Origin of the sequence: Glutamicibacter sp. NPDC087583 (genome assembly GCF_044743685.1) — a bacterium.
In the GTDB taxonomy this organism is placed as follows: domain Bacteria; phylum Actinomycetota; class Actinomycetes; order Actinomycetales; family Micrococcaceae; genus Glutamicibacter.
On sequence record NZ_JBIUWY010000001.1, the window covers coordinates 164,302 to 220,691 of the forward strand.

The 56,390-nt window shown below is 60.9% G+C and carries 55 protein-coding genes (1 of these 55 running past the window's edge); 36 read left to right on the plus strand and 19 right to left on the minus strand.

Annotated features, from left to right (window positions below):
• Window positions 1–133: 133 nt before the first annotated feature.
• Window positions 134–2,110, minus strand: a complete 1,977-nt coding sequence (acs, locus tag ACIOU9_RS00770) for an acetate--CoA ligase (protein WP_105656978.1) — start codon at window positions 2,108–2,110, stop codon at window positions 134–136.
• 203 nt (window positions 2,111–2,313) lie between these two features.
• Between acs and nth the strand changes: the two genes are divergently transcribed.
• Window positions 2,314–3,108 carry an endonuclease III gene (gene nth / locus ACIOU9_RS00775; protein ID WP_105656977.1) on the plus strand — a complete coding sequence of 265 codons (795 nt, stop codon included), beginning with the start codon at window positions 2,314–2,316 and terminating at the stop codon, window positions 3,106–3,108.
• Complete coding sequence (locus ACIOU9_RS00780) at window positions 3,105–3,782, plus strand: CoA pyrophosphatase (protein WP_105656976.1); 678 nt, start codon at window positions 3,105–3,107, stop codon at window positions 3,780–3,782. Before nth ends, ACIOU9_RS00780 begins: the two co-directional genes overlap by 4 nt.
• 6 nt (window positions 3,783–3,788) lie before the next feature.
• On the opposite strand, the gene ACIOU9_RS00785 is transcribed toward ACIOU9_RS00780, so the two are convergent.
• Entirely contained in the window at window positions 3,789–5,438 is a 1,650-nt protein-coding gene (locus tag ACIOU9_RS00785; RefSeq protein WP_133833573.1) for a bifunctional 3'-5' exonuclease/DNA polymerase, read from the minus strand.
• An 87-nt stretch (window positions 5,439–5,525) separates the two neighbouring features.
• On the opposite strand from ACIOU9_RS00785, the gene ACIOU9_RS00790 reads away from it, so the two are divergent.
• The 7 genes from ACIOU9_RS00790 (at window position 5,526) to ACIOU9_RS00820 (ending at window position 10,145) form a co-directional block, all read left to right on the plus strand.
• On the plus strand, window positions 5,526–6,650 hold the full coding sequence (locus ACIOU9_RS00790) for a hypothetical protein (RefSeq protein WP_133833574.1): 1,125 nt from the start codon (window positions 5,526–5,528) through the stop codon (window positions 6,648–6,650).
• Entirely contained in the window at window positions 6,647–7,888 is a 1,242-nt protein-coding gene (locus ACIOU9_RS00795) for a TadA family conjugal transfer-associated ATPase (protein ID WP_133833575.1), read from the plus strand. Before ACIOU9_RS00790 ends, ACIOU9_RS00795 begins: the two co-directional genes overlap by 4 nt.
• Window positions 7,889–7,891: 3 nt before the next feature.
• Window positions 7,892–8,572, plus strand: a complete 681-nt coding sequence (locus ACIOU9_RS00800) for a type II secretion system F family protein (protein ID WP_133833576.1) — start codon at window positions 7,892–7,894, stop codon at window positions 8,570–8,572.
• Entirely contained in the window at window positions 8,569–9,105 is a 537-nt protein-coding gene (locus tag ACIOU9_RS00805) for a type II secretion system F family protein (RefSeq protein ID WP_133833577.1), read from the plus strand. Before ACIOU9_RS00800 ends, ACIOU9_RS00805 begins: the two co-directional genes overlap by 4 nt.
• A 126-nt stretch (window positions 9,106–9,231) precedes the next feature.
• Window positions 9,232–9,414 carry a DUF4244 domain-containing protein gene (locus ACIOU9_RS00810; protein WP_105656970.1) on the plus strand — a complete coding sequence of 61 codons (183 nt, stop codon included), beginning with the start codon at window positions 9,232–9,234 and terminating at the stop codon, window positions 9,412–9,414.
• Window positions 9,415–9,417: 3 nt separating this feature from the next.
• Window positions 9,418–9,753 carry a TadE family type IV pilus minor pilin gene (locus tag ACIOU9_RS00815; protein ID WP_105656969.1) on the plus strand — a complete coding sequence of 112 codons (336 nt, stop codon included), beginning with the start codon at window positions 9,418–9,420 and terminating at the stop codon, window positions 9,751–9,753.
• On the plus strand, window positions 9,750–10,145 hold the full coding sequence (locus ACIOU9_RS00820; protein WP_133833578.1) for an Rv3654c family TadE-like protein: 396 nt from the start codon (window positions 9,750–9,752) through the stop codon (window positions 10,143–10,145). The genes ACIOU9_RS00815 and ACIOU9_RS00820 overlap by 4 nt, the downstream gene beginning before the upstream one ends.
• Before the next feature lie 15 nt (window positions 10,146–10,160).
• Here ACIOU9_RS00820 and ACIOU9_RS00825 read toward each other — a convergent pair whose 3' ends face one another.
• Window positions 10,161–12,491 (minus strand): DEAD/DEAH box helicase, encoded by a 2,331-nt coding sequence (locus ACIOU9_RS00825; RefSeq protein ID WP_133833579.1) that lies wholly within the window; start codon window positions 12,489–12,491, stop codon window positions 10,161–10,163.
• Window positions 12,492–12,589: 98 nt separating this feature from the next.
• Window positions 12,590–13,246, minus strand: a complete 657-nt coding sequence (locus ACIOU9_RS00830; protein ID WP_105656966.1) for a GNAT family N-acetyltransferase — start codon at window positions 13,244–13,246, stop codon at window positions 12,590–12,592.
• Between the two features lie 165 nt (window positions 13,247–13,411).
• Here ACIOU9_RS00830 and ACIOU9_RS00835 point away from each other — a divergent pair, with 165 nt between their 5' ends.
• Window positions 13,412–14,311 (plus strand): rhodanese-related sulfurtransferase, encoded by a 900-nt coding sequence (locus ACIOU9_RS00835; protein ID WP_105656965.1) that lies wholly within the window; start codon window positions 13,412–13,414, stop codon window positions 14,309–14,311.
• A gap of 54 nt (window positions 14,312–14,365) precedes the next feature.
• Here the strand turns inward: ACIOU9_RS00835 and ACIOU9_RS00840 are convergent, their stop codons facing one another.
• Complete coding sequence (locus ACIOU9_RS00840) at window positions 14,366–14,944, minus strand: GNAT family N-acetyltransferase (RefSeq protein WP_105656964.1); 579 nt, start codon at window positions 14,942–14,944, stop codon at window positions 14,366–14,368.
• Between the two features lie 73 nt (window positions 14,945–15,017).
• On the opposite strand from ACIOU9_RS00840, the gene ACIOU9_RS00845 reads away from it, so the two are divergent.
• The 6 genes from ACIOU9_RS00845 (at window position 15,018) to proC (ending at window position 22,998) form a co-directional block, all read left to right on the plus strand.
• A complete protein-coding gene (locus ACIOU9_RS00845) occupies window positions 15,018–16,607 on the plus strand; it encodes a methyltransferase (RefSeq protein WP_388063441.1) in 1,590 nt (529 codons plus the stop codon).
• A 23-nt stretch (window positions 16,608–16,630) separates the two neighbouring features.
• Entirely contained in the window at window positions 16,631–17,281 is a 651-nt protein-coding gene (locus tag ACIOU9_RS00850; protein ID WP_105657083.1) for a helix-turn-helix transcriptional regulator, read from the plus strand.
• Between the two features lie 149 nt (window positions 17,282–17,430).
• Window positions 17,431–20,220 carry a type I DNA topoisomerase gene (topA, locus tag ACIOU9_RS00855; protein ID WP_133833581.1) on the plus strand — a complete coding sequence of 930 codons (2,790 nt, stop codon included), beginning with the start codon at window positions 17,431–17,433 and terminating at the stop codon, window positions 20,218–20,220.
• A gap of 32 nt (window positions 20,221–20,252) precedes the next feature.
• Window positions 20,253–21,272, plus strand: coding sequence for a Ppx/GppA family phosphatase (locus ACIOU9_RS00860; RefSeq protein ID WP_402695847.1), 1,020 nt, complete (start codon window positions 20,253–20,255; stop codon window positions 21,270–21,272).
• Between the two features lie 54 nt (window positions 21,273–21,326).
• Window positions 21,327–22,151 (plus strand): sugar phosphate isomerase/epimerase, encoded by an 825-nt coding sequence (locus ACIOU9_RS00865; RefSeq protein ID WP_332485932.1) that lies wholly within the window; start codon window positions 21,327–21,329, stop codon window positions 22,149–22,151.
• Window positions 22,152–22,155: 4 nt separating this feature from the next.
• Window positions 22,156–22,998: a pyrroline-5-carboxylate reductase gene (gene proC / locus ACIOU9_RS00870; protein WP_105656959.1), complete on the plus strand. Its 843-nt coding sequence runs from the start codon at window positions 22,156–22,158 to the stop codon at window positions 22,996–22,998.
• Between the two features lie 130 nt (window positions 22,999–23,128).
• Here proC and ACIOU9_RS00875 read toward each other — a convergent pair whose 3' ends face one another.
• Window positions 23,129–23,767, minus strand: coding sequence for a TrkA family potassium uptake protein (locus tag ACIOU9_RS00875; protein WP_105657082.1), 639 nt, complete (start codon window positions 23,765–23,767; stop codon window positions 23,129–23,131).
• 25 nt (window positions 23,768–23,792) lie between these two features.
• On the minus strand, window positions 23,793–25,226 hold the full coding sequence (locus tag ACIOU9_RS00880) for a TrkH family potassium uptake protein (protein WP_402695849.1): 1,434 nt from the start codon (window positions 25,224–25,226) through the stop codon (window positions 23,793–23,795).
• A 205-nt stretch (window positions 25,227–25,431) separates the two neighbouring features.
• Between ACIOU9_RS00880 and ACIOU9_RS00885 the strand changes: the two genes are divergently transcribed.
• From ACIOU9_RS00885 to ACIOU9_RS00905, 5 genes are all read left to right on the plus strand, one after another.
• On the plus strand, window positions 25,432–26,601 hold the full coding sequence (locus tag ACIOU9_RS00885; RefSeq protein ID WP_402696312.1) for an acetoin utilization protein AcuC: 1,170 nt from the start codon (window positions 25,432–25,434) through the stop codon (window positions 26,599–26,601).
• A 95-nt stretch (window positions 26,602–26,696) separates the two neighbouring features.
• Window positions 26,697–27,140, plus strand: a complete 444-nt coding sequence (locus tag ACIOU9_RS00890) for a metalloregulator ArsR/SmtB family transcription factor (protein WP_353615988.1) — start codon at window positions 26,697–26,699, stop codon at window positions 27,138–27,140.
• Between the two features lie 190 nt (window positions 27,141–27,330).
• Window positions 27,331–28,674, plus strand: coding sequence for an NADP-specific glutamate dehydrogenase (gene gdhA, locus ACIOU9_RS00895; protein WP_105656957.1), 1,344 nt, complete (start codon window positions 27,331–27,333; stop codon window positions 28,672–28,674).
• Window positions 28,675–28,930: 256 nt separating this feature from the next.
• Complete coding sequence (locus ACIOU9_RS00900) at window positions 28,931–29,155, plus strand: helix-turn-helix domain-containing protein (RefSeq protein WP_013349804.1); 225 nt, start codon at window positions 28,931–28,933, stop codon at window positions 29,153–29,155.
• 139 nt (window positions 29,156–29,294) lie between these two features.
• A complete protein-coding gene (locus tag ACIOU9_RS00905; protein ID WP_005504750.1) occupies window positions 29,295–29,393 on the plus strand; it encodes a 30S ribosomal protein bS22 in 99 nt (32 codons plus the stop codon).
• Between the two features lie 102 nt (window positions 29,394–29,495).
• Here ACIOU9_RS00905 and ACIOU9_RS00910 read toward each other — a convergent pair whose 3' ends face one another.
• Window positions 29,496–30,302, minus strand: coding sequence for an HAD family phosphatase (locus ACIOU9_RS00910; protein WP_105656956.1), 807 nt, complete (start codon window positions 30,300–30,302; stop codon window positions 29,496–29,498).
• 62 nt (window positions 30,303–30,364) lie between these two features.
• Here ACIOU9_RS00910 and ACIOU9_RS00915 point away from each other — a divergent pair, with 62 nt between their 5' ends.
• Both ACIOU9_RS00915 and ACIOU9_RS00920 read left to right on the plus strand, forming a co-directional pair.
• Entirely contained in the window at window positions 30,365–30,610 is a 246-nt protein-coding gene (locus ACIOU9_RS00915) for a glutaredoxin family protein (RefSeq protein ID WP_332485935.1), read from the plus strand.
• A 27-nt stretch (window positions 30,611–30,637) separates the two neighbouring features.
• Window positions 30,638–31,312: a redox-sensing transcriptional repressor Rex gene (locus ACIOU9_RS00920; RefSeq protein WP_286134124.1), complete on the plus strand. Its 675-nt coding sequence runs from the start codon at window positions 30,638–30,640 to the stop codon at window positions 31,310–31,312.
• A 106-nt stretch (window positions 31,313–31,418) separates the two neighbouring features.
• Here ACIOU9_RS00920 and ACIOU9_RS00925 read toward each other — a convergent pair whose 3' ends face one another.
• Window positions 31,419–32,195: a DUF3824 domain-containing protein gene (locus ACIOU9_RS00925; RefSeq protein WP_105656954.1), complete on the minus strand. Its 777-nt coding sequence runs from the start codon at window positions 32,193–32,195 to the stop codon at window positions 31,419–31,421.
• Between the two features lie 174 nt (window positions 32,196–32,369).
• On the opposite strand from ACIOU9_RS00925, the gene ACIOU9_RS00930 reads away from it, so the two are divergent.
• Genes ACIOU9_RS00930 through ccsB form a run of 5 tightly spaced genes read left to right on the plus strand, consistent with a single transcriptional unit; the run spans window position 32,370 to window position 37,111 of the window.
• The gene (locus tag ACIOU9_RS00930) at window positions 32,370–33,032 is read left to right on the plus strand and encodes a histidine phosphatase family protein (protein WP_105656953.1); all 663 of its coding nucleotides are present in this window, start codon (window positions 32,370–32,372) and stop codon (window positions 33,030–33,032) included.
• 36 nt (window positions 33,033–33,068) lie between these two features.
• Window positions 33,069–33,662 (plus strand): TlpA disulfide reductase family protein, encoded by a 594-nt coding sequence (locus tag ACIOU9_RS00935; RefSeq protein ID WP_332485937.1) that lies wholly within the window; start codon window positions 33,069–33,071, stop codon window positions 33,660–33,662.
• A gap of 8 nt (window positions 33,663–33,670) precedes the next feature.
• Entirely contained in the window at window positions 33,671–34,426 is a 756-nt protein-coding gene (locus ACIOU9_RS00940; protein ID WP_105656951.1) for a cytochrome c biogenesis CcdA family protein, read from the plus strand.
• Complete coding sequence (locus tag ACIOU9_RS00945; RefSeq protein ID WP_133833583.1) at window positions 34,426–36,054, plus strand: cytochrome c biogenesis protein ResB; 1,629 nt, start codon at window positions 34,426–34,428, stop codon at window positions 36,052–36,054. The genes ACIOU9_RS00940 and ACIOU9_RS00945 overlap by 1 nt, the downstream gene beginning before the upstream one ends.
• The gene (gene ccsB, locus ACIOU9_RS00950) at window positions 36,047–37,111 is read left to right on the plus strand and encodes a c-type cytochrome biogenesis protein CcsB (protein WP_105656949.1); all 1,065 of its coding nucleotides are present in this window, start codon (window positions 36,047–36,049) and stop codon (window positions 37,109–37,111) included. Before ACIOU9_RS00945 ends, ccsB begins: the two co-directional genes overlap by 8 nt.
• Before the next feature lie 266 nt (window positions 37,112–37,377).
• On the opposite strand, the gene ACIOU9_RS00955 is transcribed toward ccsB, so the two are convergent.
• On the minus strand, window positions 37,378–37,821 hold the full coding sequence (locus ACIOU9_RS00955; protein WP_402695851.1) for a PLD nuclease N-terminal domain-containing protein: 444 nt from the start codon (window positions 37,819–37,821) through the stop codon (window positions 37,378–37,380).
• A 53-nt stretch (window positions 37,822–37,874) separates the two neighbouring features.
• Here ACIOU9_RS00955 and ACIOU9_RS00960 point away from each other — a divergent pair, with 53 nt between their 5' ends.
• Window positions 37,875–38,165 carry a DUF4229 domain-containing protein gene (locus tag ACIOU9_RS00960; protein ID WP_105656947.1) on the plus strand — a complete coding sequence of 97 codons (291 nt, stop codon included), beginning with the start codon at window positions 37,875–37,877 and terminating at the stop codon, window positions 38,163–38,165.
• Window positions 38,166–38,298: 133 nt separating this feature from the next.
• On the opposite strand, the gene ACIOU9_RS00965 is transcribed toward ACIOU9_RS00960, so the two are convergent.
• The 3 genes from ACIOU9_RS00965 to ACIOU9_RS00975 all read right to left on the minus strand — a co-directional run bounded on the left by ACIOU9_RS00965 (window position 38,299) and on the right by ACIOU9_RS00975 (window position 41,376).
• Window positions 38,299–39,183 carry a 1,4-dihydroxy-2-naphthoate polyprenyltransferase gene (locus tag ACIOU9_RS00965; protein ID WP_402695853.1) on the minus strand — a complete coding sequence of 295 codons (885 nt, stop codon included), beginning with the start codon at window positions 39,181–39,183 and terminating at the stop codon, window positions 38,299–38,301.
• A gap of 75 nt (window positions 39,184–39,258) precedes the next feature.
• Complete coding sequence (locus ACIOU9_RS00970) at window positions 39,259–40,386, minus strand: AMP-binding protein (protein WP_402695855.1); 1,128 nt, start codon at window positions 40,384–40,386, stop codon at window positions 39,259–39,261.
• Between the two features lie 27 nt (window positions 40,387–40,413).
• On the minus strand, window positions 40,414–41,376 hold the full coding sequence (locus ACIOU9_RS00975) for a 1,4-dihydroxy-2-naphthoyl-CoA synthase (RefSeq protein WP_402695857.1): 963 nt from the start codon (window positions 41,374–41,376) through the stop codon (window positions 40,414–40,416).
• 185 nt (window positions 41,377–41,561) lie between these two features.
• Here ACIOU9_RS00975 and ACIOU9_RS00980 point away from each other — a divergent pair, with 185 nt between their 5' ends.
• Entirely contained in the window at window positions 41,562–43,001 is a 1,440-nt protein-coding gene (locus ACIOU9_RS00980) for an amino acid permease (RefSeq protein WP_105656944.1), read from the plus strand.
• Between the two features lie 72 nt (window positions 43,002–43,073).
• On the opposite strand, the gene ACIOU9_RS00985 is transcribed toward ACIOU9_RS00980, so the two are convergent.
• On the minus strand, window positions 43,074–44,501 hold the full coding sequence (locus ACIOU9_RS00985; RefSeq protein WP_402695859.1) for an MFS transporter: 1,428 nt from the start codon (window positions 44,499–44,501) through the stop codon (window positions 43,074–43,076).
• 336 nt (window positions 44,502–44,837) lie between these two features.
• Between ACIOU9_RS00985 and ACIOU9_RS00990 the strand changes: the two genes are divergently transcribed.
• From ACIOU9_RS00990 to ACIOU9_RS01000, 3 genes are read left to right on the plus strand one after another with little or no spacing between them, the layout of a single operon-like run.
• Window positions 44,838–46,061: a thiolase family protein gene (locus ACIOU9_RS00990; RefSeq protein ID WP_402695861.1), complete on the plus strand. Its 1,224-nt coding sequence runs from the start codon at window positions 44,838–44,840 to the stop codon at window positions 46,059–46,061.
• Between the two features lie 2 nt (window positions 46,062–46,063).
• On the plus strand, window positions 46,064–46,858 hold the full coding sequence (locus ACIOU9_RS00995) for an enoyl-CoA hydratase/isomerase family protein (protein WP_105656941.1): 795 nt from the start codon (window positions 46,064–46,066) through the stop codon (window positions 46,856–46,858).
• Window positions 46,859–46,860: 2 nt separating this feature from the next.
• On the plus strand, window positions 46,861–47,733 hold the full coding sequence (locus ACIOU9_RS01000) for a 3-hydroxyacyl-CoA dehydrogenase family protein (RefSeq protein ID WP_332485945.1): 873 nt from the start codon (window positions 46,861–46,863) through the stop codon (window positions 47,731–47,733).
• 58 nt (window positions 47,734–47,791) lie between these two features.
• Here the strand turns inward: ACIOU9_RS01000 and ACIOU9_RS01005 are convergent, their stop codons facing one another.
• Entirely contained in the window at window positions 47,792–48,649 is an 858-nt protein-coding gene (locus ACIOU9_RS01005) for a LuxR C-terminal-related transcriptional regulator (RefSeq protein ID WP_402695863.1), read from the minus strand.
• Window positions 48,650–48,771: 122 nt separating this feature from the next.
• Here ACIOU9_RS01005 and ACIOU9_RS01010 point away from each other — a divergent pair, with 122 nt between their 5' ends.
• Entirely contained in the window at window positions 48,772–49,386 is a 615-nt protein-coding gene (locus tag ACIOU9_RS01010; RefSeq protein WP_402695865.1) for an acetate uptake transporter, read from the plus strand.
• 80 nt (window positions 49,387–49,466) lie between these two features.
• Here the strand turns inward: ACIOU9_RS01010 and ACIOU9_RS01015 are convergent, their stop codons facing one another.
• Complete coding sequence (locus ACIOU9_RS01015; RefSeq protein ID WP_332727168.1) at window positions 49,467–50,369, minus strand: RIO1 family regulatory kinase/ATPase; 903 nt, start codon at window positions 50,367–50,369, stop codon at window positions 49,467–49,469.
• 140 nt (window positions 50,370–50,509) lie between these two features.
• Here ACIOU9_RS01015 and ACIOU9_RS01020 point away from each other — a divergent pair, with 140 nt between their 5' ends.
• Both ACIOU9_RS01020 and paaZ read left to right on the plus strand, forming a co-directional pair.
• A complete protein-coding gene (locus tag ACIOU9_RS01020) occupies window positions 50,510–51,226 on the plus strand; it encodes a tyrosine-protein phosphatase (protein WP_402695867.1) in 717 nt (238 codons plus the stop codon).
• Window positions 51,227–51,336: 110 nt separating this feature from the next.
• Window positions 51,337–53,460: a phenylacetic acid degradation bifunctional protein PaaZ gene (gene paaZ / locus ACIOU9_RS01025; protein ID WP_105662536.1), complete on the plus strand. Its 2,124-nt coding sequence runs from the start codon at window positions 51,337–51,339 to the stop codon at window positions 53,458–53,460.
• A gap of 84 nt (window positions 53,461–53,544) precedes the next feature.
• Here paaZ and ACIOU9_RS01030 read toward each other — a convergent pair whose 3' ends face one another.
• The 3 genes from ACIOU9_RS01030 to ACIOU9_RS01040 form a co-directional block, all read right to left on the minus strand.
• Entirely contained in the window at window positions 53,545–54,273 is a 729-nt protein-coding gene (locus ACIOU9_RS01030; protein WP_402695869.1) for a nicotinamide mononucleotide transporter, read from the minus strand.
• A 216-nt stretch (window positions 54,274–54,489) separates the two neighbouring features.
• Window positions 54,490–55,107 carry a TetR/AcrR family transcriptional regulator gene (locus tag ACIOU9_RS01035; protein WP_105656933.1) on the minus strand — a complete coding sequence of 206 codons (618 nt, stop codon included), beginning with the start codon at window positions 55,105–55,107 and terminating at the stop codon, window positions 54,490–54,492.
• A 32-nt stretch (window positions 55,108–55,139) separates the two neighbouring features.
• On the minus strand, window positions 55,140–56,390 hold the 3' portion of the coding sequence (locus tag ACIOU9_RS01040) for a phenylacetate--CoA ligase family protein (RefSeq protein ID WP_105656932.1). 69 nt of this gene lie beyond the right edge of the window; only the last 1,251 of its 1,320 coding nucleotides appear in the window; the start codon falls outside the window, past its right edge; its stop codon occupies window positions 55,140–55,142.

A 56,390-nucleotide genomic window follows, 5' to 3' on the forward strand; every position in this document is an offset into this window, starting at 1 on the left:
ATAAAAAAAAATACAAAAACACCCCGCAACACCCCCCCTCTTTTATCCCCCCCCCCCCCCCCCCCCCCCCCCCCCCCCCCCCCCCCGGGGGGGGCCCCCCCACGGCGGCTTGCTGCACTGGGGCGTGCTGAGGCTATTTGCCCATGGACTGCGCGATCTGGCTCATCACCGTTGAATCGGACAGCGTGGTGGCATCGCCGACCTCGCGGCCCTCGGCCACGTCCTTGAGCAGGCGGCGCATGATCTTGCCCGAGCGGGTCTTAGGCAGTTCCGGAACCACCAGCACATGCTTCGGCTTGGCGATCGGGCCGATGTCCTTGCCCACGTGGTTGCGCAGGGTCGCCACCACATCCTCGCCTTCCGCCGGCTCGGTCTGCAGGATCACGAAGGCCACCACGGCCTCGCCGGTGGTCTCGTCCTTCGCTCCCACCACGGCGGCCTCTGCCACGTATGGGTGGGCGACCAGCGAGGACTCGATCTCGGTGGTGGACAGGCGGTGCCCGGAGACGTTCATCACGTCATCCACGCGGCCCAGCAGCCAGATATCGCCATCGGCGTCCTTCTTCGCACCGTCGCCAGCGAAGTACATGTTCTCGAACCGCGACCAGTAGGTGTCCTTGTAGCGTTCCATGTCGCCCCAGATGCCGCGCAGCATCGCTGGCCACGGCTCGCGGATGACCAGGAAGCCGCCCTCGCCGTCGGCCACGGATTCGCCAGCTTCATCCACCACGTCAATGGCGATGCCCGGCACGGCCACCTGGGCCGAACCCGGCTTGGTTGCGGTGACGCCCGGCAGCGGAGCGATCATGTGCGCGCCGGTTTCGGTCTGCCACCAGGTGTCCACGATCGGGGCCGGGTGTTCCTTGCGTTCGCCGTTCTTGCCGTTGTTGGTGCCGATGGCATCGCGGTACCACATCCATGCTTCCGGGTTGATCGGTTCGCCCACCGAACCCAGCACGCGCAGGGAAGACAGGTCGTAGCCATCGGGGATCTCGCGGCCCCACTTCATGAAGGTGCGGATTGCGGTGGGCGCGGTGTACAGGATGGTGACGCCGTACTTTTCCACCAGTTCCCACCAGCGGCCCTGGTGCGGGGTATCCGGGGTGCCCTCGTAGATCACCTGGGTGGCGCCGTTGACCAGCGGCGCGTAGGTGACGTAGGAATGGCCGGTCACCCAGCCGATGTCCGCGGTGCACCAGTACACGTCGGTTTCCGGGTGCAAATCGAAGGTGTCGCGGTGGGTCACGGCGCCCTGGGCCAAGAAGCCGCCGGTGGTGTGCACAATGCCCTTGGGCTTGCCAGTGGTGCCCGAGGTATACAGCACGAACAACGGGTGCTCGGAGTCGTGGGCTACCGCAGTGTGCTCGGTGGCGGCGGTGCCGACGACGTCATCCCACCACTTGTCCAGTGCGCCGAATTCGGTGGGCTCGCCGTTGCGCTTGACCACCAGAACGTTTTCCACGGTGTGGCCCGGTGCTTCCAGCGCCGCATCGACTGCCGGCTTCAGCGAGGACGGCTTGCCGCGGCGCCAGGTGCCATCGGCGGTGACCACGAGCTTGGCGTCCGCATCATCGATGCGGCTGCGCAGCGCGTCGGCGGAGAAGCCGCCGAAGACCACCGAGTGGATGGCGCCGATGCGGGCGCAGGCCAGCATGGTGATGACGGCTTCCGGGATCATTGGCAGGTAGACGGCCACGCGGTCGCCCTTGGCCACGCCCAGGGATTCGAAAGCGTTGGCGGCCTTCTTGACCTCTTCGGTCAGCTGCGCGTAAGTGTAGGTGCGGGTATCGCCCGGCTCGCCTTCGAAGTAGATGGCGACGCGGTCGCCCAGGCCGTTTTCCACATGGCGGTCCAGCGCGTTGTAGGCCGCGTTGAGCTTGCCGCCGACGAACCACTTGGCCACCGGTGCCTGCGACCAGTCCAAGGTTTCAGTGAAATCGGTGTCCCAGGTCAGTACCTGGCGTGCCTGGTCCGCCCAATAGCCCAAGCGGTCTGCCTTGGCTGCGTCGTAGCGGGCCTGCGTTGCGATGGCCTGATCGCTGAAGTCCTTGCTCGGGGCAAAGGAACGGGTTTCGGTCGACAGGTTATCCAAGGTTTTCGAATCACTCACTGGGTTCGCGTCCTTCCGCGTAGTCACAAATATTTCCCTGTGATCAAAGTTACATCCTCCAGCAGGGCCGGTGTGCTTTGTGTCACCGGGAAAGGGGAAATGGGGTAATTTGTGCGCCGAGCGGTTAGCTGCACGCGATGAACAGCACGCCAAGGTGGTGTCCAAGGGTGAAAACTTCACGCCCTCATGACACGATCTAAAGCGTGGCGAAGAAATTGGACAACGAAACCGAGCTGGGGCTGAAGCGCCGGGCACGCAAGATCAACCGGGAACTGGCGAAGGCCTACCCCTACGCGGTGCCCGAACTGGACTTCGAGAACCCCTTCGAACTGCTGGTAGCCACCGTGCTCTCCGCGCAGACCACCGACGTGCGGGTCAATGCCATCACTCCAGCGCTCTTCGCCCGTTTCCCGGACGCCCACGCAATGAGCCAAGCCGAACGGGGCGAGCTTGAGCAGCTGATCCGCCCCACCGGTTTCTTCCGCGCCAAGACGGACTCCCTGCTCGGGCTATCCGCCGCCTTGGTTGAACGCTTTGACGGAGAAGTGCCAGCCAAGCTCGAAGAGCTGGTGAAGCTTCCCGGGGTGGGACGCAAAACCGCCAACGTCGTGCTGGGAAATGCCTTCGGTGTTCCCGGAATCACCGTGGACACCCACTTCGGGCGCCTGGCCAACCGCTTTGGGTGGACCGATGAAACCGATCCGGTCAAGGTCGAGCACGCGGTGGGGGAACTGTTCGAAAAACGCGACTGGACGATGCTCAGCCACCGCGTGGTCTTCCATGGCCGCCGCGTCTGCCACTCGCGCAAACCTGCCTGCGGGGCCTGCGCCATCGCCAAGCTTTGCCCCTCGTTCGGCATCGGCGAGGAAATACCTGCCAAGGCCACAGCGTTGCTCAAGTATGAGCTCGCACCAGGACGGGAAGAATTGCTGGCGAAAATGATCGCCGGCGCAACCCGCCGCGAGCTGAGGGCTGAAGGATACGGATTGGACGCATGAGCGCGCGCTTGGAACTGGAAAAAGTAATTGCCCGCCACACGGCACAGGTCGGGGCAACGCAGAAACTGCCCAGCGAATGGGTGATGAGCGATATCGAGCTCGGTGCTGCGCGCCGTGCCGCGGTACTGATCCTGTTCGGTGCTGCCGGCGAAGCGGCCCTGGAGCCGCACTCCCGGGCCGGCGATCTGGACGTGCTGTTCGTGGAGCGCGCCGCGACCCTGCGCAAGCACGCGGGCCAGATCGCTTTCCCCGGAGGCGGCATCGACCAGGAGGATTCGAGCGTTGCCGACGCCGCCTTGCGCGAGGCGTGGGAGGAAACTGGCGTGGACACCTCCGGGATCGAGGTCCTGGGCACCTTGGGGGAAACCGAATTGCCGGTTTCGAACTTCCTGGTCACCCCGGTGATTGGCTGGTGGCATACCGAATCCAGGGTTTATCCGGCTGACCCGGCCGAAAGCGCCGGCGTATTCCGCGCCCCGGTGGCGCACCTGCTGGAGCCGAGGAATCGCCTGACCGGCGTGGTGCAGCGCGGCAATCAGAAGTTCAAGTCCCCGGCCTTCGATTTTGAAGACCGGATCATCTGGGGCTTCACCGCGATCGTGCTGGACAGGCTGTTCAACGAGCTGGGTTGGACCCAGCCGTGGAACAACCGCCGTGAACTGCGCATGGCCTGAAGCCGGCTACTTCGCATCCGCGTAGTTCCCGGAGATCGCAACACTGACCGGGAAGCGCGGCGAGGCCTGGCCGAACAGGGAACGCCCGGCGAGCATGGCCGCATGCCGGATGAGCTCCTGCAGTTGCCCAGCCAATTCGGTGGGGCATTCAAAGACGATTTCGTCATGGACAAAGAACACCTGGCGGCAGGTCTGGCTCCACCCGGCCTGATGGATCAGGTGCCGTGCGTGGCCCATCCACACCAAAGCCCACTCCGCGGCGGTCGCCTGTACGACAAAGTTCCTGGTGAACCGGCCGCGGGCTCTCGCCGCGCCGTCAGCAGCCCGCTGCGATGCTTCATCGTTGGTAGCTTTCTGCGCCTGCAGCCACTGCTCATCGGCTGGCGGGCAGCCGCGGCCGAGGAAACTGCGCACGCCTTCACCTTGCTCGCCGGCAAGAGCTGCCTGTTCGACAAAACGCATGGCGGTGGGAAAACTGCGGGTCAGGGCCGCACCCACTGCACCTGAAGCACCGCCGCCACCGCCGTAGATGACCGAGAGCATGCCCAGCTTGGCCTCATCTCGGGAAGCCACGAGCTGGGCATCGAGCAGCCACTGGTACAGGTCATCTTGCTGGCCTGCTTTTTGCAATTGCTGGTCATTGGAAATAGCTGCCAGGATTCGAGGTTCCAGTTGCCTCCCGTCGGCCACCACAAACGTCGAGCCGGGACGGGTGCGCACGACCTGCCGGATGGAATGCGGCAATTGGAGCGCCCCGCCACCAGAAGCGGCCCAGCGTCCTGAAGTCACCGTTCCCAGCACATAATGCGGATGGAAACGGCCGCCTTTCACCCATTGATCCAACCACGCATCACCATGGGTGCTGGCAAGACGCGAGAGTTTCTTGTATTCAAGAACCTCAGAAATCAATGGATGCTTGATCTGCTCCAGTTCCCAGGCCCGCACCGAGCTCACCGCGAAACCGGCCTTATGCAGGGCGCGCAACAGCTCCTGCGGCGAATCCGGGTTGAGCCCGGGACTGCCTAATGCCTTGGCCAATTGCTGGGCCTTGGCCGCGAGTTTCGGCGGCCGTCCATAGTCGGATACGCGTTCGCCCAATTGCTCGCGCAGCAGGGCGCGGTGTCCGGCTTCATCCCACGACAAACCGGCCGCTTCCATCTCGCAGGCAATCAACGCACCTACCGATTCGGCGTGGATCAATAATTCCAGACGCTGACGGGTGCTGGGATCCTGCGGCAACGCCTTGCGCTGGGCAACGTACATGGCTACGAGCTCGGAAAGGGATTCGCCGGAGGTCGGGGCGGCAAAGAGCGCATCCTGGTTGGCCCTTTCGTGAGCCTGAACTGGTCGTTCAAGATCGAAGTCTTCGAGCTTTTCCTCACTCAGCGGCGAGCGGTGCAAGATGCGTTGGGCCAAGGAGAGAATGCAGGCCTTGGCCAGATGAACACCCGCAGAAACAAGTGGCTGCATCCACGGGGTGGTGCGGAGCATGGCCCATCGGGGCGAATGCCGTGCTTCGATTTCGGCAACAAATCCGGCAAAATCATCCCGGGATACCGAGACGACCGGCTGCAGCGAGTTGCCAGAATACTGGTCGCGAAGATCGATCAGGGCATAGCCATCAGGATCGGCAGCAAGGAAAGCGATGGCACTCATGGATCTATTGTGCCGTGCCAGCGGCCGATATCCCCAGTTGGTTGGCGAGCGGCACGCAAATGATTAGGCAGATGCCACGCTCGATGCATGAAATGGCTATCAGAGTCCTCATCGGCTAAACCGCTGAAGGACACCCAACGATTCGTGATGACTGAACTGGATTTCGCGCAGGCGCCTCCGAACAGCACCAGGAGGCCGGCAGCGGCTGACCACACGGCGGAAGATGAACCGATCTGCACCATCGTGAGCAACGATGCACGGATTATTGAGCGATGCGCAGTGATCGCGGTCGGCGCGGCGGTGAGAATCAACAAATGCACCGACCCGCAGCTGCTGCCCGCCGATGGTTCTGGGCCGGTGCTGTGGGGCAGCGACATGGCAGCACTAGCCGAAAATACGAGCCGGCCGGTGGATGTCCTGGTCGGTCTGGAAGATGGCGAGGCCATCGTGTGGAGCTTGGCCAGCAGAATTCCCAAGGCAAGGGTGGCAGTTTTGCCCTCGGCCAGCCAATGGCTCGGCGAGTACCTGGGTCTATGGGCCATGAGGGCAGGGCATGGACACACACTGGCACTGCATTCCACAGCAGGCGGGCTGGGAACAACGACCCTGGCCCTGTTGCTGGCGCATGCCGGGACATTAAGTGGTCTTCGCAGCGCCATGATTGATCTGGATCCGCATTCCCAGGGCGCTTGGCCGCTGGTTTGCACCCAACCGCCAACGGGAATTGGATGGGAAGAATTGCGGCAATCCGGTGGCGCGCTTGCTGCTCATCAACTGGCTGAAACGCTGCCGAAGCTTCGCGATACCGCGATCTTGACCTGGTCCCAGGCAAGCAGAACGCATGAGCTGGAGGACCAGCTGGTGATCCGCCTGCTGGCCGCCGCCCGGCAAGGATTCGATCTGGTCGTAGTGGATGCCGGGCGCGCACCGCATCCGCAACGGCTGGCACTGAACCAATTCATAGACCGGAATATCGCCACTGTCAGTTCGCTGACCGTGCCAGCCTCTGGGGAAGTGGTGCTGTGCGGGGAACAGAAACTACGCAGCACCCCTGCGGGTTTTCCTCAGATTCTTGGTGCCTTCCCCGATTTTCCCCGGATCAGCAAAGCGATCGAGCGCGGCCAATTATACGACAGTTTCAAATCCCGGGCATTGCGCCAGCACCTGTCCAACCTCTGCCTGATACCGCAAATGAAGGAGCAGCACCCATGAGCCCGGGCCGGCATAGCCACAACGCCAACCCATCAACGGGCGGGCCTGTGCTGGATGCCAAAATCCTTGAATCCGTGCGTGAACGCGCATTGCTCACCGGCGGGCAGCTTGATGCGATTGCCTTGGCAGGAGCCGTTCACGACTCCGGCGCGGCTCTGGGTTCCCAAGGTGCCGCACAATCGCTGGAATCGCTGCAGAACGAAGTGGCAGGATTATCAATCCTCGAGCCTTTCGCACAGCGGCCCGAGGTGACCGATGTCCTGGTCGACGGGCAAGGGATGGTCTGGACGGATTCTCCGGCCGGCCTGCAGCCCACCGAATTCCGGTTTTCTTCCCCAGAGCAGGTTCGGACCCTGGCCGTCCATCTTGCAACCCTTGCGGGCCGACGGCTCGATTCAGCTAGCCCGTTCATGGACATGAGCTTGAAGAATTACCGCGTCCACGCTGTACTGCCTCCAATTGCCACAGCCGGACCGCTGATCTCGATTCGCGTCAAGCGCAGTGCCCAGCTCGAACTGGGCACCGTCCTGGAAGGATCGAACGGGTTCTGGCTACCGCTGCTTCAAGCCATCGTGGAACGCCAGATGAACTTCCTGATTACCGGAGGAACAGGCAGCGGCAAAACTACCCTCCTGCAAGCCATGCTTGCCGAAGCCAATCCGCGGCACCGTCTGGTCATCGTGGAAGACTCGCAAGAACTGCATGTACCGCACCCGCATGTTGTGTCCTTGCAAACCCGGTCGGCCAACGTCGAATCTGCCGGCCAGGTGCAGCTGAAGGATTTGGTTGTCCAAGCCCTGCGCATGCGCCCTGACCGTCTGGTCGTTGGCGAATGCCGTGGGGAGGAAATACGCGATTTTCTGGCAGCCATGAACACGGGGCATCAGGGAGCCGCAGGCACCATGCACGCCAACAACCCGCAGTCAGTTCCGGCCCGCTTGGCGGCGCTGGGTGCGCTCGCCGGATGGAGCGTGCAGGCGACTTCGTTGCAGGCCTCCAGCGCCTTGGATCTTGTCATTCACATGAACAGGGGGAGCCAAGGGCAGCGCGGACCGGTGGCCCTTGGATGCCTGGACACCGGTAGCGATGGCCAGATGCACATGCGGCGCCTGATAGACCTGGACGCCGCCGAACCGCTGGCCGACTACGGGCACAACTTCCTGGCGAACAGATTTGGCCCATCGCTCACGTGCACCATTGCCAAGGCGCTAGGCGATGAGCACGCCAAGGAGCGTTGACCAATGCTGATCCTCATCTTTGGCGCACTGGCCTTGTGGCTGTGGATCCCCGCGCACCCGGCAAGCAAAATCAAAGCGGGTTCCCTGCGCAGGCTCCGGGATCGCGGGGCGGAACGCCACACGGACGATGACCAGGTACTGAGCACCGATGCCCGCATCATTCGTGAACTCTCGGCGCTGCTCCGAAGCGGATTGGATTTCCATCCCGCAGTTGATGCGTTGCTGGAGGCCGAGGACGACAGCGGGAACATCATCCGAGCGCTCAAAGACCTCCAAGCAACGCATCGGCTAAGCAACAGCGCTCCCGGACCCGGTCTTCCGGCGGAGCAGGGACAAGGTCCAGCGGTGCGACGACTGCACTGGTGCCTGGAACTCTCCGAACGCAGCGGCGCAAGCCTTGCCGATGTGCTGGAACGGCTAGCCGAAGACCTCGAATGCGCCCTAGTAGCCCAGCAAGCATTCGAGGCGGCTATGGCTGGCCCGAAAGCAACGACTAAGTTGCTGACATGGCTTCCACTAGTCGGGTTTGGATTCGGTCTGCTTGTGGGCATTGATGTTCTGGGCACAATAGGCCGATCATGGGCGGCGCAACTCAGCGTGCTCATTGGAGCATTGCTGTGGATCGCCAACCGGATCTGGTGCCGGCGGCTCATGCAGGCAACCACTAGCCAGGCACTGTCATGATCGTTCTGATTCTGCTTCTAGGGGCGCTTTCCATCGCTTTGGCATTAGGACGGCCCAACTCGAAAAGTCGAGAAGGCAAGGCGCCGCAGTGCCTTGGGAAAAGACGGCAGGAAGATGAAAAACCTGTCGAGCTGATCCTGGATCTGAGCGCCAGCCTGTTGGACTCGGGGATGCCCATCACCGAGATCCTCGATCTGCTCGGTCACAGCATTGAACAGTGCGCGGTGCTGCGCAGCGTAGCGCGCTGCTTGGAAATGAACATGGCGTGGGACAAAGCCTGGGAAGCCGTTCCGCCCTGGCTCGACCCGCTGCGGAAAGCACTGCACTTTGCCCACATGACCGGAGCGCCGGCAGCCAATCTGCTACGAAATACCGCGATTCTGCAACGCCGTGAACATGCACAGAAAGTCGCGCGCCTCGGAGCACAATTCGGTACCAGGCTCGTACTGCCTCTAGGGGCCTGCGCACTGCCGGCTTTCATCGCCCTGGGCGTGGTTCCACTGATCATCGCGCTATTCCCCAGCTACCAGTAATCCCCGGCCGAAGGTTATGCCCAGCTCGTAGGAAACCCATGTTGCTGCCCGCGGCGCTCGCCGATGGTAGAAGCACAACATCCACGGTATCGACGCCGGGGATGACAGTCTAGAAAGGACAACACAATGAACCGACGGTTCCGGGAAATCAGGGATCTGCTGCGAGAAGAGCAGGGATCCACCACCGCCGAATTTGCTATGGTCACGCTGGCTGCCGTGGCTTTTGCCGGCTTGCTGATCAGCATCCTGTCCAGCGGCGACGTACGTGGCATGCTGATGGGCCTGATTACTAAAGCGCTGTCGCTGTAGGCCATGAGCTTCAGCGACGAATCGGGTAGCAGTACCGCCGAATTTGCGGTGCTGCTACCCGCGGTTGCCATGATGCTGTCCTTGGGTTTGTGCTTGGGTGTCGTCGGGATCCAGCAGATCCAAGTTCAGCAGGCAGCCGGTGCCATGGCCAGGGAATTGGCCCGCGGCGAGGACGATGCAACCGCTCGCGCCAGCGGCGTGAGGCTGGCAGGAAGCCAAGCCCGTTTCTCGCTCTCAACAGCCAACGGCTACTGGCAGGTTCACGTCAGCAAATCGGTGAGCCTTCCAATCGTTGGCAGCCTTCAAATCCATGGACAAGCCAGTGTGGCCGTCGAATGAAAAAGCGGCGGAGCCTTCGAAGCGAACAGGGTAGCGGAACGGTCATGGCAACAGCGCTCGTGGTTGTTGCACTGCTAATTGCCGGTGCCGTTTTAGCATGGGTTGCAGCAACCCGAGCCGCGATGCAGGCTGCCAGCGCCGCCGATCTGTCGGCGCTGGCTGCTGCGGATACGGCCCGCGGGTTGCGCCCCGGGGACCCCTGCACAGTTGCGGCGTTGTTGGCCGAATCCAACGGTGCACTGCTGGCAGCATGCACGGTGGAACCCGACGGCCAGTCGGTGCGCGTTACGACTAACGTTCCTGTCGGATTCCGTGCCCTGGGCATAGAACTGTATCTGGCCGAAGCCCAGGCACGGGCGGGAGCACCGCCACTGGATGCACCGGGGCGGTGAGCATGGCGGAAGCGGTTAGCGGTGGTGCGCTGGCTCCACGTCGTCAAGCACGGCCGTCAACAGCAAGATCGCTCCAGCCTTGTCCAATGGATTATTGCGGTTACCGCACTTGGGGGACTGCACGCAGCTTGGGCAGCCGTGCTGGCATTCGCAGGCCTCGATGGCATCCCGGGTGGCCCGGATCCAATCGGTGAAGCGCTCGAAACCACGCTCGGCGAATCCAGCACCGCCAGGCTGCGCGTCATAGACGAAAATTGTCGGATGGCCGGTATCCATGTGTAGCGCAGTGGATACTCCGCCGATATCCCAACGGTCGCTGGTAGCAACCAGCGGCAGCAACCCGATCATGGCATGCTCGGCAGCATGCAAGGCTCCGGGGAACTGATCTACCTCCAAACCAGCTCGAAGCAATCGCTGCTCGGTCAGGGTGAACCAAATGGACTTGGTATTCAGATCCCGGGCTTCAAGCTCCAACGGTTCTTCGGACAGCACTTCATTAGAAGCCACCGACTTCCGCTGGAAAGACACGACCTGGGTGGTCACAGTGACTTCACCGAAATGAATCGTCAGTTCTCGGTGGTTACGGCTGCGTTCCTCGGAATCAATGGCAACCGTGGTGAGATCACGCGCCGTGGTGTAGTAATCAGGATTCACCCGAGTCACGATCACCACGTGGTTCTGCTCATCAAGTTCTTCCACATGGTAGCTGGCACCCTGATGGACGTAGATGGCCCCGGGATGCGCCTGATAATGCGTTTGCGGGGAATCCATCGTGCCTAGCAGAGCGCCGGTTTCCGCATCGATGATGTCCACTGGTCCACCGCCATCGGCCCGAATGGAGAACATCCCTGCCGCATGTTGCGGATGCGTCCAGAACCATCCAGCCGGGCGCCGGCGCAAGTAGCCGCGTTGCACCAGCGAATCCAGAAGCTGTTCGGTCTGCGGACCGAAAATTTCCAACTCCTCCGGGCGCAGGGGAGATTCTTGCGCGGCGGCGCAGAGGTGGCCGCTAAGCACATACTTATTCTGCGGATCAAAGACTGTCGCTTCGACACCCAAATCGAAGATGGCTTCGGGATGATGTGCCAGGTAGGTGTCCAACGGATCTTCAGCTGCGACAAAGATCGCCAGCGCATCCTGGCCCGAACGTCCGGCACGGCCGATTTGCTGGAAGAACGATGCGCGGGTGCCTGGCCACCCAGCCACCACTACCGCGTCCAGCCCCGCAATATCGATACCCAGTTCCAGCGCCGAAGTTGAGGTGACACCCAGCAGCTCGCCACTGCGCAATTGCTTTTCCACCTCACGGCGTTCATTAGGCAAGTAGCCCGAGCGGTACGCTGCAAGCCGGACGGATAGATCCGGTGCAAATTTTTCCAGATGCTTGCGGGTGAGCGTTGCGATTGTTTCAGCACCGCGGCGGGACTTGATGAAGACAATGGTTCGAATATGATCAGCCATCAGATCGGTGAGGATCGAAGCGCTCTCGGCGATGGCGGTACGCCGTACCGGCGCACCGTTTTCACCGCGGTGATCACTCATCGGAGGTTCCCACAAGGCCATCACCAGTTCACCGCTGGCGGAGAAATCGTTGGTCACCGCTTGAGCTGGCGCCCCAATGAGACGCCCGAAGGATGCTTCGGGGTCTGAGCTCGTCGCGGACGCACCGATGAAGACCGGGCAGCTGCCGTAATAGGCGCAAATGCGACGCAACCGGCGCATCAGGTTGGCTACGTGTGCGCCAAAGACCCCACGGTAGGAATGGGCCTCGTCGATAATGATGTAGCGAAGGCGCTTGAAGAATCTGGACCAGGCCGGATGGTTGGGCAGGATGCCGCGGTGCAGCATATCTGGGTTGGTGAAGACGAAGTTGGCGTGCTGGCGTACCCAAGCACGGGTGGCCTGGTCGGTATCGCCATCGTAGGGAGCGGCTCGGACCCCGGGAACGCCTAGGGACTCCACAGCGGAAAGCTGGTCGGCTGCCAGTGCTTTGGTTGGGCAGATATAAAGCACCGATGCACCGGCATCAGCATCGTTGAATCCGCTGTCCTTCGCCTGGTACAACTGTTCCAGACTTGGCATCAGGTAGGCCATGGACTTGCCTGAGGCGGTACCGGTGGAAACTATGGTGTGGTGGCCCTCGTGGATGAGGTTGGCTGCTTGGGCCTGGTGCAGCCAAGGCTGCTGGATGCCCAGTCCCTGGAATATCCCAACTAGTTCAGCGCTGAGCCACGCTGGCCATTGGCTGGTGATCTCGTCTTTGGCAGTCCTGGTGCGGCGGTGCACCACAGCATCGGGATCATTGGTCCGGTCATAGGGATCTAAGAGAGAACGCACTGACTTCACGAGGACGCCTTCCGGACCGAGAACTGCTGGAGTTAAAGACTATCGCCGTGCTTGACGCGGAAGCGTCAAGCACGGCGATAAGAGTAATCTTGGAGGCCCTAGGCCTTGAACATGACAACCTTGCCCAGCGAAGTCCAGCCCAGCGAAGCGTAAAGCTGCTGGCCATCGACCGAAGCGATCAACAGGCCTTCATCAACATCGTGTTCTTGAGCCAGCGAAGCCAGCGCACGCATGATCAGGGTACCTAGGCCCTTGCGGCGGAAATCGGCGCCGGTGATGATGCGGTCGAAGATTGCGTATCCGCCAACTGCTGAGACATGGCCGGATGCCGCAACGACTTCCTGGTTGTCCTCGGGATGCAGCGAAACGTAGGCATGAGTGCCATCGCGTTCAATCTGGAAGACGAACCCGTCTGCAGGCAGTGGGACCTCGACGTCGTGCACGGCTAGTTCGGTGACCATCAGTGCTTCGTCATCGGCAGTGACCTGCAGGCCTACTTCAGCCGCAATGGCAACCAGATTCTCGGCGGAGTCGTCGAAAGCCGTCAGCCGACGGTTCGGGTGCTTCGTCAGGGTCTCGGCTACTGCTGCGAGTTCCTCTTTGGAGGGACCATAGATGACGTATTCCCAGTCTTCAGTGGTGTCGTGGCGCAGCGCAGCGTGGACCCGTCCTTCGTTGCGGGTTTCATAACCACGAGCCCCAGCCCAGCCTGCTACCCAGGTGCCAATCAGTTCATCGCTTGCGTTTGATGCCATAATTTGACCCTACCTTGTCTTTCCTAGGAATTAGCTGACATTGAACTAATCGTTGCCTACTTGGAACTATTGCACTGGCCGAGAGCCCGATATTTTCGGGAAAGATCAATGTGACATTGCTCTTTTCCTCGGCGTTTCGCGGCCAAAAGCTACTAACATTGTAGGGTGGCCATTCATCGTATTGTTCTGTATTACGCTTTTACTCCGCTCCCAGACCCGGAGGCAATCCGCCTTTGGCAGCGCTCGCTGCTGGAGCGCTGGGGCTTGCGCGGACGCATCATCATCTCCAAAGACGGCATCAACGGCACCGTTGGTGGCGAGATCTCCGCAGTCAAGGCCTACGTCAAGGCCACGCGAGAACTGCCAGCTTTCAAGAAGATGGATATCAAGTGGTCGGAAGGTTCGGCAGAAGACTTCCCGCGTATCTCCGTCAAGGTTCGCGACGAGATCGTGACCTTCGGCGCTCCTGGCGAACTGGAAGTTGACGAGAACGGTGTTGTCGGTGGTGGCACCCACTTGCGCCCCGAAGAACTTCACGAGCTGGTTGACAACAAGAAGAAGACCGGCGAGAAGGTCCATTTCTTCGATGGCCGCAACGCATTCGAAGCGCAGATCGGCAAGTTCAAGGACGCGATTGTCCCCGAAGTGGACACCACCCGCGATTTCGTTGCCGAGCTGGATTCGGGCAAGTACGACCACCTGAAGGACCAGCCGGTGGTCACCTACTGCACCGGCGGCATTCGCTGCGAAGTGCTTTCGGCTTTGATGGTCAAACGCGGATTCCAAGAGGTGTACCAGATGCAGGGCGGCATCGTCCGCTATGGCGAGAAGTACGGGGATGAAGGCCTATGGGAAGGCTCTCTCTACGTTTTCGATAAGCGCATGCATACCGAATTCTCCGAAGACGCTGTCACCATCGGTGAATGCGTGGGCTGCCAAGGTCCAACCAACAAGTTCGAGAACTGTTCGGACCCGGCCTGCCGCAACCTGCGCCTGTTCTGCGAGGACTGCGCAAAGGACGAAGCACTGCGCCGCTGCCCAGACTGCAGCACCGTAGACGCCTAACTTCAGCTTTCACCAACCGCGGCCTGGACTTTCCATAAGTCCAGGCCGCGTTTTCTATGCGGTCACCTTCGGCCACATTCCGCGCGACGCATCCTTGACGTCGACCTGTTCCACCTCGGTCCGGTAGATTCTCAGCCCTCGCGCCTGGTAGTTCGGTAGCGCCGCCGGTCCGTCCAGTGAGCAGGTATGCAGCCATACCCGGCTGACCTCAGGCAGCTGCGGCCATCGTGAACCCAGGGCCCAGGCCTGTTGCAGTGCTTCGCTGAGCAGCACCCCGCCAAGGCCGCGGCCGGTAGCTTCGGGAAATAAGCCGAAGTAGAAGATCTCGACCTCGCTGCCGGCGTCCGCGACTTCCGTGACGAGCTCCACGTACCCCTGGGGAGCACCGTGCTGGTAGAGCACCCAGGTTTCTGAGCCCGGGCGTCGGAGCACTTCGTCCCACTGGTCTCGGGTCGAACCCAGGCGGTCAGACCAGTTCAATTCGCTGCCCACGCTCTGATACAGAAACCGCGAAAATTCCGGGGTGATCTCCTTGGCCAGCTCGATCCGGGCGTCCTCGGGCAAGGACTTGGCCGAGCGAATGACATCAGCGGAGTCGAGTTGCTGGAGATAGGTCACCGTTACTTGGGTCATGCCCACATCATAGGTCGCCGTAGTTTGCCTGGCCTAGCTATCACCCGTTGAGTTACTCGGTAGACTTGGAGGTGTGAATGCTGCTGAATTTTCTTCCATTGATGACGCTCCCCAGAGCTACAATCAACTGCTCATCGACTCGCTAGCCAAAGACCTCACTGATGTCGGGTACAACTATGAAAATGTTGCGGGGCTGCTTGGTGAGGAAGCTGCGGCAGCATTTGCCCGCGACCAGCTCCACCCTGCCTTGCGAAACCTGGATCGTAGCAGGCCAGATAGCTCGCTTGCCTGTGTGGTTCGCCTCTTCCAAATGGGCCAGACCCAGGAAGACGCGGCCATCAATGCCGCCTTCCCGACATTGAAGACCGACGGATTGCTCAAGCTGGGCCTGATCGAGTCCTGGGCTACCGGTTACCGGGCCAAGATTGCCCTGGCGCTGCATTCCTCCGATGCTGACGGTGAATTGTGGGTGGCCCACGACCTGGGTGCCCACCAGCGTCCCGGCGTGTTGCGCACCGACCATGTGCTGGGCATTGGCCAGGCGTCCCTGACCCTGGCGCAGATCACGATCCGCGAAAAGGTCGAGCGCGCACTGGACTTGGGTACCGGCTGCGGCATCCAGCTGTTCCATCTGCTATCGCACGCGGAGCATGTTACGGCCACAGACCTGTCGGCCCGAGCCCTGGGCTTCACCCGCTTCAACCTGATGCTCAACTACCAGGCCCTGGAGCTGGATCCGGATAACCTCGAATCGCGGGTCACCCTGCTCCAGGGAAGCCTGTTCGATCCGGTGGCTGGATCCACTTTCAACCTGATCGCCAGCAACCCGCCGTTCGTGATTACCCCGCGAAGCAGCAACGAGCGCGCCAAGGACCGGTTCACCTACCGTGATGGCGGGATGGCCGGCGATACGCTGGTGAGCACCTTGATCGAGCAGGCTCCTGGCTTCCTGGCGCCGGGTGGCTGCATGCAAATGCTGTCAAACTGGGAGATTCCTCGCCTAGATGATGAATCCAACCAGCCGTGGGATGCCCGCGTGCGCCAGTGGTTCGGCGACCAGCTGGACGTATGGGTGATCGAGCGCGAGCAAACAACGCCAAGCGGCTACGCCGAGACATGGCTGCGCGACGCTTCCCAGACCGAGGACAGCACTTCATACATCTCCGCCTACAACGCATACCTCGATGACTTCGAGTCCCGCGGCGTGGGTGCCATCGGCTTCGGTCTGGTGTACTTCCGCCGTCCAGCCGCAGGCCATCCGGTACTGCAGCGCTACGAGCAGATCTCGCACCAGGTGGAACAGCCGCTGGCCCCGACCCTGCAGCGGGACATTGCCATGTCCGACCAGCTGGCCGCCGCCAATGAAGGGTTCAAGGATTGGCACCTGCTGGTGGCCGAGGATGTTACTGAGGAGCGCCATCAGCGTCCGGGGGCGGAGCACCCCGGCGTGATCTTGCTGCGGCAGGGGGCAGGGCTGCGCCGTACTGAATTGCTTGATACCGCGCAGGCAGGATTTGTTTCCGCCTGCGATGGTGATTTGTCGGTATCGCAACTAGTCAACGCGTTGGATTCCTTGATTGGAGAAGGGCAAGAAGACTTCGCGGACCTGCTTTATGAAGCAGTGAAGCGACTCTTGCGACATGGCCTGCTTCAGAAAATGTGAAACAAGCGCTAAAGTTTTTCCCTATGACACGGAACACAATTGAGGAACAAGGTGGGGCCGCCTCGCGCGATGAGGCGGAAATCCCACAAGTTGTCTCGATCACTGACCCTCAGGCGATTCGAGCGTTGGCCCATGACGCTCGACTGATCGTCTTGGATGAGCTCTTTGCTTCGCAGACCACCCGCACCGCTACAGAACTTGCATCCTTGTGTGCGCTGACACCTAGCGCCATGAGCTATCACCTCCGGGCCCTGGAGAAGTACGGGTACGTGATTCGTGCTGCCAGCGAAGGAGACGCACGCGAGCGGCGGTGGCGAGCGGCTGGTGAACGGCTAGAGCTGAACACGCAGATCGACTCGGCGAACGCCAAAACTGCGTACTTGAACGTGCAATTGAACGCATTCCGCACCCGGCTCAATGCTGAAGTCCAGCGGCGCGAGGCAGAAGCGAAGACCGGAATCGCTCCGGACCCGGATCGTCCGCCGATGCTGACTAGCGGTTTGGTCTTCCTCTCGGAAGCCAAGCAACGCGAGTTCAACCGCAGAATGCTGGATCTGGTCTACGAATACGAGGCACAGGCAACAGCCGAGGAACGCAGTATTGATTCGCGGCGTATGTTCTACTTAATCTCATTGCTTCCCGAATACCAGAGCATGGGGGAGGCATCATCATAAGTATGCCCGGCTCAGGGAGCGCAGATTCTTCGGTGTAAGATCATCGGGAAATGTGCTTATAGAGTAGGCATGAAGAACGAAGCTGCGATGGCGGATCGATCAGGGCCCGGAAATGGGTGTCCTAGGTCCGTGTTGTCTAAAGGAGTGCTGTGCCCCCCAAGGCCAAGGAAAAGACTGGTAAGAAACTCGTAATCGTGGAGTCTCCTGCCAAGGTGAAGTCGATCGCCAAATATTTGGGTGAAGGCTTTGACGTGGATGCCTCAGTGGGCCATATCCGCGACCTTCCGCAGCCCTCAGAACTGCCAACCGAGCTGAAAAAGACCTCAGTAGGCAAGTTCGCTGTCGATCTGGACAACGACTTTGAGCCTTACTACATGGTCTACCCGGACAAGAAGAAGCGCGTTTCCGAACTGAAGGCGAAGCTCAAAGAAGCTGACGAACTTTACCTCGCAACCGATGCGGACCGCGAAGGCGAAGCCATCGCGTGGCACCTGCTGCAGGTCCTGAAGCCAAAGGTTCCGGTACGCCGCCTGGCATTTACCGAAATCACCAAGGAAGGCATCGCCCGCGCACTGGAAAACATGCGCGAGCTCGATACCGACCTCGTCGACGCCCAGGAAACCCGCCGTGTCCTGGACCGCCTCTATGGTTACGAAATTTCACCGGTGCTCTGGCGCAAGGTGGCTCGCGGGCTGTCCGCAGGCCGCGTGCAGTCCGTGGCAACCCGTTTGGTCGTCGAGCGCGAACGCGAACGCATGGCCTTCATCCCCGCCGGATACTGGGATGTGAAGGGCAACTTCGCCACCAGTGAAGGCGAAGGCTTCGCAGCGAAGCTCTCGGCAGTGGACGGCGCCCGTGTCGCCTCCGGCCGTGACTTCGATGACCGCGGCCAGCTGAAGACCACCCGCAATAAGCTGGCCCACCTGGATCAGGAGTCGGCCCAGTCGCTGGTGGCGAACCTGTCGGACACCGGCTTTGCGGTGACCTCCGTCGAGGACAAGCCGTACACCCGTCGTCCGGCCGCCCCTTTCACCACCTCCACGCTGCAGCAGGAAGCATCCCGCAAGCTGCGCTGGAGCTCCAAGATCACCATGCAGATCGCTCAGCGGCTGTATGAAAACGGCTACATCACCTATATGCGTACCGATTCGGTCTTCCTCTCGGGCGAGGCAGTGAATGCCGCGCGCAAGCAGGCAACCGAACTGTATGGCGCGGATTCCGTTCCAGCCAAGCCGCGCGTCTACAAGGCGAAGAACGATGCCGCGCAGGAAGCCCACGAGGCAATCCGCCCGGCCGGTGACATGTTCCGCCGCCCGAAGGACGTGCGTTCCTCGTTGTCCAAGGACGAGTACGCATTGTACGAGCTGATCTGGAAGCGCACCGTCGCCTCGCAGATGGCCGATGCCAAGGGCTTCACCGCCACCATCAAGCTGCAGGGCACCGCCAGCGATCAGCGCGTGGCCGAGTTCTCGGCCTCCGGCACCGTAATCACCTTCCGCGGTTTCCTTTCCGCCTATGAGGAGGGCAAGGACGAACAGGCCCTGGAAGCCGCGGCAGAGAATGCCGAAGCCCGCCTGCCGCAGCTGGCTGTGGGCCAGCAGCTGGCCGGCGATGAGCTGACCGCTCTAGGCCACGAAACCTCCCCGCCGGCTCGTTACACCGAAGCTTCGATCGTGGCCGAGCTGGAAAAGCGCGAGATCGGCCGCCCGTCGACCTACGCGCCAACCATCTCCACGATCATGGACCGCGGCTATGTCACCAAGCGAGGCGGCGCCCTGGTGCCGAGCTGGATCGCCTTCTCGGTGATCCGCTTGCTCGAAGAGCACTTCGCGAAGTACGTGGACTACGATTTCACCGCCCGCCTGGAAGATGATCTCGATGAGATCGCCAAGGGCCATCGTGCCCGCACCGACTGGCTGAACCTGTTCTACTTCGGCAAGGGCGCGGAGACCGAATCCGAAGGCTTGAAGCATGTGGTCGATAACCTCGGCGACATCGACGCCCGTGCGATCAACTCGATCAAGGTCACCGACGACATCACCTTGCGTGTGGGCAAGTTCGGCCCGTACCTGGAACGTGCCATCCCGGAAGGCGCCGAGGAAGGCACCGAGCCGCAGCGCGCCAACGTGCCTGAGGATCTGGCCCCGGATGAGCTGACTGCCGAAAAGGCAGAGGAGCTCTTTGCCAACTCGCAGGTCTCCGAAATGCACTTGGGCATTGATCCGGAAACCGGTCGCCAGATCGTAGCCAAGGATGGCCGCTACGGCGCCTACGTCACCGAGATCATCCCGGAGCCAACCGAAGAGGAATTGGCGGCCCAGCCGGTCGAGTACTACAAGAATGGCAAGCCGAAGCCGCCGAAGAAGCCAACCAAGGTCAAGCCGCGCACCGCGTCGCTGTTCAAGTCCATGACTGTCGAATCAGTGACCTTGGAAGATGCCCTGAAGCTGATGAGCCTGCCTCGTGTACTGGGTGCTGACGCTGACGGCGAAGAGATCACCGTGCAGAACGGCCGCTTCGGTCCGTACCTGAAGAAGGGCAGCGATTCGCGCTCGATCGAGAGCGAAGAGCAGATCTTCACGATCACCTTGGACGAAGCGCTGGCGATCTACGCGCAGCCGAAGCAGCGTGGCCGTCGTGCCGCGGTACCGCCATTGGCCGAGTTCGGAGTGGACCCGACCAGCGAGAAGAACATCGTGGTCAAGGATGGCCGCTTCGGTCCATACATCACCGACGGCGTCACCAACATCACTGTTCCGCGCACTACCTCCATGGAGGAACTGACACGCGAGCAGGCTATCGAGCTGCTGGCCGACAAACGTGCCCGCGGACCGGTGAAGCGCACGGCAAAGAAGGCGCCGGCCAAGAAGCCAGCAGCCAAGAAGACCCCGGCGAAGAAGGCTACGGCCAAGAAGACGACCGCGAAAAAGACTGACTAGTCTTTCTTGCCAGGCCTAACGAGGAGCGCACCATGAGACTCGGTGTATTGGATATCGGTTCGAATACCGTTCACCTGTTGCTCGTCGATGCATATCCGGGAGCCCGCCCGGTTCCCTATGCCTCGCACAAGCGACCCTTGTCCTTGGTGCGCTACCTCAATGAGTATGGCGCCATAACTGAAGAGGGCCAGCGCGAGCTGATCTCCTTCATCAAGGAAGCCGCCAAGTTCGCCGATAACCACCAGGTTGAGGACTTCATGGCTTTCTGCACTTCAGCGATTCGCGAATCCTCCAACGGTGCTGCCGTCCTGGAACGCGTCGAAGTCGAGACAGGCGTGAGCTTGATGGAACTGACCGGCGAAGAAGAAGCCGGCATGACCTTCTACTCCGTACGCCGTTGGTTTGGCTGGTCTTCGGAATCCATCCTGAACCTGGATATGGGCGGAGGCTCGCTGGAGCTGGCCTTGGGCGTTGACGAGTTCCCGCAAACAGCCTTCTCCGTGCCCCTGGGTGCCGGCCGGCTGACCCGCGAATGGCTTCCTAACGACCTGCCGTCCATCAAGGAAGTCAAGGAACTGCGTACGTACGTGCGTGACGTTCTCACGGACCCGACTACCGAGCTGCGCCAGTATGGCAAGCCCACCTTGGCCACCGCTACTTCCAAGACTTTCCGCTCGCTGGCTCGCATCACCGGAGCCGCGCCGAGCACGGAAGGCCCCTATGTTAAGCGCGTGCTCAATCGTGACGCATTGAAATTGTGGACCAACCGATTGACCGCGATGAGCTGGGCTGAACGGGCAGAATTGCCCGGTGTCTCGGAGATTCGCGCCCCGCAACTGCTTGCCGGGGCGATTGTCGCTCACGAAGCGATGAATGCCTTGAAACTGAAATCTGTGCGGATTTGCCCTTGGGCGATTCGTGAAGGCTTGATGCTGCGACGTTTTGATCACGTGATGTTTGACTCTGCGACACCGCTCAGTAGTAGCGTTGGAGTTGGGGAAGTAGCTCTGGATAACGAGAAGTACAAATTTCTCGCCAAACCCAGCAGCTAACCTTCTTGGCTAAGCGGTGCCCGCACAGTGGACACGGTAACAGGAGGCAAGAGCATGGAAGACCAGAAGAGCACAATGAAGGTGCCAGTCACCCTCTCTAGCGCGTCAGTTTATCCGCTGACCGTCCATGACGCCTTCGCGATGGCCAAGGACGTGGGATACGACGGGCTGGAAGTGCTGATTACCGGCAACGCAGCCAGCCAATCTGCGACCGCGCTCAAAGCCTTGATGGACAAGTACCAACTGCCGATCATGGCCATCCACGCACCGACACTGCTGCTCACCCAGCAGGTGTGGGGCTCTGCTTGGGCCAAGATCGAACGTTCGGTCATCCTGGCCCAAGCGGTCGGCGCAAATGTGGTTGTCGCCCATCCGCCATTCAGGTGGCAGGGCTCCTACGCCGAAGAATTCGCCGAAGGCGTGCAGCGATTGGTTGAGACCACGGGGATGAAAATCGCCGTGGAAAACATGTACCCATGGCGTGCCCGGGGCCGTGAAGCGAAAATGTACCTTCCGCACTGGAACCCAGTCCCGCAGCACTACCAGCATGTGACCTGGGATTTCTCCCATGCGGCGATTGCCAATATGGATTCGCGCCAAGCCGTCGAGGACCTGGGCCAGCGACTGGCGCACGTTCATCTGTGCGATGGTTTGGATAACGGCAAAGACGAGCACCTTGTGCCAGGCCTGGGCACCCAACCGGTGGCCGAAACGCTGCAATATCTGCGTGATGCCAATTGGAGCGGAACCGTAGCGGTCGAGGTCTCCACACGCAAAGCTCGGAACACCGGGCAAAAAGAAGAATGGCTGGGAAAGACCCTAGAATTTGCCCGCCAGCACTTAACAGTCGGCAGCGACCCCAAGCCAATGACACAATAGCCATATGAGTGAAGCAACAAAGAATCTGTCCCTGTCCTTCCTCGGCGCCGGCTCCATGAACGGCGCCATCCTGCGTGGCATTATCGCCTCGGGCCATGACCCGCAGCTCATCACCGCTACCGTGCGAAGCGATAACCGCGTAGCGGAACTGCGCGAATTGGGCATCAACGTCTTGGTCAGCGAGGAAGATCCCGAAGCCAACCGCCGGGCTGCCGCCAGCGCAGACATTATCTTCCTGGGCGTGAAGCCGGTAGGCATCACCGAACTGTGCGAGGAGATTTCCGGATCGCTGGACGCGCAGAAGGTCGTTGTTTCCGTAGCCGCCGCTATCACCCTGAGCAGCATGCAGTCTCATCTGCCAGCTGGCCAGCCGGTCATCCGTTCCATGCCGAACACCCCTTTGATGGTCGGTGCCGGCGTGGTGGGAATCAGCCCGGCGGCAAGCGTGAGCGACGAGCAGACCAAGTTGGTCACCGATCTGCTCTCCGGATCCGGCGACGTGCACGTCATCGACGAAGAGCAGCAAAATGCGCTCTCGGCAATTTCCGGGTCCGGTCCGGCCTATGCTTTCTACCTGGCTGAGGCCATGGCCAATGCCGGTGTGGCCATGGGCTTGGATGAAAAGCTTTCAATCGCGCTGGCACGTGCCACTGTGGCCGGTGCCGGCAAGATGCTCTCGAACCCTGACGCGGATCCCGCGACCCTGCGCAAGGCGGTAACCAGCCCGAAGGGCACCACCGAGCAGGCTATCGCCACCTTCGATGAGCAGGGAATTCCAAAGATTATTGCTGCGGGCACGCAAGCGGCAGCCGCCCGTGCAGCGCAGCTGAGTGAAGAGCTCGGCTAGGAACGAGCATTCAATACGGCGGTGGGGGGGGGCCCCCCCCGGGGGGGGCCCCCCCCCCCCCCCCCGGGGGGGGGGGGGGCCCCCCCCGGGGGGGGCCCCCCCCCACCGCCGTATTCACGATCCTCGTGCCCTACGGGCGTGCTGCGAAACGCTCGAGCAGGTCCACGTGCCCCGAGACGATCAGGACATCTCGGCGAGTCACCATGGTATCCGGCATGGCGTAGGTGAAATCCTCGCCCGGGGACTTCACACCAACGATCGTCACCCCGTACTTGGAGCGGACTTGGGACTGGGCCAAGGTGAAGCCCTGGGTCTCCTTCGGAGGGTACATCTTCACGATGGCGAAGCCGTCATCGAATTCGATGAAGTCGAGCATGCGGCCACCGACCAGGTGCGCGGCACGCACACCGGCATCGGCTTCCGGGTAGATGACGTGGTTGGCACCAATGCGGGTAAGAATCTTGCCATGGGAGGGCGTAATGGCCTTGACCCACAGATGCTCAATGCCCAGATCCACCAGGTTCACGGTGATCAGCACGGATGATTCGATGGAGGTACCCACGCCCACGACGGCAGAGGAGAATTCCTGGGCGCCGAGCTGGCGCAGGGCGTCAATATTGGTCGCGTCGGCCGCGACCACGTGGGTCAAGGTGCTGGCCCACTGCTGAACGAGCTCCGGGCTGCGCTCAATGGCCAGCACTTCGCGCCCCTGCTTGACCAGCGTTTCAGCGACAGATGCACCGAAGCGGCCCAGGCCGATAACCAGCACCGGGGCATTGTGGTCTATGTTCTTGTCAGCCAATGAGTGGCCTTTCTTCTGGGAGTCTGAACAGCGTATTGCGGTGGCGCATGGTCAACGCGCTGGCGAGCGTAATACTGCCGATGCGTCCGGCAAACATCAACGCGCTGAGCACATACTTGCCGGCCGGAGGCACTTCTTGCGAAACCCCGCTACTCAGGCCCACGGTAGCAAAGGCCGAGATCGACTCGAACAGGGCTCGCGAGAAGCCCACCGATTCGTCGATGGTCACGAGTGCGCCGGTAGCGACCATCACCAGCGAAGCACCCATGGCGACCACGGAGATGGCCACGCGCATGGTGCCTTGCGGAATCTGCCGGCCAAAGGCCTTCGCGTCAGTATCGCCACGGACCTCGGCCAAGATCGCCAAGAACATCACGGCAATGGTGGTGACCTTGATGCCGCCAGCAGTAGAAGCTGAACCGCCACCGGCGAACATCAATGCGTCGGTCAACAAGATGGTCACCTGGTGGATGTCGTTCTGATCCACCAGGTTGAAGCCGCCAGAACGGGTCATGGTGGAGGCGAAGAAGCCATGAATGAGCTTGTCGCTGATGGATAAGCCACCGATGGTCTTGGGATTGGCCCATTCGAAAATCAGCCACAGGAAGGATCCGGCAAAGAGCAGGATGGTGGTGGTGAGCATGGTCAGCTTGGTGTGCAGGTTCCACTTCTTCATATTGAACTTGTGCGCCAGCAGCACCATGATCACCGGGAAACCCAAGGAACCGGTGAACACGCCGGCCATCAATGGGCCCAGGATCCACAGGTCGGTTTCGTAGGGAACCAATCCGTCGGAGTGCGGGGTGAAGCCTGCATTGTTGAAAGCCGAGACGGCATAGAAGATTCCATGCCAGATGGCGGACAGGACGCTTTCACCCAGAATGTAGAAGCGCGGGATCAGAAAGAGCGCGATGACCGCCTGCAGGCTGATCGCTGTGAGGATCACGATGCGCAGCAATGAGCTTACTTCACCCAGCGCTGAGGCTCCAGAACTGTTCATCGAATTCTGCGCCATCAGCTTGGCTCGCACGCCCAGCTTGCGGGATACCGCCAGGGACATGATGGAGGCCAGGGTCAAAATGCCCAGGCCGCCCATGAACGTTGCGACCAGCATGATCAGCTGACCGGTGAATGACCAGTGCACAGCGGTGGAGACGGTCGTTAGGCCAGTAACGCAAACTGCCGACACAGCGGTGAATAATGCGTCATGCAGCGCGGTGGCTTCCCCTGTGGCCGAGGAAAACGGCGCCGCGAGCAGGGAGGTGAACAACGTGATAGCCAGCAAGAAGGCGCCAAGAGTCAAGCGCGCGGGGGAGCGCACGGTGAAGTCCGCAACTGCGATGCGAACGGTCAGCCATTTCTTGCGTCGCTGTTCGCGCATTTCAGCTGCCCGGGCGCTGGGGCCCGATGCACTGGCTGTGCTCATTTATTACTCGCCGTTTCCTGGGGAACAGTTCTTTGCCATGAGGATTTGAAGTCCTTCTAGTAATTTACGCGTTTCCACCGCTAAACGCTTGTGTTGCCCGGCTAAAGACCCGACAAGCCGCGCAAACTGCCATGAATTCATGAGTTGGGTCACTATCGGGTAGCCTGAAATCGTGTTAGATCCGCAGCATGCCCCACGGCCCACCATGGTGATGTGGGATGAAGAGTATCTGAAGTACAAATTCAGCGACTGGCATCCCATGCACCCTTCACGGCTAGAACTGACCTATCGACTCAGCGATGAGCTGGATATCTTCGATGCGCCGAACGTCACGATACAGGCTCCGGATATTGCCGACGATGCGGTCATCGGCTCCGTCCATGACCAGAGCTATATCGATCAGGTGCGGCGGGTGAGCCAGGATCCAACACTCGTTGCCGAAGAATTCGGCTTGGGCACCGAAGACGACCCGGTATTCGCCGGGATGCATGAAGCCGCCGGGCGCATTGTTGGCGGTTCGGTAGCAGCGGCCCAAGCCATCATGGACCAAGAGGTGGTCCGTGCGGTGAACTTCGCCGGCGGCATGCACCACGCCGCGAAAAGCAAGGCCAGCGGTTTCTGCATCTACAATGACGCTGCTGCCGCGATCCATCGCATGCTGGAACAGGGTGCCCAACGCGTGGTCTACATCGATGTGGACGCGCATCACGGGGATGGCACCGAGTCGATCTTCTGGGATGACGAACGCGTGCTGACCATTTCCATCCATGAATCCGGGCTGTCACTGTTCCCCGGTACGGGATTCGCCAATGAAATTGGCGGCAAGAACGCCGAAGGCAGCGCAGTAAATGTTGCTCTGCCGGCAATGACCGGGGACTCCGGGTGGATGCGTGCCTTCCATGCGATCGTTCCGCAGCTGGTACGCGCCTTCAAGCCCGAAATCATCGTCTCCCAGCACGGTTGCGATGCGCACCGTGATGATGACATGACCAACTTGAAGCTGTCTGTTGATGCGCAACGCCAGGCGGCCCTGGACATATCCCAGTTGGCAGATGAGCTGTGCGAAGGCCGGTGGCTGGCTACCGGAGGCGGGGGATACAACGTCACCGCCGTCGTGCCGCGTACCTGGACCCATCTGACGGCGATTGTTGCCGGCAAGCCGGTGCCGTTGCGTACCTATGTTCCCGATACCTTCCGCCGCTACGTTCTGGAAAGGTACGGCCGTGCCATGCCTTACCTCATGGGCGATGACGCCCAGCTGTGGTGGCGCAATTGGGAAGTCGGCTATGATCCGGCCGATCCGGTAGACCGAACCATCATTGCTACACGCAAGGAGATATTCCCGCTTTTCGGGCTCGATCCATGGTTCGACTAGCCTCGCATGGCTGCGGCCAACGGAGACAGAGGCGAGACCTCACAGCATTTTAGGCATGGAAATCGATTGCCAACCGTTCATATGCCGTTAGGGTTATGTGTGTGGCAATTGATGAAGTGTTTTCGGCGTTGGCTGAACCAACCCGACGAAAGATAATAGAAGCGCTCAAGAACGAGCCGAAAGCAGTGGGCACTCTGGTCACTGAACTGGAGATCTCGCAGCCGACTGTTTCCAAGCACTTGAAGGTGCTGCGCGAAGCTGAACTCGTGAGCATGGCCGCTGCCGGGCAGCGGCGCATCTACAGCATTGATACCTCAGCGCTGGAAGATCTCGTGCGCTGGTGCGCCGATTTGGTACCTGCCCAACCGGAGGGCCAGGAGCTGGCAACCACGCAGGCCGAAGCCGAGGGGCAGCTGGCAGCGGTATCGAATCCAACGGCTCAGCAGATCGGGCGGCGCGTTGGCCAAGGCCTGGAACAAGTTACTGGACGTGCGCAAGAGTTTTTCGAGAAACTTCCGCGGTTCGGGCGTCGGCGCTAGCTCTTGTCCAGTCTTCGGCGCTGCAACCGTGCAATATGGTCAATCTTTTAAGTTACGCGCGCAATCCTGTTTTATAACATGAAAATTTTGTTCAGAATGCCCAGCATGGCATTCTCGTGTGCGGGGCAGTGACGCCGGCAATGAGGCCCCTTGTGCGCCTGTGCCTGCCCCAAGTGATGAGGAGAAAAACTTGGATAAGCACTTAGCGACGATTCGCGACGAAGTCTTCCGCCGCAATCCCGGCGAAGCAGAATTCCACCAGGCCGTCACGGAAGTATTCGACAGCCTTGAAGCTGTATCGGTCAAGCATCCTGAATACGCCGAAGCCGCAATCCTGCAGCGTTTGTGCGAACCTGAACGCCAGATCATCTTCCGAGTGCCATGGGTTGACGACGAAGGCCGCGTGCAGATCAACCGCGGCTTCCGCGTTGAATTCAACTCGGCTCTGGGCCCATACAAGGGCGGTCTGCGTTTCCACCCATCGGTTTACCTTGGCATCGTCAAGTTCCTGGGCTTCGAACAGATCTTCAAGAACTCCCTGACCGGCATGCCCATCGGCGGCGGCAAGGGCGGCTCGGACTTCGACCCGCGCGGCAAGTCCGATGGCGAAGTCATGCGCTTCTGCCAGTCCTTCATGACTGAGCTCTACCGCCACATTGGCGAATACACCGACGTGCCAGCCGGCGATATCGGCGTTGGCGGCCGCGAAATCGGTTACCTCTTCGGCCAGTACAAGCGCATCACCAACCGCTACGAGTCCGGTGTGCTGACGGGCAAGGGCTTGAGCTGGGGCGGTTCCCTGGTTCGCCCGGAAGCCACCGGCTACGGCGCAGTGATCTTCACTGAAGAAATGCTCAAGACCCGCGGCCAGACTTTCGATGGCCAGCGTGTGGTCGTTTCCGGTTCGGGCAACGTGGCAATCCACGCCATCGAGAAGGCGCAGGCACTGGGAGCGAAGGTCGTTACGGCTTCCGACTCGGCCGGCTTCATCGTTGACGAGGGCGGCATCGACCTGGATCTGCTGCGTCAGATCAAGGAAGTTGAGCGCGGCCGCATCTCCGAGTATGCCGAACGCCGTGGCACCAAGAAGGTGAAGTACGTTGCCGGTGGCAGCGTCTGGGACGTTGCAGGCACCGTGGCGCTGCCCTGCGCAACCCAGAACGAATTGGGCGCTGAGGCCGCAAAGAAGATGGTTGCTGCTGGCACCATCGCAGTGGCCGAAGGCGCCAACATGCCTACTACCGCTGAAGCGACCTCGATCTTCCAGGATGCAGGGGTGCTCTTCGGCCCGGGCAAGGCAGCCAACGCTGGTGGTGTTGCTACCTCCGCTCTGGAGATGCAGCAGAACGCCAGCCGCGATGCATGGAGCTTCGAGCACACCGAGCGTCGCCTGACTGAGATCATGGTCGGCATCCACACCAGCTGTGCTGCTACTGCAGACGAGTACGGCATGCCGGGGAACTACGTCGCCGGCGCCAACATCGCGGGCTTCGTGAAGGTCGCAGACGCAATGCTCGCACAGGGCGTCATCTAATAATCTGCAGCGCTGCAATCCGCGTGAATTCATTGGGGACCCGGTGAAATCACGCGGATTGTCTCGTTCAGGCATCAAAAAATGTGATTCAGATGGTCACGTGTGTGTTTCGTGATGCAAAAGTTACAAAAGTGCGATTAGACTAGTACAAAGCGAACGTGAACCTGAACCGCCGATGTTGATCCAAAGTCGTGTAAGTTCATCTTCGCTAAATTAACGCGACGAATAAGAGATCAGCGTCAGGAGAATATCCCGCATGACGGATAAACAGAATTTTGCCGGAGCCCGTTTCATGACTGTGGCCGAAGTGGCCGACATGATGCGCGTTTCCAAAATGACCGTTTATCGGCTGATCCACGCCGGTGATTTGCCTGCTGTTCAGTTCGGTCGCTCCTATCGCGTTCCGGAAAACGCCGTGGAATCATATCTGAATGCCGCGGCCATTGATCCGCAGCACGGTACCGGTTCTTACGGTCGATAGTCCGCGCGATGGTCAGAGCATGACCGAAAAGCGGGTAATCTGTTAAGGAACGTTTAACGTCCGGTCAACCTTGTCCTTGGGCTCGCGCGCAAGCAGGCATTTGGGGTTGACGCATTTATTTAGTTTGTGAGGAACCACTATGGGCTCTGTTATCAAGAAGCGCCGCAAGCGTATGTCGAAGAAGAAGCACCGCAAATTGCTTCGTAAGACCCGCCACCAGCGTCGTAATAAGAAGTAAATCTACTTCTGAGCATTTGCCGCTTGGCAATCATCGCCACCGCTTCACAGTGAAACTGTTGAACGGTGGCGATTGCTTTATCCAAAGCCGCCCAGCGCCGGCCTAGGAGCCGGAACGGCGCAGAATGGACCGTCGCGCCGCCCAGAGCGCACCAAGCACTCCAGCGGCCTTCAGGCCTAGTTTGGCAGCTCGCTGGCCGGTGCGGAAGTCGTAGACCTGCCAGCCGCGGCGCTTGGCGTAGGCGCGAAGCCGCGCATCGGGATTGATGCACACAGGATGTCCCACAGCTTCAAGCAAGGGAACATCATTGTAGGAATCCGAGTATGCCCATGATTTCGACAGCGAGATGCCGCGAGCCTTCGCCAGGGTGCGCACCGCTTGCGCTTTTTCCGCAGCGTGCAGGATCGGGCTGGCCAGCGCTCCGGTGTAGAAACCGTCTTCGCTGGCCACTACGGTGCCCAATGCACCGGTAAGTTCGAGACGTTGCGAGATGACATTCGCCACTTCCAGGGGAGTGGCAGTGACTAGCCAGACTTCACGGCCCACCGTCCGATGCTGGCGAGCAATGGCTACCGTACCGGTCCAAAGCTTGGGTTCGATGTATTCGTCATAAATCTCGTTGCCGATCTTCTCGATCTCGGACACCGGGATCCCTCGGACCATCATCAACGCACGGTCGCGAATCTGGTGAATGTCCCCTAGGTGCTCACCGCGCGCGGCGAAGCGCAACTGCTTGAGCGCGAACCAGAGGATTTCGCGGAATTGGAAGAAGCGGCGCTCATGCAGTTTCCGGGCCAGCAGATACAGCGATGCACCGCGCACAAGGGTGTTATCTACATCGAAGAAAGCGGCGACCGTGTCCGGAGCCAGGGCGGAATTCGGGCTGGGGTGATGATCGATGGAAGACATTTGATCCAGTTTATTTCATTGCCAAGTTTAAGGGCGGTTACGGCTCGTGAGATTATAGGCAGGTGAGTACTTTGAATCAGATCCAGCTGTTGGTTCGAGAAGGCTGCCACCTGTGCCAGGCCGCACGCGCAACCGTGGCCGAGGTGACTGGCCGGTTGAATATGGAGTTTTCCGAACTGGATATTGACCAGCACCCTGAATTGCTGGCCAAGCACCACGAGGAAGTGCCGGTTCTGCTGATCAACGGAGAAGTCCGCGACTTCTGGCACATCGACGCACAGCGTCTGGAACGACTACTGAGCAGCTAGCCGCTGCCGAATAAATGAAAATGCGTTGTGCTCTTCAAGAGCACCGAAAAGTGCGGGAGAACGAAGATGTCAGAGCTTGAAGCCCGGGTCCTGCCTGAGGCCACGCTGGCTCGACTGACCCAGTACTTGCGCGCGCTGAACGCCTTGGAAGCCCAGGGCCTGGAACGCACCAGTTCCGGGGTGCTGGCCAAGGAAGCTGGAGTGAACCCCTCCATCCTGCGCAAAGACCTTTCCTGGTTGGGTTCCTACGGAACCCGCGGGGTGGGCTACGTGGTCCGCGAACTGGCAGAACATATCAGCCGCACCCTCGGCCTGAACCAGGACTGGCGTGTGGCCATCCTCGGCGCCGGTAACCTGGGGCGCGCGCTCAGCGGATATGCAGGCTTCAGGACTCGTGGCTTCAACGTCAAGGCGATCCTGGATATCGACCCCGCACTGGTCGGCAGCCCGGTCGGCGAGCTGCACGTGGAAGCGATCGCGGACTTGGCCGCAGTGGTTGAACGCGAAGAAATCAACATCGCTGTTCTGGCAATTCCGGGCGATGCTGCGCAGGACCTGGTCTACGAACTGGCCGCGCTTTCGGTCCGCTCGGTGCTCTCGTTCGCACCGATGCCGCTTCGCGTACCCGCGGGCATGAACCTGCGGCGCGTTGATCTTTCCACTGAATTGCAGATCCTGGCATACCTCGCCGTTCAAGGCTGAAGCCGCGCAGACGAGAAAAGGCGTAGCCGCGTCATCCCTTGGGTGGATGGAGCGGCTACGCCTTTATTGTCCCTGCAGGGCCTCGCGAAGAGGCTCGGCCATGCGTTTAGCGGAAGCCGGCCAGGCGAGCCTGGCGGCGCTGCGCAATGTATTGCGAAGAAGGGCGCAACCAGGCGAAGACCACGCCTGCAATGCCCAACAAGATGCCCACAACGTAGACAGCGTTGATAATTCCGGCTTGAGTGTCAGCGAACATGCTGATCATTGGAACGATAGTCACCAGATTCAGCAGTGAAAGCGCACCGAGGATCGTGGCGATAATTCGCATGGCGCCCACGCCGCGGCCAACGAAGAAGCCCACCAGGAAATACAGGGCCAAGGTGATGATCATGGAGATAATCACGAAGGTCGACATCATGGAATTGACCTGGGCCATGAAGGCCTCAGGGCTTGCCATCATCTGTTCAACCAGTGGATCCTGCTCCATGCCCGGGGTGCTCTGCATCTGGTTCTGGAACTCTTCTTGCACCAGCGACCACTGCTGGCCAATCATGTTGGCCATCATGTTGGAGTTGGTCATCAGCCAGCTGGCGAGGGCACTGAAGATGCCCGCGAGCATGATCAAGCCAAAGGCGATAGCCAAGGTCCGTGGCCGCTCGGTCGGCGGCTGCACGCCGGCGTAACCGCCCTGCTGGGCATACTGGTCGTAGCCCGGTGCCTGCGGTTGCCCGTAAGGATTCGGATTCTGGCCGTACGGGTTCTGGCCATACGGCGAGGGCTGCTGGCCGTAGGGGTTTTCGCCGTACGGGTTCTGCGATGAACCCTGGCCGGAAGGGCCCGGGTTGTAGGGCTGGCCCGGCTGGTTAGGATCGTTGTCGCTCATGATGCGTCCTTCTGGGTCGAACTGTCTTATTGACTAAGCGTAGTGGCAGTCGATTGTGAGCAACCCCTCCGAAAGGATGGTTTTTCCATATGGGATTCCAATGCGTGTCCTGTGAATAGTTGACGGTGGCCACAATATGGCTAATTTGCACCGAATATTTGAGACACTGGAGGCATGCCTTTATCGACCGTCCATTTGTTGCGCCACGGGGAAGTTTTCAACCCTGACCGTATGCTCTACGGCAGGATCCCCGGCTTCGGGCTCTCGGAACTCGGATTCCAGATGGCCGATGGGGCAGGAGAATATTTTGCCAAGCGCCAAGCAGAAGGCGGCAACGTGGTGCGTCTGGTGGCCTCACCGCTCCTGCGAGCCCAGCAGACAGCCGCGCCGACCTCCAATGCTCTGGATCTGCAGGTCCACACCGACGAGCGGGTTATCGAAGCCGGCAACAAGCTGGAAGGGCTGTCCAAGGTTGCGGAGCACCTGCGTCAGCCGAAGTACTGGCCGCTGCTGGTCAACCCGCTGAAGCCTTCATGGGGCGAACCATATGCCCAGCAGGTTGCTCGCATGCGCCTGGCCATGGATGAGCACCGCAAGGCCGCCCTCGCCGAGCACGGCGAAGGAGCGGAAGTCATTATCGTCAGCCACCAGCTGCCGATCTGGGTTACGCGCCGCGCCGCCGAGAAGAAGCCGCTGTGGCACGATCCGCGCCAGCGCGAGTGCACCCTGGCTTCCATCACCAGCTTTGATTTTGAGGGAGACGAATTGGTCTCCGTGCGTTACACCGAACCGTGCCCCGAGCTGCTTGCCGGCGCGGCGAATATCCCTGGAGCCTAAAGCAAAATGACAGATCCTGTGCCTAATCCTCGCCACTTGAGCCGCCGCACCATGTTGCGTTCGCTCATGGTTGCCGCCGCCGTGGTGCCCTTGGCTGCCTGCAGCGGCAAGGAAGATGCGCTGACCGCGCAAGCAAACAGCGGCGACGGCAAGAACTACATCGCTGGCGACGGCGCCGTGGAAGAGTACGAAGTTTCCAAGCGCAGCGAACCGGTTGCCCTCAAGGCCACCACCTACCATGGCACCGATATCGACTTCACGCAGTGGCAGGGCAAGCCCGTAGTCATGAACTTCTGGTATGCCGCCTGCGCTCCGTGCCGCATCGAGGCACCGGATCTGAAGGAAATCGCTGAAGGCTTCGGCGAGAAAGTCGAATTCATTGGCGTCAACGTACGCGATGAAGCCGAAGCGGCGAAGGCCTTCGAGCGCACTTTCGAGATTCCCTATGAGTCGGTACAGGATACCTCCGGGGACATCCAGCTGGCGATGACCAAGTACGTCCCGTTGCAAGCGGTTCCATCCACCTTGGTGCTGGACCGCCAGGGCCGTGTCCGTGCCCGCGTGATCGGTGCCGTAGAGCCTGGCACCCTGAAGTCATTGATCGACTCCGCTCTGACCGAAGAGTTGTGAGCTGATCAGTGACCACTAATCCCTTTGCCGACATCGTCCTGGACGGGTCGTTGCTGCTGGCTGCCCCAGTAGCACTGCTGGCCGGGCTGGTCTCCTTCCTTTCGCCTTGCGTCCTGCCGCTGGTGCCGGGCTACCTCGGTTACGTCACCGGGTTGACTGGTGCGGATCTGAAGGAGCACCGGCGCGGCCGCGTGGTCTCCGGCGTACTGCTCTTTGTCCTGGGATTCTCCGTGGTCTTCATCGCAGCGGGCGTGCTTTTCAGCCAGGCCTCCGCGTGGCTCAGGTTCAACGGCTCCTGGGTCACCCAGGCATTGGGCCTGGTCGTGGTCTTCATGGGCATCGTGTTCATGGGCGGCTTCTCCTGGATGCAGCGTGACCGCAAGATCCACAGGAAACCGCCTGCAGGCCTGTGGGGTGCCCCGGTTCTGGGGCTGACCTTCGGCCTGGGGTGGGCACCGTGCATCGGCCCCACCTTGAGTGCGGTACTGATCATGTCCACCGGTGTGGACGCGAACGTAGGGCGTGGAACGCTCCTGACTGTGTTCTATTGCCTCGGATTGGGTTTGCCCTTCATCCTGATTGCAATGGGGTTGCAGCGCGGCATGCAGGCGCTGGCGTTCTTCCGCAAGCACCAGGTTTTCATCATGCGTTTGGGCGGGGTACTACTCATTGCCTTGGGACTGGTCATGGTGACCGGTCTGTGGGGAACATGGGTAGCAGAACTGCAAAACTGGTTTGCCAATGAAGTGAGGTTGCCAATTTAATGGCGAAACAACAACGGAATTCCAAGGGAACTGGCGACGCGCCTGCTCTGGGATTCATGGGTTCCATGCGTTGGATCTGGACCCAGCTGACATCGATGCCAACAGCCTTGTTCTTGCTGTTGCTGCTCGCCGTCGCTGCGGTACCGGGATCGATCTTCCCGCAACGCGACGCCAACCCCGAATCTGTAGCCCAGTACCTGGAACAGCACACCACCGCTGGTCCATGGCTGGATCGCTTCCAGATGTTCGAAGTGTATTCATCGGTGTGGTTCTCCGCGATCTACATCTTGCTGTTCGTCTCGCTGATTGGCTGCATCATCCCGCGTGTGAAGAAGCACGCCAAAGCCTTGCGCACCCCGCCGCCGAGGACCCCGGTGCGCCTGGAACGACTTCCCCAGTACAGCTCGCATGAAATTCTGGAAGGCGAGACGGATACGCCCGATGACCAGCAGGTCATCGAGGATTCGTTCAGGATCCTGAAGAAGCGCGGCTACCGTGTCGAGCGCCGCGAGGATGCCACCGGGGCCTCGGTTGCCGCAGAGCGCGGGTATACCCGCGAAATCGGCAACCTGCTCTTCCACATCTCGCTGATGGGCGTACTGGCTTCGGCCGCGATCGGCGGAGCCCTGGGCTACACCGGGCAGCGCGTGGTTGTCGAGGGGGAGACCTTCGTGAATTCGCTGGTGGCCTACGACTCCTTCACCCCGGGCACCGGCTTCAATGCCGATAATTTGCCGCCCTTTGCTGTGACGCTGGACAAATTCGACATCATCTTCGACCGCGAATCCGAATCGCATTTCGGACAGCCGCTGGACTTCACCGCTCACGTCAAGGTGCGCGAATCGCCCGATGCCGAGCCAGTGAAGCAGGAGCTGAAGGTCAACCATCCGCTGCGGATCAGCGGCGGTGACGTGTACCTGGTCGGCAATGGCTACGCCCCGGTGATCACCGTCAAGGATGGCAACGGCAATGTCTCCTATTCCGGCCCGGCGGTTTCCATTCCGCAGGATTCGGTCTACACCTCGATGTTCGTGCTGAAGGTTCCGGACGCCGAGCCATCGCAGCTGGGCTTCCAGGGCTTCTTGCTGCCAACCGCACTGGTGGATGAGAACGGCTTCGGCATCTCGGGCGATCCCAACGCCATCAACCCCCAGCTGCACCTGAACTCGTACTTCGGGGATCTGGGCCTTGACGACGGCAACCCGCAAAACGTGTTCGTGCTGGACACGGAGAAGATGGAACCGCTGAACAGCCGTGATTTGGATGCCGGCGGCATCATCCTCGAAGCGGGGCAGACCTACGAGCTGCCCGACGGCAAGGGCTCGATTACCTTTGACGACCTCAAGCGCTTCGTTGCATTGGACATCAATCATGACCCGGGCAAGCTGCCAATCGGCATTTTCTCAGGTCTGGCGCTGATCGGCCTTGCGGTCTCGCTGTTCACCCCGCGTCGCCGCGTCTGGGTGAAGCTGAAACAAGAAAACGGCAAGCGTAGTATCGAGTACGCACTGCTGGCACGTGGCGAGGATCCGCGTCTGGAACGCGAAGCTGCAGAACTACAGAAGATCTTTGACAAGGCTTGGCCATTGGCAAGCCAGGAGCAGAACCAAGGAGCAGTAAATGGATAACGCTGGGGCATTAGCGCCAATCAATGAAACGCTGGGTGAATACAGCCAGTTGTTCATGCTGCTGGCCGCCATGGTCTACGGAGTGGTCTTCATCATTTTCGCCTTGGACCTGGCAAAGACCAACAAGTCCATCAGCGAAATGGATTCCGAAGCGCTCAAGCGCGACGAGGAACTGCTGGTTAGCGCCGGCGGCGCCGTGGGCACCAAGCCCCGTTCGCGCCGGGGTGCCGCTGTGCGTGCCGACAACGTCGGCGAGCATATCGTGACCGATAAGATGGAGTACACGCAGTTGTCGGCCAAGCGCCCCACGGCTCGCATTGCCGTGGTGCTGATGTGGCTGGCCGCTGCCCTGCACGGCGGTGCCGTGGTTTCCCGTGCGATAGCCGCGCACCGAGTGCCCTGGGGCAACATGTACGAGTTCCTGTCCACCGGTGCATTCCTGGTGGCTCTGGTCTTCTTGCTGGTGCTGATCTTCAAGGACCTGCGCTTCATGGGATCCTTCATCTCCGGCCTGGTCACCTTGATGCTGTGCGGTGCCACCATCGGCTTCCCGACACCGGTTGGCCACCTCGTTCCTGCCCTGCAGTCGCCATGGATCGTCATTCACGTCTCCATCGCCGTCCTGGCGTCGGCACTGTTCGCCATCAGCTTCGCCATGAATGTGCTGCAGCTGGTACAGCATGCTCGCATGAACCGGCTGGCCGCTGGACAGGACGACAAGCTGCCCTTCATGCGCGTGGTGCCAGGTGCCGGCGCATTGGAGAACTTCGCCTACCGTATCAACACCATCGGCTTCGTGATGTGGACCTTCACTGTCATCGCTGGTGCGATCTGGGCTGAGGCCGCTTGGAGCCGCTACTGGGGCTGGGATCCAAAGGAAGTCTGGTCCTTCGTGATCTGGGTTGTCTACGCAGGCTACCTGCACGCCCGTGCCACCGGTGGCTGGACGGGCCCACGCTCGGCCTGGTTGTCGATCATCGGCTTCCTGTGCGTGGTCTTCAACTTCACCATCGTGAATATCTTCTTCGACGGTCTGCACTCCTACGCCGGAGTCTAGTTCCTAAGAATCCAGCACTGCGAGCGGTTTCCCTTTAGCGGGGAGGCCGCTCGCAGTACTTTAAGCGTTCGTTGCAGGCCCTGGTACTCAAGTGCAGGGGCACAGACCGGCGCTTGCCCCCGTCCGCCCCTCCAGCGCCCGTAGAGGAAGCCCCGCGTCCCTGGCCGCCTGCAAGAGTGCCCGAAGTTTCCACGAGGCATGAAAAAGCCCAGCGGCGCTGGTACGCGTGCTGGGCTGGTTGCCGGGATCCCGGCAGTACTAGGGGGTTATTCGGTTTCAGACGAAGAGCTGTCGGTGCCTTCTGGCTTGTTCTTGCGTTCTGCACCTGGCTTCGGTTCCTTGGCCTCAGGCTTGGCTGGTTTCTCGCCATCGGGCTTCTGCACGTCTTCACGTTTAGTGAGGTCTTGCTCACGCGCTTTCGAGTCGGCTTCACGCTGTTGCTGGCGGCGCCAGACCTCCAGCTGGCGCAGGAAATCCTCATCGTCGTCCGGAGCCATGGACTTCTGCGCAGGGGTGCCATTTGACGCAACAGGGCGACCTAGGAGGAACCACAAACCGGCTCCGATTAGCGGAAGGAGGATGACGACCGCAATCCACGCAGGCTTAGGCAATGAACGAATGCTGCGGCGCTCTGCACGAGCGCATTCGATCAGGGTATAAATCGTCAAAGCAACCGAAACCACTGCGGCGAAAATCAATAAGCGGACCATGCTTCCATTCTAGTGATAATCCTGTTCACAGGTTCACCGGTAGAATTGAGACTATGCAGTTTGTGAAATATACCGTTATCCGCCTAGGCATATTCCTAGCCGTTTTCTTGGGCCTCTGGTTAGGTATGAAGTGGCCAATCTTCGTTTCCGGAATCATTGGCCTGGTCGTGGCCTTCGCGGTGGCCTACCTTTTCTTCAATAAACTTCGGCTAAAGGCGAACGAAGATATCCGCAACGCTTTCAGCAAGACCTCGGCAAACAAGACCAGGATGCAGCTAGCTGATGAAGCCGTTGAGGATGAATTCGACGAATCACAGCGCAAGCAGACCCCTGGCGCCGAGTAAATTTCCCCACGCAGGTTCACCTCGAACTGCATAGCCAGCCATTCACGCATGGCCGGCAGAACAATTAACGAGATGGGCTGGCCGGATCAATTGATCCGGCCAGCCCATCTCGTTTTTCCTTCTGCAGCGGTGGCTAGGCCAAAACCTCGATGGCGATAGCCAAGGAGAAGAGCACCGCATACACGATATTGACCATGCCGGTCTGCTTGAGCACCAGCACCAGCTTTGGCAGCTGCTGCTCGCGAAGCATCAGCAGCGATGGAGCCACTGCAGGAACGAAGGTGAGCAGGATCAGCCACATCCACGGGAAGGCGCTGGTGGCCAGCAAGGGGAGCAGGATGGCTACCGCCAGCATCAGCACGTAGCTCAAGCGGGCATTGTGTTCGCCAAGGCGCACAGCCAAGGTAATCTTTCCCACCTCTTTATCGGTAGGAATGTCTCGCACGTTATTGGCCATCAGCAGGGCGCAGCCAATCAGGCCGGTGCCGATGGCACCCCACAGCGAAGCCATGGTCAGCTGGTTGATCTGGGTGAAGGTGGTACCCAAGGTGGCGACCAAGCCGAAGAAGATGAAAACGTAAATATCGCCCAAGCCACGGTAGCCGTAGGGGTTCTTGCCGCCGGTGTAGCCCCAAGCGGCGAAGATCGCGGCGACGCCTACCAGCAGCAGCGGCCACGAGGAAGAAATGATGACCAGGACCAGACCGAAGATGGCGGCTAGCCCGAAGCAGCCGAAAGCGGCATTGCGCACGTTCTTCGGCTCGGTGAGCTTGGAACCGGTCAGGCGCAGCGGGCCGACGCGTTCGTCATCGGTGCCTCGGATGCCGTCCGAGTAGTCGTTGGAGTAGTTCACTCCGACCTGGAGCAGCAGGCCCACCAGCAGAGCCAAGACGAAACGGAACCAATGAACGGTTCCAGTTTCGCCCAGCGCGGCTGCGGTACCGATGACAACCGGGGCAATGACGATAGGCAAGGTGCGCAAACGCGCCCCAGAAACCCACTGGGAAAGTGTGGCCACTTTCTGTCCTTTCAGGGCAAGCGGAAACTCGTACCCTCTAGTTTCCCGCGATTAGGCGTGCAAGGCGAATCGAGACTAGTCGCGAACGCCTAGTTCTTCGATGACCAGTTGTCGATTGAACTTGCCATTAGGCAGCTGCGGCAAGCCAAGAGGGTAGTGGCGCACGTGCTTGGGCACCGCTTCCTTGCCCAAGGTCCGGCGCACCGCTTCGAAGGCATCGGCGGTATTGGTCGGGCCCGCATAGGCCAGGCCAACGCTGTGGCCCCATTGCGGATCGGGCACCGGGACCACGATTGCCTGCGTGAAGAATTCTTCCAGCAGCCCTTCAATCTTCGATGCCGAAAGCTTGATGCCCCCGGTATTGATCACATCATCGATGCGTCCAATGATCTTCAAGCGCTGTTTTTCAACGGTGCCCAGGTCATCGGTGACGTACCAGCGGACACCATCGCGTTCAATGAAGTGCTCGGCGGTGGCTTCGGGGGAGTTGGCGTATCCGTCGGCGAGCATGGGGCCGGCGACCCAGATGCGCCCCTCATGCGCTGCCAGCTGCACGCCGGGAAGGGCCGTGCCGTTGTAGACCAGGCCGCCGGAAGTTTCCGAGGACCCATAGGTCTGGAAAATCTTCAGCCCATGGTGTCGGGCGCTGACCAGTAGGTCCTTGCTGGCTCGCGCGCCGCCCAAGAGGATGGCGTCGAAACGCTTCAGCGCCTGCAAGGTTTCCGGCGCCGGGTTATCCAGCAGCCGGGCAAGCTGGGTTGGAACCAGCGAGGTGATCCGGCGGGAGTCGATCATTTGATTGGCGGCTTCGGTGAATGCCGTGGCCGAGAAGCTGCCCTCGGTGTCCATCACCACGGGCTTGGTGCCGGCGAACAATGAACGCGTCAGCACGCTCAGTCCCGCGACATAGTGCACCGGCAAGGCCAGCAGCCACTGGCCTTCGAAGCCGAGGAACTCGGCCGTGGCCTGCGCACTGGATGCCAACGCCGAAACGCTGAGCACCGTGCGCTTGGCCCGGCCGGTGGAACCGGAAGTCCGCACCACTGCCATGGGCTGCTCGAAACCTGGCAGGTCCTGTGGTGCCAAGTACTCGATGCGCCAGCCGTTGGGGTTGGCCTCATCGAGCAATACCTCAACGGCCGGCCCCCCGTCATTGGCCGCCGTGGCCAAGGCTGCGAGCAGTTCAGAGAGTTGTCTGTCCATATCCGGTCCTCGTTCCGTCGCGGAAGATTAGAAGTAGTAAGGGTAGTTGGACCAATCCGGGTCGCGCTTGCCCAGGAACGCGTCGCGTCCTTCTACTGCCTCATCAGTCATGTACGCCATGCGGGTGGCTTCGCCAGCGAAGACCTGCTGGCCGGCCAAGCCGTCATCGGCCAAGTTGAAAGCGAACTTCAGCATGCGGATGGCCTGCGGGGACTGGCGGGCGATGTCGGCTGCGTACTCCAGGGCCACCTCTTCGAGGCGTTCGTGCTCTACCGACTCGTTGACGGCGCCCATGCGGACCATGTCATCGGCCGAGTACTCGCGAGCAAGGAAGAAGATTTCGCGGGCGGTCTTCTGCCCGACCTGGCGGGCGAGCAATGCCGAACCGTATCCGGCATCGAAGGAACCGACGGTAGCGTCGGTCTGCTTGAACTTGCCGTTCTGCTTCGAGGCAATGGTCAGATCCGAGACCACATGCAGCGAATGGCCGCCACCGGCAGCCCAGCCGTTGACGACGCAGAGGACAACCTTGGGCATGGTGCGCATCAGGCGCTGGACTTCCAGGATATGCAGGCGCCCGGCACGCGCCGGGTCGATGGATTCGCGGGTCTCGCCTTCGGCATAGCGGTAGCCGTCACGGCCACGGATGCGCTGGTCGCCGCCGGAGCAGAATGCGTGTCCGCCGTCCTTTTCCGAGGGGCCATTGCCGGTCAGCAGGACGGTGGCCACGTCGCTGGTCATGCGGGCATGGTCCATGGCGCGGAACAGCTCGTCCACGGTGTGCGGGCGGAAGGCGTTGCGCACCTCGGGGCGGTCGAAAGCGATGCGCACGGTCGGAAGGTCGCGCACGATGCTTCCATCGTCGGCTCGCTGGACCTGGCGATGGTAAGTGATGTCGGTGAAGTCGAATCCCTCGACCACGCGCCAGCGCGTTGGATCGAAGACATCGGAGACCTTCTCGGGCAATGCGGAATTATTCAGGCTACTCACCCTATGAATGCTAGTCGGTTTCGTCCGGAACTCTAAGAAAGGAGGAGTAGACTTTTCACGGCCCGACTCGCGGTTGCGCGTGGAATCCCCGCCCGTACGACTTGGACCATCCAGTGAATCACCGGATTCATTTCACGATTTTTGCACGGATTCATTGAACGCGTCCGTAGGTCAGGAGTTCATCTATGCCATCTGGTCAGCATCGCCCGGCAACCCCGGAAATCAGTGCCGAGGGCTACAAGAAATCCCTGAGCCGCCGCCACGTCCAGATGATCGCGATCGGCGGAGCCATCGGTGTGGGCCTGTTCATGGGCTCCGGCGGGCGCCTGGCCTCGACCGGTCCGGCGCTGGTGCTGTCCTATCTGGTAGCTGGCGCATTGGCCTACCTGCTGATGCGGGCACTGGGCGAACTGATCATGTACCGCCAGACTTCCGGTTCCTTCGTCTCGTATGCGGCTGAGCTCTTCGGCCCCAAGGGCGCCTTCATCTCCGGATGGATGTACGTGCTGAATTGGATCATGACCGGCATTGCCGAGCTGATCGCCATCGGCCTGTACTTCCAGTATTTCTTCCCGAATGTTCCGGTAACCGTTTCCGCGTTCTGCGCGTTGCTGCTGCTGGTGGCCATCAACCTCTTCAGCGCCAAGGCTTTCGCAGAATTCGAGTTCTGGGCAGCTTGCATCAAGGTGACCGCGATCGTCCTGTTCCTGGCCGTGGGGACATACATGGTGGTGACCAACGCACAGGTGGGAGACCACACCGCGTCGGTGGCCAACCTCTTCATCGGCGATGAGAACGGCGAGGGCGGAATGTTCCCCCGTGGTTTCTTCGTCAGCATCCTGGTCCTGAACTCGGTGATCTTCGCCTATAACGCCATTGAACTGGTGGGCATTGCCGCCGGCGAGATGGAGAACCCGGAAAAGGAAGTTCCATCGGCAATCCGTGCGGTGGTTGTTCGCATCCTGGTCTTCTACGTAGGCAGCGTCTCCCTGCTGGCCATGGTGCTGCCATGGAACGAATACGAATCCGGGGTCAGCCCGTTTGTCACGGTCTTCGAGAAGATGGGCCTGGGCTGGGTTGGCAGCGCGATGAACCTGGTGGTGATTACCGCTGCGCTGTCCTCGTGCAACTCGGGCCTGTATTCCATCGGCCGCATCCTGCGCACCATGAGCGGCAATGGGCATGCTCCGCAGTGGCTCGCGAAGATGAACAAGCACTTTGTTCCCTCCACCGGCATTATCACCGTGGGCGTGGTCTATCTTGCCGGCGTCATCCTGAACATCTGGCTCGGAGATTCCTTCGCCTTCGACCTTGCCTTGAATACCGCATCCATCGGCGTGCTGTTCACCTGGGCCTCGATTTTCGGATGCCAGCTCATGCTGCGCAAGAAAAAGGGCTCTGTTTCCTCGCTGCCCATGCCCGGGTCGCCCATTACCGGTTGGGTCGGATTGATTTCCTTGCTGGTTATCACCGTCCTGATTTCTTTCGATACCTTGACCGGGGAAAACGGCGAGGTCTTCCCGGTGGGGCTGTACACGATCGCCACAATTCCGGTGTTCGCCTTGCTGTTGTGGGGCGGATGGCATTTTGCTCGCAAGCATGCCCGGCCGGGCATTGATTTCTAGGCCGCCAGCGATTATGCGCCAGCCGCTAAAGGGAGCAGTTCAACTGATGCGCCCCCTTGGCGGCTGGATGGCTCAGGACGTTCGGTTTTCATCCCGCTGCACCGCAGCGAGGATGCCGGTGTCCAAGGCATCGGGAATCCCGGTGCCGCGCAGCGAAGCGCCGGCGGTCTCCGGCATGAACTTGATGGCGATCGCACCAATCACGCACGCTGCCATCATGTAGATGGCCGGGAAGAGCAGGAAACCGGTGGCATTGATGGCCGCTTCGTTGACCATCGCGGCGGTGCCGCCGAAGACCGCCGTAGCGATGTTGTAGGTAATCGCGAATCCTGCGAAGCGCACCTGCGAAGGGAACATCGCCGGGAACGTCGCGGTAATCGTGGCCAACTGCGGAATGTAGAGCAGACCCAGCACGGCGAAGCCGACAATGGCCCAGGCGAAGGACTTGCCCATCAGCCAGAACATCGGTACTGCCAAGACGAACAGGCCAATGACTGAGGCGTACCACATTGGCTTGCGTCCGACCTTGTCCGAAAGCGAGCCCGCAAATGGAATTACGGCCATCATGGCCACCTCGCCGATCAGGATGGTGGCCAGCGAAGCGTTGGGGTCCAGCCCCAACTGGGTTTCCAGGTACGTCGGCATGTAGCTGAGCAACGTGTAGTTCACGACGTTCAGCGCAATGACCAGTCCGGTCATGGTCAGCATGGGGCGCCAGTAGGTGAACACCAGTTCCTTGAGCGACCCGCCCTGCTGGGCTTCGCCGGATTCTTCCATCTCCTGGAAGACCGGCGTGTCCTCCAATCTGCTACGCAGGTACAGGCCGATCAGGCCCATGGGCAAAGCGAGGAAGAATGGGATGCGCCAGCCGTAAGCCATCATGGCTTCCTCGCTGAGCACCACCTGCAGGCCCAGCATCACGGCGGTGCCGAGGGCGAAACCGCCCAAGGTGCCGAATTCCAAGAAGGAACCGAAGAAGCCGCGTTTGCGATCCGGCGCATACTCGGCCATGAAGGTTGCCGCGCCGCCGTACTCGCCACCGGTGGAGAAGCCCTGGATCATGCGCAGCAGCACCAGCAGGATTGGCGCGGCGACGCCAATGGCTTCGAAGGTTGGCAGGATGCCGATGAGGAAGGTGGCCAGCGACATCATGATGATGGTCAAGGCCAGGATCTTCTTGCGCCCCAGCTTGTCGCCCAGCGGGCCCCAGACCAGGCCGCCAATCGGGCGGACCAGGAAGGAGAGGGCGAAGGTGGCCAAGGCCATGAAGGTGCCGCCCTCGGTGGGGAAGAAGTGGGCGGTGATGTAGGTGACGGCCACGGCATAGACACCGTAGTCGAACCACTCGGTCATGTTGCCCATGGCAGATGCCGCAGTGGCCTTGCGAACTTCTTGCCGGCCTTCTTGCGTGTTCATGTCCGGCCCGATGTCATGGTCCAGGTCGGGAGCGAAATTATGTGCATTCGAGTTGTCGTTTGGCTGGCTATGTTCCGGTTGCATTGCTGCTCCGTTGTTTTCAGCTTTCCGTCGACCGATCGCCCTAAGGCCAGATAGGAATTCATCGCCTTGGCCGCGGTCCACGATCCGGGAGTTCCCCGGAGTCGGTTAAATACCAGAGGCTATTCGAATCAATTTCTAAAATCAACCACTGACATGGAATTGATTGCCCGCAATTGCGGACAGAACGGGGGGTGGCCCGTGGCCCGGCCATGTGGTCCCGGCGGCCTGGAAATGCTCAATTGTGAAAATCCGGCGACCCGCGACTTTATTATTGAACGAATGGTCGGTAAGTTTAGGTGTTGAGGGTCACTAATCATTTTGGCATAAGGAGCACAGATGACCGAGGCATTTCTCGTAGGTGGAGCACGCACGCCGGTAGGCCGTTATGGAGGTGCGCTCAGTGCTGTGCGCCCCGATGACCTGGCCGCGCTGACTATTCGCCGAGTCATTGAAGACGCGGGCATCGATCCGGCCGACGTTGACGAAGTCATCTACGGAAACGCCAACGGCGCGGGCGAAGAGAACCGCAATGTTGCCCGCATGGCTGCGCTGCTGGCCGGCCTGCCCGTGACCGTCCCGGGCATCACGGTCAACCGCCTCTGCGCCTCGGGCATGAGCGCCATCACTATGGCCAGCCACATGATCAAGGCCGGCGCCGCGGACATCGTGATCGCCGGCGGCACCGAATCCATGTCGCGGGCACCTTGGGTCATGGAAAAGCCTTCCAAGGCCTTCGCCAAGCCGGGAGCAACCTTCGACACCTCCATCGGCTGGCGCTTCACCAACCCGCAATTCCTCTCCGGCCAGTACTCGCGCGATGGCAAAGCCACCTTCTCGATGCCGGAAACCGCCGAGGAAGTCGCCTGCGTCTACAACATCTCGCGTGAGGATTGCGACCAGTTCGCCGTCGAATCCCACGCCAAGGCCATTGCCGCCATCGAGGCCGGGCATTTCCGCGATGAAATCGTTCCGGTCACTGTCAAGGGACGCAAGGCAGAGAGCATCGTGGACACCGACGAGGGGCCACGGCCAGGGACCACCATGGATGTGCTTTCCGCCCTGCGCCCAGTAGTCAAGGGAGGAAGCGTCGTCACTGCTGGCAATGCGTCGACGCTGAACGACGGAGCGTCGGCAATCCTCGTGGTCTCCGAACGGGCCATCAAGAAGTACGGACTGGCGCCGCGCGCCCGAATCGTCGACGGGCAGGCCGCGGGCCTGGAACCAGAAATCATGGGCATGGGACCGGTCCCGGCGACCCGCAAGGTACTTGAACGCGCGGGACTGGGCATTGACCAGATCGGTGCCATGGAAATCAATGAAGCCTTCGCCAGCCAGTCCCTGGCCAGCATGCGCGAGCTGGGGGTCGATGCAGGAATCGTCAACCGCGACGGCGGCGCCATCTCGCTGGGCCATCCGCTGGGTTCCAGCGGTTCCCGCATTGTCATCACCCTGCTGGGCCGCATGGAACGGGAGCTGGCTTCCGAGCAGCGCAAGCTGGGCATTGCCACCATGTGCGTTGGCGTGGGCCAAGGCACCGCGATCTTGCTGGAAGGCGTCTAGAAGTGGGCGATTTGAACAGCGGGTTCACCACCCTCAAGCTGGCGGAAACCGATGACCGCCTCTGGGTGCGCCTGCACCGCCCAGCGGTCCGCAATGCCATTGACCAGGCCATGGTCGACGAGCTGCACACCATCTGCGATTATCTGGAGAAGAATCCCAAGATCCTGATTATGGCTGGCACCCCCGCAGAGGCAGCGAGCGAAGCGAATCCCAAGGGGCGCAAGGGCATCTTCGCTTCCGGAGCCGATATTTCCCAGTTGCGCGAACGCCGCCGGGATGACGCGCTCGCCGGGATCAACTCGGGCATCTTCGACAGGATCGCCAAGTTGCCGATGCCGGTGGTTGCGGCATTGGACGGCTTCGCCCTGGGCGGGGGCGCTGAACTGGCCTACGCCGCGGACTTCCGCATCGGCACCCCCGAGCTGCGCATGGGCAACCCGGAAACGAATCTGGGCATCATGGCCGCCGCAGGCGCCACCTGGCGGCTGAAGGAACTGGTCGGCGAGCCGCTGGCCAAGGAAATCCTGCTGGCTGGCAAGGTGCTCACCGGCGAGCAATGCCTGGCCGCCAACCTGGTGACCGAACTGCATCCGGCTGCCGAGCTGGATGCCGCCGCCGATGCCCTGGCAGATCGCATAGCAGCCCAGGATCCGCTGGCGGTGCGCATCACCAAGTCCGTCTTCCATGCTCCGCGCGAAGTCCATCCGGTGATCGATACCTTGGCCCAGGGCATGCTTTTCGAGTCCCAAGCCAAGTTCGACCGCATGCAAGCATTCCTAGATCGAAAGAAGAAGTAACCATGAGTGCACAAACCAGCTTCACCACCGGTGCGCTGCCGCAGCAGATGGGCGTGCTCGGCGGCGGACGCATGGGTGCAGGCATCGCCCACGCCTTCTTGACCAGCGGCAGCGCCGTTCTCGTTGTTGAACGCGACGACGAGGCGGCGCAGGCGGCCTATGAGCGCGTGGCCGGATCCGTGGACAAGTCCATTGCCCGTGGCCAGATCAGCGAAAGCCGCGAAGAGCTTTTGGCCCGCTTCTCCACCAGCACCGACTACGAGCAGTTCGCCAGCGCGCAGCTGGTGGTTGAAGCCGTTCCGGAAATCTGGGACCTGAAGGTTTCTTCCCTGCAGGCCGTGGAGCAGGCACTGAACGCCGAGGCGGTGCTCGCTTCGAACACCTCGTCGCTGTCGGTGAGCGGCTTGGCCGAGGAATTGCAGCGTCCCGCGAACTTCCTGGGCTTGCACTTCTTCAACCCGGTTCCCGCCTCCACCCTGATCGAGGTCGTGATCGGCAAGCAGACCGATAAGACCCTGGTGGACGCATCGCGCGGATGGGTTCAAGCACTGGGCAAGACCGCAGTGGTGGTCAATGACGCTCCCGGGTTCGCTTCTTCCCGCTTGGGCGTGGCTATCGCTCTGGAAGCCATGCGCATGGTCGAGGACGGCGTAGCCAGTGCCGAAGACATCGATAACGCGATGGTCCTGGGATACAAGCACCCTACCGGCCCGCTGAAGACCACCGACATTGTCGGTTTGGATGTGCGCCTGGGCATTGCCCAGTACCTGCACGAGACTCTGGGGGAGCGTTTCGCTCCGCCGCAGATCCTCAAGGACCTGGTGGCCCAGGGCAAGCTCGGACGCAAGACCGGCCAGGGCTTCTACAGCTGGTAAACGGCTGAAGCCAGTTGCGACGCCCGTAGCCCGGGCCCGGGGTCCCCGGAATGGCCGCCTAGGGGATCGGGCCCCGGCTGCGAGCGCGCAACACCACATCAAAGCGATTCGTGGCACCCAGCTTTCGCACGGCCGAGGCCGGATAGCTTTTGACGGTGCTTTCGGCTAATCCCAGATGCGTCGCAATCAAGGCGTTGCGCATGCCCAGCGCCAGATGGGAAAGCACATCCAGCTCACTCGGCGAAAGGTTCGAGGGGCCGTCGATTGCCTGCGGCGCTGGCCCCTGCCCTGGGCGCAGCATCGTGCCGGCCGTGCTGAGCCGTGCGGCGAGCTCCGGATCCTGCACCATCCGCGCAATATCGCGCAGCTCGGTGTAGAGCGCATTGAAATCTTCTTGGCTCAATGCCATCTCCGAGGGGTGCGCGGCCTGCGGTTCGTAGGCACTGAGCACCGCCATGCGCCTCTGGGTCTCTTCATGGACCGATAGTTCCCAAGCGAGCCGGCGGGCCTCTGCTGCGGCGGCGGACAGCATTCCATCGGTCAGCTGCCGGCGGTTTCGCAGTCCGGCATAGATCAGCGCACGCACCTGGTCGTCAACCACGACCGGTACTGCCAGCAAGGCCAGTATTCCCTCGCCGCCAATTTCCCGGTCATAGCTGTGAATGATTTCCGGGGTCTCATGGTACGAATCCGTGGCAGCCAATTGACGCCGCGATAGCGCCAAGCCGCCTAGGCCCTCACCGGGCTTGACCACCAGGCCACGCAGCGAACCGGTGCGGGTTCCTGCGAAACAAGTCAGGTTCGTACCCGTGGACCGGGCGAAACCGCCAAAGGCAACTGGCAGGCCGGTGCGTGCCGCCAAAGTATTGAGCGTGCGGTCCAAAAGGGCTATTTCGTGCGAAGAATCAGTGGTCACCGGCTACCTCCTTTAGATGGTAGTGATCCGACTCACCATCAATTTAGGATACCTGCTAAAGGCAAGTGATCGGCATCACTTGCCTGGATTGAACTGAACGCTGACACGATGGAGTATCCGCCATGACCTCACTGCTGACCCGAGAAGACCCCGTTGGAATCGCCTCACCAGCCGCACCGGCCAAGCCGGGCCTGGCTGACCCCGCGGCACTGGGATTGGGCGCCTTTGCGCTGACAACCTTTGCGCTGAGCCTGTCCAACGCCGGGATCATTCCAGAAGCTGGCGCCGCCGTCCTGGCGATTGCCCTATTCTACGGTGGCTTGGTCCATCTGATTGCTGGCGTCATCGAATTCGCGAAAGGCAATGTCTTCGGCGCCACCGCGTTCACTTCCTATGGCGCATTCTGGATGGCCTTCTGGTGGCTGGAAACCAACCCGGAGGTAGCGCAGGCGGCGGGCCCGGCGGGCCTCGGTGCATTCCTTCTGGGGTGGACCATTTTCACCGCCTACATGGCGGTCGCCGCCCTGCGTACCAATGGCGTGCTGGTTGCCGTGTTCACCATGCTGACCGCGGCCTTCATCTGCCTGACTATCGGCGCCTTCACCGGCAGCACGCTGATACACGAACTCGGAGGCTGGTTGGGCCTGGTTACCGCATTCCTGGCCTGGTGCGGCTCCTTTGCCATTGTCGCGAACGCCACCTGGGGACGCCAGGTCCTGCCTACCTGGGCGAAGTAGGCGGCGGAAAGCTGGTCGCAGGCGCGCGCCCGCGGCGAATCATCGGGATTCGTCGCGGGCGCGCCCAGTTCTGGCTGTCCTCAGAAGAGGTAGCTCATCAGCGAGGAGAACAATTCATCGGGGTCATTGGGCAAGCCCTTGGAAGTGAACCAATCGCAAAGATTCACGCAATCACGGTGCAGGAAGTCCAAGCCGTTCGGGTTGCCGGCCAGATCTACGCACTGCGGAACATCGATTACTACCAGCCTTTCGCCGGAGACAAGAATGTTGTACGCGGAGAGGTCTCCGTGGGCGATGCCGAGCCCGGCAAATTTCTCCAGTGCTCCGGTGAGCTGGTCCCATAGCGATGGAAGGCGCGGGTCAAAGCGCGAGAGCTGCTGCAGGCGAGGCGCTGCCGCATGCGGATCGTCTGGATCGGCAATGAACTCCATGAGGATTTCGGTGCCATCTATTTGCACAGGGTAGGGAACAGGTATGCCCGCCTCGTAGCAACGGAGCAAATAGCTCCATTCGGCATTGGCCCACTGCAGAGCGGCGATCTGCTTGCCGTACGTGGAGTTGTTGCGGATAGCGCGGTTATCACGCGAACGCCGTGCGGAGCGCCCGTCGCTATAGGACTGCGAGCGGCTGAACTGCATTTGCTCGCGCGAACGATAGCGCTTTGCTGCCAGAAGGCTGCTGCGATCTTCGGTGGCACGTTCCAGCAGGAAGACATCGCCTTCCTTGCCCGTTTTCAAGATGCCCAGCTCGGTGTCGATGGCTGCGGCCTCTTCGATGAGCCAGTGCGGATACGGTTTGGGTCCGCGCAAGCCCTTCTCGATAAATGGCCATGTCGAATAACGTTGGCCGTTTGCCGGATCACCGGTCTCGGAGTCGTTCCAGACCGGCTTGTGCTTGCTGAATTTCAGTTGTTGATCGGCATCCGTGGAGGCAGCGGCGATCAGTGGCGAATTTGCGGCCTCGAGGCCAGCGGGAAAATGCATCGGAAGTAGTCCTTGGGAGAAGGGGGAAATGGCTTGTTCAGGCGGTAAGCAATCATTGTTACCCCTCCTTCAATAGACTGATTGACATTTGCCAATGACTAGAACAATACAACAGCCGGGCAATGTGTTGCAATAGGCTTATGAGCCACAGCCTTACCTACCGCAAGCAAGCCGGGGACCTGGACTGGAGCGGAGCCGTTAATGCGCGCCACATCTGCGGAGCCTTCTACCGTATGGGCAGGCATGAGTGGCTGACGGCTGAGGGTTGGCGGCAAATGCACGCTGCTGGCGTCAATAGAGTCATCGACCTGCGCAACCCGGATGAAATCCGCCGTCGCGAGCATGACCCAGCGGTGCCCGCGGCAAGCCTCGCAGGGATCGAGCTGGTGAACCTGCCGCTGGAATCGCCAGGCAATGAACGTTTCGAGTCGGTGGCGGTGCCGTACATGAATCACACCGGGATGTACCAGCTGGTCTGCGAGGAATTCGGCGACCACCTGCGGGCGGTGTTCGAGAGACTCGCGACCGCGGAACAGGGCACGGTGGTCCACTGCTCGGCTGGACGCGACCGATCGGGATTGATAGCCACAATGCTGCTTCAGCTGGCTGGCTTGGATGGCCAGATCCTGCTCCATGATGAACTCGCGGTCAGGGGGATCAATGAGTGGCATCGCATTTCCCCTCGCAAGCACCCGTACGAGAGCTACCGCAGTGAAGGGCAACTGCGGGAAATTATTCATGGCCGAGCTGGCGAACTGGAGAATTTCCTCAGGTGGCTCGGGTCCACGCGGAGGTATTTGCTGGACCAGGGAATGAGCGAGAACGCCGTGGAGCGCCTGCGCCAGCTGGCACGCTAGGAGCCAGGAGAGCGCTGGCGAAGCAGCGAGGCGCGCAAGTGTCCTCGATCACCCCTTCCTGCTATGGTTAACGGTAATACTGACCGACCGTTCAGGAAGGAATTGCGTCAATGACGACAGAACAGATCACCGTAGTACCCAGCTACATCGCGGGGAACTGGCATAGCCCAGCGGCACAAGGCGGAACCGAGGTCCGCGACGCCAATACCGGCGAAGTGCTGGTCACCGTCACCAAGGACAACTTGGATGTTGCTGGCGCCGTGGCATACGGCCGACAGACCGGCCAGCGCGAACTAGCCAAGCTCTCCTTGCATGAGCGGGCGCTCAAGCTCAAGGAACTAGCGCTGTACCTCAATGAGCGGCGCAAGGACCTGTACGAGGTTTCCTTCAAGACCGGTGCCACCAAAATCGACTCGATGGTGGACATCGACGGTGGCATTGGCGTGCTGTTCACCTTCTCTTCCAAGGGCCGGCGCGAACTGCCTAATTCCAACGTGATCCTCGATGGCCCCACCGAGCCGCTGAGCAAGGACGGTTCCTTCATTGGCACCCACATCTACACCGCGATGGCCGGCGTAGTCGTCCAGGTCAATGCCTTCAACTTCCCTGTCTGGGGGATGCTTGAGAAGTTCGCACCGGCCTTCATCGCCGGTGTGCCGACAATCGTCAAGCCGGCAACCCCCACCGGGTACCTCACCGAAGCGGCTGTGCGCATGATGCTGGACTCGGGCATCCTTCCAGAGGGTTCCCTGCAGCTGCTTTCCGGTTCTGCTCGCGACATCATGGACCACCTGGACTACCGCGATATGTTCGCCTTCACCGGATCGGCATCCACCGCAAGCAAGCTCAAGTCGCACCGCAACGTTATCGACGGAGGCGTGCGCTTCGCGGCTGAAACCGATTCCCTGAATGCAGCCATCCTCGGCCCCGACGCTGTGGAAGGCACCCCGGAATTCGACGCATTCGTCAAGGTTGTCGTCAATGAAATGACGTCGAAGGCCGGCCAGAAATGCACCGCCATCCGTCGCAACATCGTGCCTGCAGCACAGGTGGATGCGGTCATTTCGGCCGTTGGCAAGCGCATCGATGAACGGGTGGTCATCGGCGATCCTCGAGTTGAGGGCGTCACCATGGGTGCCCTGGCTTCGCTGGAACAGCTGGCCGATGTGCGCGGGGCCGTCGAGGACATGATCGCTGCCGGCGGCGAGCTGGCCTACGGCCGCCTGGATGCCCCTGCGGTACGTGTCGCTCCCGAAAAGGACGCCGTGGCAGAAGGCGGAGCCTTCATGTCCCCAGTGGTCCTTCGCTGGAACGACGCGCGCAACCCGATGGTGCACTCGCGCGAAGCCTTCGGCCCTGTCAGTTCCGTCATCGGCTACAGCAGCGTTGACGAGGCCGTGGAACTGGCTGCCATGGGCGCCGGCTCGCTGGTCGCAACCGTGTGCACCAATGACGCCGAAGCCATGCGCGCCCTGTCGTTGGGCATTGCCGCGCACCACGGGCGCGTGCACATCCTGAACCGCGAAACCGCACGATCCACCACCGGCCACGGCTCTCCGGTTCCGCATCTGGTCCATGGCGGTCCAGGCCGGGCCGGAGGCGGCGAAGAACTGGGCGGCATCCGTTCGGTCAAGCACCACATGCAGCGCACCGCGGTGCAGGGCTCACCCAACATGATCACCGCGCTGAGCGGCGTCTGGCACACCGGTGCCCAGCAGTCCCTCGCTGGCAGCCAGCAGTTTGGCGGTAAGCCGCAGAACGTCCACCCGTTCCGCAAGTCGCTGGCTGAGCTGAAGATCGGTGACGGTTTCGTCTCGGATCTGCGTGAAGTCAGCTTGGAGAAGATCACCGAATTCGCTCACGAAACCGGCGATACCTTCTATGCGCACACCGATCAGGCCGCCGCCGAAGCCAACCCGTTCTTCCCGGGAATCGTGGCCCACGGCTACTTGCTGGTTTCCTGGGCCGCGGGACTGTTCGTGGAGCCCGCTCCGGGACCCGTCTTGGCTAACTACGGCCTTGAATCACTGCGATTCATCACCCCTGTAGCTGCCGGCGACTCGATTCGCGTCACCCTGACGGCCAAGAAAATCACCCCGCGCGTCACCGACGAATACGGCGAGGTTGCTTGGGATGCGGTGCTGCACAACCAGAACGATGAACTGGTCGCCACCTACGACGTGCTGACCTTGGTTGAAAAGACCGACTCGACCTATGCCAACTGGAACGGCTAAGTCCGGCTGACCCCTTCGCGGGAAACAAGAAATGGCGTTGGGCCACGATGAGGAAATCGTGGTCCAACGCCATTTTCGCGAAGCCTAGGAAGCGCCGTTGATTCCGTGCTGCTTGTTCAGCTTCGCCAAGGTAGCTTCCTTGGCGGCATCCAGTGCCAGCTCGGCCTCGGAGAGCTCTGCAATGCCTTGACCGGCCTGGCCGGCGGCTGGCAGGTTGCGCCAGAGGAAGAAGCCGTACAGTGCCGCCAAGGCGATGAAGACGAACAGGCCCAGCATGCCCAGCATTGGGGAGATCAGGAAGTAGACGACCAGATCGGCAACGGCGGCCACGGCCAGCACCAGCCAGCCAGCTCGCACACCGCGGGCAACCATGACGAACGATGCGAAGATGGCCGCATCAGCGAAGTACAGCACCCAGATTTCCGGGGTTGCACTCATGAAGCCGCCATTGAAGAGGAACGGGCCGAAGCGCAAGGCGACCAGCAGGATCAGGCCCACGAGCAGGCCGAGCGCGGACCACACTGTCACCGCGGTGCTCGTGACCATGCGGGTGAACTTTCCCTTGAGCTCGTAGCGGGAGAAGCGCCAGAGGCCGAAGATTGCAATCAGCAGCAGCGGAACGGCGTAGATCAGGCCCAGCAGGTCGAACTGCATCGAAGAAATGACCGGGCCTACGAAGACACCCAGGATCAGGGTCCACCAACCCAGGTCGTTGCGGTGCGCCAGCAGTGCGGCGGAGACGAAGACGAGCAGCATGCTCGCAGCCGAGAGCAAAATCTGGACAAAGGAACTACTGCTGTCGGCGGTAGCCATGAAAAGGGTTTCTAAGATGGAATCCACAGCGCTCTTCACTTGGTTGATCGAGAATGACAGGTGCTAAAGCACCCCTTCGATGCTAACGGTGATTTCTGTGAGGACGGCAAGATTACAAGGTTGGCTGCGCCACATTGCAGCGGACGCCCAGCCCGGTTAGCGACGTCGGCTCCCGACTGGAAGGCGGGAGCCGATATGGGGAGCCCGGACTTGGAATCAGGCGCCGCCGGTATGCAGGCCGTTGAAGAGCAGCGAAACAGCCTGGTCCTCCAACTCGGGTCCGTCGATCGGCCCGTCAGCGCGGTACCAGTCCACCACTGAGTTGATCAAGCCGAAAAGCAGCCTGGCGGTAGCCCGAGGTTCCAAATCAGCACGCAACTTGCCATCCGACTGCGCGGCAGTCACCAATTCTGCCAGCTGGCGGTCCATTGCGCGGCGGCGTTCCAGCGCCTGGCGTTCCAGATCAGTGTTGCCACGCAGGCGCAACAACAAGGTCACGTAGGAACGCTTGGCCAGCAGGATCCTGAAGGTTGCGCGCAGGAAGAATTCCAGACGCTCATCCGCGGTGCCCTCATGCGAGCGGACCTCGGCGATCACCGCCTCCAGGGGAATCAGCGCCTCATCCAACGCCAGGCGCAGCAGGTCCTCTTTCGACGGGACATGGTGGTAAATCGCGGATTTGCTGATACCCAGTCGGTCGGCGAGCTTGCCCATGGAGGTCGCGTCGTAGCCGTATTCGTTGAATGCCTCGACAGCAATGCGCAAAACGGTTTCTTGATCGTAACCAGGGCGGCCACGCTTGGCCGGACGGTTGGCAGTATCGGTAGTTTCCATGATTAGTTGATTATCCCATGTCCCGGCGGAGGCTAGTTAGCGCGCATGTCGTAGATGCGCTTGAGCTTGCCCATGGAGCGTTCCAGGGATTCCGGTTCGACAACGTCGATGGCGCAGGAAGAACCGACATGGATCTTGATCAGCTTGGCCAGTTCCTTGGCGCCGTTGGTGGCATCTTCGATGGACGCCTCGCCGCGGCGCTCCACCTTCACCGCCAGCTGGTCCATGCGATCCGGACGGGTCAGGATCAGCTGGAAGTGCGGCGACAGGGTCGGCACCTTCAGGATCAATTCCTCGATCTGGCTTGGGAACAGGTTCACGCCGCGCAGGATGATCATGTCATCGCTGCGTCCGGTGATGCGGCCCATGCGGCGGTGGCCCGGTCGGCTGGTGCCAGGCATCAGGCGGGTCAAATCGTGGGTGCGGTAGCGGATGATCGGCAGGGCCTGCTTGGTCAGCGAGGTGAAGACCAATTCACCGTGCTCGCCATCGGGCAGCACCTTGGTTTCGTCGAAGGCATCAATGATTTCCGGGCGGAAGTGGTCTTCCCAGATGTGGCTGCCATCCTTGCGTTCTCCGGATTCGCCGGCCACCCCGGGGCCCATGACCTCGGAGAGGCCGTAGATGTCGCAGGCGGTGATGTTGAACATCTCTTCCAGCTCGTGGCGCATCTCTTCGGTCCATGGTTCGGCACCGAGGACGGCCACCTTCAGCGAGGTGGACCGCGGATCAAGGCCCTTGCGCTGCATGGCATCGCCAATGGTCAACAGGTAGGTCGGCGTGCACAGGATCGCATCAGGCTCGAAGTCCTGGATCAGCGAGATCTGCTTGTCGGTCTGGCCTCCGGACATGGGGATGACCGTCGCTCCGAGGTGCTCGGCGGCGGCATGCGCACCCAGGCCGCCGGTGAACAGGCCGTAGCCGTAGGCGTTGTGGACCTTCCAGCCTGGCTTGACTCCGGCCAGGCGCAGGCAGCGGGCGCCGAGCTTGGCCCAGTCCTCCAGGTCCTTCTTGGTGTAGCCAACCACGGTGGGCTGGCCAGTGGTACCCGAGGAGGCATGGATGCGGGCGACTGCATGCTGCGGGACGGCGAACATGCCGAAAGGGTAGTTCTTGCGCAGATCTTCCTTGTCGGTGAAGGGGAACTTGGCGAGGTCGCTCAGTTCCTTCAGGTCATCAGGGTGCACGCCAGCGGCATCGTACTTTGCCTTGTAGTACGGCACGTTGTTGTAGGCATGGTGCAGAGTTTCCTTCAAGCGGGTCAGCTGGATCGCTTCGATCTG

Coding starts and splice junctions, on each gene's coding strand:
- ACIOU9_RS00780 (WP_105656976.1), top strand. CDS start 3,105: ATGAGCGCGCGCTTGGAACTGGAAAAAGTAATTGCCCGCCACACGGCA.
- ACIOU9_RS00785 (WP_133833573.1), bottom strand. CDS start 5,438: ATGAGTGCCATCGCTTTCCTTGCTGCCGATCCTGATGGCTATGCCCTG.
- ACIOU9_RS00790 (WP_133833574.1), top strand. CDS start 5,526: ATGAAATGGCTATCAGAGTCCTCATCGGCTAAACCGCTGAAGGACACC.
- ACIOU9_RS00795 (WP_133833575.1), top strand. CDS start 6,647: ATGAGCCCGGGCCGGCATAGCCACAACGCCAACCCATCAACGGGCGGG.
- ACIOU9_RS00800 (WP_133833576.1), top strand. CDS start 7,892: ATGCTGATCCTCATCTTTGGCGCACTGGCCTTGTGGCTGTGGATCCCC.
- ACIOU9_RS00805 (WP_133833577.1), top strand. CDS start 8,569: ATGATCGTTCTGATTCTGCTTCTAGGGGCGCTTTCCATCGCTTTGGCA.
- ACIOU9_RS00810 (WP_105656970.1), top strand. CDS start 9,232: ATGAACCGACGGTTCCGGGAAATCAGGGATCTGCTGCGAGAAGAGCAG.
- ACIOU9_RS00815 (WP_105656969.1), top strand. CDS start 9,418: ATGAGCTTCAGCGACGAATCGGGTAGCAGTACCGCCGAATTTGCGGTG.
- ACIOU9_RS00820 (WP_133833578.1), top strand. CDS start 9,750: ATGAAAAAGCGGCGGAGCCTTCGAAGCGAACAGGGTAGCGGAACGGTC.
- ACIOU9_RS00830 (WP_105656966.1), bottom strand. CDS start 13,246: ATGGCATCAAACGCAAGCGATGAACTGATTGGCACCTGGGTAGCAGGC.
- ACIOU9_RS00840 (WP_105656964.1), bottom strand. CDS start 14,944: ATGACCCAAGTAACGGTGACCTATCTCCAGCAACTCGACTCCGCTGAT.
- ACIOU9_RS00850 (WP_105657083.1), top strand. CDS start 16,631: ATGACACGGAACACAATTGAGGAACAAGGTGGGGCCGCCTCGCGCGAT.
- ACIOU9_RS00860 (WP_402695847.1), top strand. CDS start 20,253: ATGAGACTCGGTGTATTGGATATCGGTTCGAATACCGTTCACCTGTTG.
- ACIOU9_RS00865 (WP_332485932.1), top strand. CDS start 21,327: ATGGAAGACCAGAAGAGCACAATGAAGGTGCCAGTCACCCTCTCTAGC.
- proC (WP_105656959.1), top strand. CDS start 22,156: ATGAGTGAAGCAACAAAGAATCTGTCCCTGTCCTTCCTCGGCGCCGGC.
- ACIOU9_RS00880 (WP_402695849.1), bottom strand. CDS start 25,226: ATGAGCACAGCCAGTGCATCGGGCCCCAGCGCCCGGGCAGCTGAAATG.
- ACIOU9_RS00885 (WP_402696312.1), top strand. CDS start 25,432: ATGGTGATGTGGGATGAAGAGTATCTGAAGTACAAATTCAGCGACTGG.
- ACIOU9_RS00890 (WP_353615988.1), top strand. CDS start 26,697: ATGTGTGTGGCAATTGATGAAGTGTTTTCGGCGTTGGCTGAACCAACC.
- ACIOU9_RS00900 (WP_013349804.1), top strand. CDS start 28,931: ATGACGGATAAACAGAATTTTGCCGGAGCCCGTTTCATGACTGTGGCC.
- ACIOU9_RS00905 (WP_005504750.1), top strand. CDS start 29,295: ATGGGCTCTGTTATCAAGAAGCGCCGCAAGCGTATGTCGAAGAAGAAG.
- ACIOU9_RS00910 (WP_105656956.1), bottom strand. CDS start 30,302: ATGTCTTCCATCGATCATCACCCCAGCCCGAATTCCGCCCTGGCTCCG.
- ACIOU9_RS00925 (WP_105656954.1), bottom strand. CDS start 32,195: ATGAGCGACAACGATCCTAACCAGCCGGGCCAGCCCTACAACCCGGGC.
- ACIOU9_RS00930 (WP_105656953.1), top strand. CDS start 32,370: ATGCCTTTATCGACCGTCCATTTGTTGCGCCACGGGGAAGTTTTCAAC.
- ACIOU9_RS00945 (WP_133833583.1), top strand. CDS start 34,426: ATGGCGAAACAACAACGGAATTCCAAGGGAACTGGCGACGCGCCTGCT.
- ccsB (WP_105656949.1), top strand. CDS start 36,047: ATGGATAACGCTGGGGCATTAGCGCCAATCAATGAAACGCTGGGTGAA.
- ACIOU9_RS00955 (WP_402695851.1), bottom strand. CDS start 37,821: ATGGTCCGCTTATTGATTTTCGCCGCAGTGGTTTCGGTTGCTTTGACG.
- ACIOU9_RS00960 (WP_105656947.1), top strand. CDS start 37,875: ATGCAGTTTGTGAAATATACCGTTATCCGCCTAGGCATATTCCTAGCC.
- ACIOU9_RS00970 (WP_402695855.1), bottom strand. CDS start 40,386: ATGGACAGACAACTCTCTGAACTGCTCGCAGCCTTGGCCACGGCGGCC.
- ACIOU9_RS00980 (WP_105656944.1), top strand. CDS start 41,562: ATGCCATCTGGTCAGCATCGCCCGGCAACCCCGGAAATCAGTGCCGAG.
- ACIOU9_RS00985 (WP_402695859.1), bottom strand. CDS start 44,501: ATGCAACCGGAACATAGCCAGCCAAACGACAACTCGAATGCACATAAT.
- ACIOU9_RS00990 (WP_402695861.1), top strand. CDS start 44,838: ATGACCGAGGCATTTCTCGTAGGTGGAGCACGCACGCCGGTAGGCCGT.
- ACIOU9_RS01000 (WP_332485945.1), top strand. CDS start 46,861: ATGAGTGCACAAACCAGCTTCACCACCGGTGCGCTGCCGCAGCAGATG.
- ACIOU9_RS01010 (WP_402695865.1), top strand. CDS start 48,772: ATGACCTCACTGCTGACCCGAGAAGACCCCGTTGGAATCGCCTCACCA.
- ACIOU9_RS01015 (WP_332727168.1), bottom strand. CDS start 50,369: ATGCATTTTCCCGCTGGCCTCGAGGCCGCAAATTCGCCACTGATCGCC.
- ACIOU9_RS01020 (WP_402695867.1), top strand. CDS start 50,510: ATGAGCCACAGCCTTACCTACCGCAAGCAAGCCGGGGACCTGGACTGG.
- paaZ (WP_105662536.1), top strand. CDS start 51,337: ATGACGACAGAACAGATCACCGTAGTACCCAGCTACATCGCGGGGAAC.
- ACIOU9_RS01030 (WP_402695869.1), bottom strand. CDS start 54,273: ATGGCTACCGCCGACAGCAGTAGTTCCTTTGTCCAGATTTTGCTCTCG.
- ACIOU9_RS01035 (WP_105656933.1), bottom strand. CDS start 55,107: ATGGAAACTACCGATACTGCCAACCGTCCGGCCAAGCGTGGCCGCCCT.